General features: G+C 65.6%; 58 protein-coding genes and 1 tRNA gene (1 of these 59 running past the window's edge). 36 read left to right on the forward strand and 23 right to left on the reverse strand.

Annotation, left to right across the window (positions count from 1 at the left end):
• Positions 1-14: 14 nt before the first annotated feature.
• Genes fdhD through BLQ71_RS17645 form a run of 5 tightly spaced genes read left to right on the forward strand, consistent with a single transcriptional unit; the run spans position 15 to position 4,153 of the window.
• Complete coding sequence (gene fdhD / locus BLQ71_RS17625; protein ID WP_043141635.1) at positions 15-920, forward strand: formate dehydrogenase accessory sulfurtransferase FdhD; 906 nt, start codon at positions 15-17, stop codon at positions 918-920.
• Positions 917-1,546, forward strand: a complete 630-nt coding sequence (gene mobA, locus BLQ71_RS17630) for a molybdenum cofactor guanylyltransferase MobA (RefSeq protein ID WP_074622644.1) — start codon at positions 917-919, stop codon at positions 1,544-1,546. The genes fdhD and mobA overlap by 4 nt, the downstream gene beginning before the upstream one ends.
• Entirely contained in the window at positions 1,543-2,049 is a 507-nt protein-coding gene (mobB, locus tag BLQ71_RS17635) for a molybdopterin-guanine dinucleotide biosynthesis protein B (RefSeq protein WP_074622645.1), read from the forward strand. Before mobA ends, mobB begins: the two co-directional genes overlap by 4 nt.
• The gene (locus BLQ71_RS17640) at positions 2,046-2,900 is read left to right on the forward strand and encodes a molybdopterin guanine dinucleotide synthesis (RefSeq protein WP_074622646.1); all 855 of its coding nucleotides are present in this window, start codon (positions 2,046-2,048) and stop codon (positions 2,898-2,900) included. Before mobB ends, BLQ71_RS17640 begins: the two co-directional genes overlap by 4 nt.
• Entirely contained in the window at positions 2,897-4,153 is a 1,257-nt protein-coding gene (locus BLQ71_RS17645) for a molybdopterin-binding protein (RefSeq protein ID WP_074622647.1), read from the forward strand. The genes BLQ71_RS17640 and BLQ71_RS17645 overlap by 4 nt, the downstream gene beginning before the upstream one ends.
• A gap of 82 nt (positions 4,154-4,235) precedes the next feature.
• On the opposite strand, the gene BLQ71_RS17650 is transcribed toward BLQ71_RS17645, so the two are convergent.
• The gene (locus BLQ71_RS17650; RefSeq protein WP_074622648.1) at positions 4,236-5,237 is read right to left on the reverse strand and encodes a hypothetical protein; all 1,002 of its coding nucleotides are present in this window, start codon (positions 5,235-5,237) and stop codon (positions 4,236-4,238) included.
• A gap of 12 nt (positions 5,238-5,249) precedes the next feature.
• Complete coding sequence (gene greA, locus BLQ71_RS17655) at positions 5,250-5,720, reverse strand: transcription elongation factor GreA (RefSeq protein WP_043141653.1); 471 nt, start codon at positions 5,718-5,720, stop codon at positions 5,250-5,252.
• Positions 5,721-5,896: 176 nt separating this feature from the next.
• Here greA and BLQ71_RS17660 point away from each other — a divergent pair, with 176 nt between their 5' ends.
• Together BLQ71_RS17660 and BLQ71_RS17665 are read left to right on the forward strand one after the other, a co-directional pair.
• Positions 5,897-6,934 carry a PQQ-binding-like beta-propeller repeat protein gene (locus tag BLQ71_RS17660; RefSeq protein WP_074622649.1) on the forward strand — a complete coding sequence of 346 codons (1,038 nt, stop codon included), beginning with the start codon at positions 5,897-5,899 and terminating at the stop codon, positions 6,932-6,934.
• Between the two features lie 192 nt (positions 6,935-7,126).
• On the forward strand, positions 7,127-8,776 hold the full coding sequence (locus tag BLQ71_RS17665; protein WP_074622650.1) for an electron transfer flavoprotein-ubiquinone oxidoreductase: 1,650 nt from the start codon (positions 7,127-7,129) through the stop codon (positions 8,774-8,776).
• Between the two features lie 68 nt (positions 8,777-8,844).
• Here the strand turns inward: BLQ71_RS17665 and BLQ71_RS17670 are convergent, their stop codons facing one another.
• Entirely contained in the window at positions 8,845-9,981 is a 1,137-nt protein-coding gene (locus tag BLQ71_RS17670) for an HPP family protein (RefSeq protein ID WP_083342298.1), read from the reverse strand.
• 207 nt (positions 9,982-10,188) lie between these two features.
• Here BLQ71_RS17670 and BLQ71_RS17675 point away from each other — a divergent pair, with 207 nt between their 5' ends.
• On the forward strand, positions 10,189-11,913 hold the full coding sequence (locus tag BLQ71_RS17675; protein ID WP_373286026.1) for a tetratricopeptide repeat protein: 1,725 nt from the start codon (positions 10,189-10,191) through the stop codon (positions 11,911-11,913).
• Positions 11,894-12,721 carry a 4-(cytidine 5'-diphospho)-2-C-methyl-D-erythritol kinase gene (locus BLQ71_RS17680; protein ID WP_074622653.1) on the forward strand — a complete coding sequence of 276 codons (828 nt, stop codon included), beginning with the start codon at positions 11,894-11,896 and terminating at the stop codon, positions 12,719-12,721. Before BLQ71_RS17675 ends, BLQ71_RS17680 begins: the two co-directional genes overlap by 20 nt.
• 44 nt (positions 12,722-12,765) lie before the next feature.
• On the opposite strand, the gene BLQ71_RS17685 is transcribed toward BLQ71_RS17680, so the two are convergent.
• Positions 12,766-13,764: a polyprenyl synthetase family protein gene (locus BLQ71_RS17685; RefSeq protein ID WP_074622654.1), complete on the reverse strand. Its 999-nt coding sequence runs from the start codon at positions 13,762-13,764 to the stop codon at positions 12,766-12,768.
• A gap of 54 nt (positions 13,765-13,818) precedes the next feature.
• Here BLQ71_RS17685 and BLQ71_RS17690 point away from each other — a divergent pair, with 54 nt between their 5' ends.
• The 3 genes from BLQ71_RS17690 to BLQ71_RS17700 all read left to right on the forward strand — a co-directional run bounded on the left by BLQ71_RS17690 (position 13,819) and on the right by BLQ71_RS17700 (position 15,088).
• Positions 13,819-14,034 carry a putative signal transducing protein gene (locus BLQ71_RS17690; RefSeq protein WP_074622655.1) on the forward strand — a complete coding sequence of 72 codons (216 nt, stop codon included), beginning with the start codon at positions 13,819-13,821 and terminating at the stop codon, positions 14,032-14,034.
• Entirely contained in the window at positions 14,024-14,806 is a 783-nt protein-coding gene (locus BLQ71_RS17695) for a tRNA1(Val) (adenine(37)-N6)-methyltransferase (protein WP_229754791.1), read from the forward strand. Before BLQ71_RS17690 ends, BLQ71_RS17695 begins: the two co-directional genes overlap by 11 nt.
• A gap of 105 nt (positions 14,807-14,911) precedes the next feature.
• Positions 14,912-15,088: a YdcH family protein gene (locus tag BLQ71_RS17700; protein WP_069086687.1), complete on the forward strand. Its 177-nt coding sequence runs from the start codon at positions 14,912-14,914 to the stop codon at positions 15,086-15,088.
• Positions 15,089-15,122: 34 nt separating this feature from the next.
• Here the strand turns inward: BLQ71_RS17700 and BLQ71_RS17705 are convergent, their stop codons facing one another.
• The 5 genes from BLQ71_RS17705 to BLQ71_RS17725 form a co-directional block, all read right to left on the reverse strand.
• A complete protein-coding gene (locus tag BLQ71_RS17705; protein ID WP_043141980.1) occupies positions 15,123-16,070 on the reverse strand; it encodes a transcriptional regulator GcvA in 948 nt (315 codons plus the stop codon).
• 321 nt (positions 16,071-16,391) lie between these two features.
• On the reverse strand, positions 16,392-17,546 hold the full coding sequence (locus BLQ71_RS17710) for an MFS transporter (protein ID WP_074622657.1): 1,155 nt from the start codon (positions 17,544-17,546) through the stop codon (positions 16,392-16,394).
• 166 nt (positions 17,547-17,712) lie between these two features.
• On the reverse strand, positions 17,713-18,435 hold the full coding sequence (phbB, locus tag BLQ71_RS17715; RefSeq protein ID WP_043141679.1) for an acetoacetyl-CoA reductase: 723 nt from the start codon (positions 18,433-18,435) through the stop codon (positions 17,713-17,715).
• Positions 18,436-18,623: 188 nt separating this feature from the next.
• On the reverse strand, positions 18,624-19,799 hold the full coding sequence (locus tag BLQ71_RS17720) for an acetyl-CoA C-acetyltransferase (protein WP_043141682.1): 1,176 nt from the start codon (positions 19,797-19,799) through the stop codon (positions 18,624-18,626).
• 211 nt (positions 19,800-20,010) lie between these two features.
• The gene (locus BLQ71_RS17725) at positions 20,011-20,760 is read right to left on the reverse strand and encodes an EAL domain-containing protein (protein ID WP_229754797.1); all 750 of its coding nucleotides are present in this window, start codon (positions 20,758-20,760) and stop codon (positions 20,011-20,013) included.
• Between the two features lie 317 nt (positions 20,761-21,077).
• Here BLQ71_RS17725 and rpsD point away from each other — a divergent pair, with 317 nt between their 5' ends.
• Positions 21,078-21,698, forward strand: a complete 621-nt coding sequence (rpsD, locus tag BLQ71_RS17730; RefSeq protein ID WP_074622659.1) for a 30S ribosomal protein S4 — start codon at positions 21,078-21,080, stop codon at positions 21,696-21,698.
• 162 nt (positions 21,699-21,860) lie between these two features.
• Positions 21,861-22,421 (forward strand): hypothetical protein, encoded by a 561-nt coding sequence (locus BLQ71_RS17735; protein WP_229754790.1) that lies wholly within the window; start codon positions 21,861-21,863, stop codon positions 22,419-22,421.
• An 85-nt stretch (positions 22,422-22,506) separates the two neighbouring features.
• On the opposite strand, the gene BLQ71_RS17740 is transcribed toward BLQ71_RS17735, so the two are convergent.
• Positions 22,507-22,722 carry a DUF1127 domain-containing protein gene (locus BLQ71_RS17740; protein WP_043141685.1) on the reverse strand — a complete coding sequence of 72 codons (216 nt, stop codon included), beginning with the start codon at positions 22,720-22,722 and terminating at the stop codon, positions 22,507-22,509.
• Positions 22,723-22,977: 255 nt separating this feature from the next.
• On the opposite strand from BLQ71_RS17740, the gene phnC reads away from it, so the two are divergent.
• From phnC to BLQ71_RS17765, 5 genes are all read left to right on the forward strand, one after another.
• Positions 22,978-23,784, forward strand: coding sequence for a phosphonate ABC transporter ATP-binding protein (phnC, locus tag BLQ71_RS17745; protein ID WP_074622660.1), 807 nt, complete (start codon positions 22,978-22,980; stop codon positions 23,782-23,784).
• A gap of 65 nt (positions 23,785-23,849) precedes the next feature.
• On the forward strand, positions 23,850-24,755 hold the full coding sequence (gene phnD, locus BLQ71_RS17750) for a phosphonate ABC transporter substrate-binding protein (RefSeq protein WP_043141689.1): 906 nt from the start codon (positions 23,850-23,852) through the stop codon (positions 24,753-24,755).
• 76 nt (positions 24,756-24,831) lie between these two features.
• Complete coding sequence (phnE, locus tag BLQ71_RS17755; RefSeq protein WP_043141991.1) at positions 24,832-25,701, forward strand: phosphonate ABC transporter, permease protein PhnE; 870 nt, start codon at positions 24,832-24,834, stop codon at positions 25,699-25,701.
• Positions 25,698-27,023, forward strand: coding sequence for a phosphonate ABC transporter, permease protein PhnE (phnE, locus tag BLQ71_RS17760; protein ID WP_074622661.1), 1,326 nt, complete (start codon positions 25,698-25,700; stop codon positions 27,021-27,023). Before phnE (BLQ71_RS17755) ends, phnE (BLQ71_RS17760) begins: the two co-directional genes overlap by 4 nt.
• Before the next feature lie 3 nt (positions 27,024-27,026).
• The gene (locus tag BLQ71_RS17765; RefSeq protein WP_043141690.1) at positions 27,027-27,644 is read left to right on the forward strand and encodes an LbetaH domain-containing protein; all 618 of its coding nucleotides are present in this window, start codon (positions 27,027-27,029) and stop codon (positions 27,642-27,644) included.
• Positions 27,645-27,919: 275 nt separating this feature from the next.
• Here the strand turns inward: BLQ71_RS17765 and BLQ71_RS17770 are convergent, their stop codons facing one another.
• Together BLQ71_RS17770 and phnF are read right to left on the reverse strand one after the other, a co-directional pair.
• Complete coding sequence (locus BLQ71_RS17770; RefSeq protein ID WP_043141692.1) at positions 27,920-29,104, reverse strand: alpha-D-ribose 1-methylphosphonate 5-triphosphate diphosphatase; 1,185 nt, start codon at positions 29,102-29,104, stop codon at positions 27,920-27,922.
• Positions 29,105-29,204: 100 nt separating this feature from the next.
• On the reverse strand, positions 29,205-29,912 hold the full coding sequence (phnF, locus tag BLQ71_RS17775; RefSeq protein ID WP_074622662.1) for a phosphonate metabolism transcriptional regulator PhnF: 708 nt from the start codon (positions 29,910-29,912) through the stop codon (positions 29,205-29,207).
• 101 nt (positions 29,913-30,013) lie between these two features.
• On the opposite strand from phnF, the gene phnG reads away from it, so the two are divergent.
• The 3 genes from phnG to BLQ71_RS17790 are packed head-to-tail and all read left to right on the forward strand — an operon-like array spanning position 30,014 to position 32,109.
• Positions 30,014-30,454: a phosphonate C-P lyase system protein PhnG gene (gene phnG, locus BLQ71_RS17780; RefSeq protein WP_074622663.1), complete on the forward strand. Its 441-nt coding sequence runs from the start codon at positions 30,014-30,016 to the stop codon at positions 30,452-30,454.
• A complete protein-coding gene (gene phnH, locus BLQ71_RS17785) occupies positions 30,454-31,020 on the forward strand; it encodes a phosphonate C-P lyase system protein PhnH (protein WP_074622664.1) in 567 nt (188 codons plus the stop codon). Before phnG ends, phnH begins: the two co-directional genes overlap by 1 nt.
• 3 nt (positions 31,021-31,023) lie before the next feature.
• A complete protein-coding gene (locus BLQ71_RS17790) occupies positions 31,024-32,109 on the forward strand; it encodes a carbon-phosphorus lyase complex subunit (RefSeq protein ID WP_074622665.1) in 1,086 nt (361 codons plus the stop codon).
• 5 nt (positions 32,110-32,114) lie between these two features.
• Here BLQ71_RS17790 and BLQ71_RS17795 read toward each other — a convergent pair whose 3' ends face one another.
• Positions 32,115-32,306, reverse strand: a complete 192-nt coding sequence (locus BLQ71_RS17795; protein WP_043141707.1) for a hypothetical protein — start codon at positions 32,304-32,306, stop codon at positions 32,115-32,117.
• 113 nt (positions 32,307-32,419) lie between these two features.
• Here BLQ71_RS17795 and BLQ71_RS17800 point away from each other — a divergent pair, with 113 nt between their 5' ends.
• From BLQ71_RS17800 to phnN, 4 genes are read left to right on the forward strand one after another with little or no spacing between them, the layout of a single operon-like run.
• The gene (locus tag BLQ71_RS17800) at positions 32,420-33,286 is read left to right on the forward strand and encodes an alpha-D-ribose 1-methylphosphonate 5-phosphate C-P-lyase PhnJ (RefSeq protein ID WP_074622666.1); all 867 of its coding nucleotides are present in this window, start codon (positions 32,420-32,422) and stop codon (positions 33,284-33,286) included.
• The gene (phnK, locus tag BLQ71_RS17805; RefSeq protein ID WP_074622667.1) at positions 33,283-34,053 is read left to right on the forward strand and encodes a phosphonate C-P lyase system protein PhnK; all 771 of its coding nucleotides are present in this window, start codon (positions 33,283-33,285) and stop codon (positions 34,051-34,053) included. Before BLQ71_RS17800 ends, phnK begins: the two co-directional genes overlap by 4 nt.
• A 45-nt stretch (positions 34,054-34,098) precedes the next feature.
• Positions 34,099-34,782, forward strand: coding sequence for a phosphonate C-P lyase system protein PhnL (gene phnL / locus BLQ71_RS17810; RefSeq protein WP_074622668.1), 684 nt, complete (start codon positions 34,099-34,101; stop codon positions 34,780-34,782).
• Positions 34,782-35,324: a phosphonate metabolism protein/1,5-bisphosphokinase (PRPP-forming) PhnN gene (gene phnN / locus BLQ71_RS17815; RefSeq protein WP_074622669.1), complete on the forward strand. Its 543-nt coding sequence runs from the start codon at positions 34,782-34,784 to the stop codon at positions 35,322-35,324. The genes phnL and phnN overlap by 1 nt, the downstream gene beginning before the upstream one ends.
• Here phnN and BLQ71_RS17820 read toward each other — a convergent pair.
• Positions 35,306-35,992, reverse strand: a complete 687-nt coding sequence (locus BLQ71_RS17820; protein ID WP_074622670.1) for a DUF1045 domain-containing protein — start codon at positions 35,990-35,992, stop codon at positions 35,306-35,308. The two genes, phnN and BLQ71_RS17820, sit on opposite strands and share 19 nt — an antisense overlap.
• A 25-nt stretch (positions 35,993-36,017) precedes the next feature.
• Here BLQ71_RS17820 and BLQ71_RS17825 point away from each other — a divergent pair, with 25 nt between their 5' ends.
• Together BLQ71_RS17825 and BLQ71_RS17830 are read left to right on the forward strand one after the other, a co-directional pair.
• Positions 36,018-37,184, forward strand: coding sequence for an alpha-D-ribose 1-methylphosphonate 5-triphosphate diphosphatase (locus tag BLQ71_RS17825; RefSeq protein ID WP_373286027.1), 1,167 nt, complete (start codon positions 36,018-36,020; stop codon positions 37,182-37,184).
• 92 nt (positions 37,185-37,276) lie between these two features.
• The gene (locus tag BLQ71_RS17830; RefSeq protein ID WP_074622671.1) at positions 37,277-38,143 is read left to right on the forward strand and encodes a sulfotransferase domain-containing protein; all 867 of its coding nucleotides are present in this window, start codon (positions 37,277-37,279) and stop codon (positions 38,141-38,143) included.
• Positions 38,144-38,152: 9 nt separating this feature from the next.
• On the opposite strand, the gene BLQ71_RS17835 is transcribed toward BLQ71_RS17830, so the two are convergent.
• The 3 genes from BLQ71_RS17835 to BLQ71_RS17845 form a co-directional block, all read right to left on the reverse strand.
• On the reverse strand, positions 38,153-38,371 hold the full coding sequence (locus tag BLQ71_RS17835; protein ID WP_043141724.1) for a hypothetical protein: 219 nt from the start codon (positions 38,369-38,371) through the stop codon (positions 38,153-38,155).
• Between the two features lie 126 nt (positions 38,372-38,497).
• Positions 38,498-40,279 (reverse strand): calcium-binding protein, encoded by a 1,782-nt coding sequence (locus BLQ71_RS17840; RefSeq protein WP_074622672.1) that lies wholly within the window; start codon positions 40,277-40,279, stop codon positions 38,498-38,500.
• Positions 40,280-40,698: 419 nt separating this feature from the next.
• On the reverse strand, positions 40,699-41,094 hold the full coding sequence (locus BLQ71_RS17845) for a hypothetical protein (protein ID WP_043141727.1): 396 nt from the start codon (positions 41,092-41,094) through the stop codon (positions 40,699-40,701).
• 384 nt (positions 41,095-41,478) lie between these two features.
• Here BLQ71_RS17845 and rpsA point away from each other — a divergent pair, with 384 nt between their 5' ends.
• The 6 genes from rpsA (at position 41,479) to BLQ71_RS17875 (ending at position 45,730) form a co-directional block, all read left to right on the forward strand.
• On the forward strand, positions 41,479-43,143 hold the full coding sequence (rpsA, locus tag BLQ71_RS17850) for a 30S ribosomal protein S1 (protein ID WP_172431497.1): 1,665 nt from the start codon (positions 41,479-41,481) through the stop codon (positions 43,141-43,143).
• Between the two features lie 121 nt (positions 43,144-43,264).
• On the forward strand, positions 43,265-43,693 hold the full coding sequence (locus BLQ71_RS17855) for a hypothetical protein (protein WP_083342295.1): 429 nt from the start codon (positions 43,265-43,267) through the stop codon (positions 43,691-43,693).
• Positions 43,694-43,771: 78 nt separating this feature from the next.
• Positions 43,772-44,104 carry a hypothetical protein gene (locus tag BLQ71_RS17860; RefSeq protein WP_133065685.1) on the forward strand — a complete coding sequence of 111 codons (333 nt, stop codon included), beginning with the start codon at positions 43,772-43,774 and terminating at the stop codon, positions 44,102-44,104.
• Positions 44,105-44,324: 220 nt separating this feature from the next.
• The gene (gene ihfB, locus BLQ71_RS17865) at positions 44,325-44,606 is read left to right on the forward strand and encodes an integration host factor subunit beta (protein ID WP_043141735.1); all 282 of its coding nucleotides are present in this window, start codon (positions 44,325-44,327) and stop codon (positions 44,604-44,606) included.
• Between the two features lie 3 nt (positions 44,607-44,609).
• Positions 44,610-44,969, forward strand: a complete 360-nt coding sequence (locus tag BLQ71_RS17870) for a lipopolysaccharide assembly protein LapA domain-containing protein (protein WP_043141738.1) — start codon at positions 44,610-44,612, stop codon at positions 44,967-44,969.
• 98 nt (positions 44,970-45,067) lie between these two features.
• A complete protein-coding gene (locus tag BLQ71_RS17875) occupies positions 45,068-45,730 on the forward strand; it encodes a phosphoribosylanthranilate isomerase (RefSeq protein WP_074622674.1) in 663 nt (220 codons plus the stop codon).
• 84 nt (positions 45,731-45,814) lie between these two features.
• On the opposite strand, the gene BLQ71_RS17880 is transcribed toward BLQ71_RS17875, so the two are convergent.
• Both BLQ71_RS17880 and BLQ71_RS17885 read right to left on the reverse strand, forming a co-directional pair.
• A complete protein-coding gene (locus BLQ71_RS17880) occupies positions 45,815-46,873 on the reverse strand; it encodes a quinone-dependent dihydroorotate dehydrogenase (protein WP_074622675.1) in 1,059 nt (352 codons plus the stop codon).
• Positions 46,873-47,211, reverse strand: coding sequence for a DUF952 domain-containing protein (locus BLQ71_RS17885; protein WP_074622676.1), 339 nt, complete (start codon positions 47,209-47,211; stop codon positions 46,873-46,875). Before BLQ71_RS17885 ends, BLQ71_RS17880 begins: the two co-directional genes overlap by 1 nt.
• A gap of 191 nt (positions 47,212-47,402) precedes the next feature.
• On the opposite strand from BLQ71_RS17885, the gene BLQ71_RS17890 reads away from it, so the two are divergent.
• On the forward strand, positions 47,403-48,959 hold the full coding sequence (locus tag BLQ71_RS17890) for a bifunctional metallophosphatase/5'-nucleotidase (protein WP_074622677.1): 1,557 nt from the start codon (positions 47,403-47,405) through the stop codon (positions 48,957-48,959).
• Between the two features lie 54 nt (positions 48,960-49,013).
• Here BLQ71_RS17890 and BLQ71_RS26455 read toward each other — a convergent pair whose 3' ends face one another.
• Positions 49,014-49,187, reverse strand: coding sequence for a hypothetical protein (locus BLQ71_RS26455; protein WP_157903846.1), 174 nt, complete (start codon positions 49,185-49,187; stop codon positions 49,014-49,016).
• A 221-nt stretch (positions 49,188-49,408) separates the two neighbouring features.
• Here BLQ71_RS26455 and BLQ71_RS17895 point away from each other — a divergent pair, with 221 nt between their 5' ends.
• Positions 49,409-50,299: a LysR substrate-binding domain-containing protein gene (locus BLQ71_RS17895; RefSeq protein ID WP_074622678.1), complete on the forward strand. Its 891-nt coding sequence runs from the start codon at positions 49,409-49,411 to the stop codon at positions 50,297-50,299.
• 3 nt (positions 50,300-50,302) lie between these two features.
• Here BLQ71_RS17895 and BLQ71_RS17900 read toward each other — a convergent pair whose 3' ends face one another.
• From BLQ71_RS17900 to BLQ71_RS17910, 3 genes are all read right to left on the reverse strand, one after another.
• Positions 50,303-52,102, reverse strand: coding sequence for an ABC transporter transmembrane domain-containing protein (locus tag BLQ71_RS17900; protein WP_074622679.1), 1,800 nt, complete (start codon positions 52,100-52,102; stop codon positions 50,303-50,305).
• Between the two features lie 98 nt (positions 52,103-52,200).
• Positions 52,201-52,274 (reverse strand) — tRNA-Gly (locus BLQ71_RS17905).
• Positions 52,275-52,349: 75 nt separating this feature from the next.
• Positions 52,350-53,896 carry the 3' portion of a SulP family inorganic anion transporter gene (locus BLQ71_RS17910; protein WP_083342296.1) on the reverse strand. It continues 226 nt past the right edge of the window, so only the last 1,547 of its 1,773 coding nucleotides appear in the window; its start codon lies off the right edge, out of view; it ends in the stop codon at positions 52,350-52,352.

Consider the following 53,896-nt stretch of genomic DNA (forward strand, 5'->3'; position numbering starts at 1 on the left):
AGGGGAGAGGCCAGATGCAATCACCTGCCGACCACCCGGATAATGACCTCGCGTCCGACTACCTGATCGCGCCCGACCCGGGGGCACCGCGCCTGACCCGCGCCGTGACCGGAACGGACCATACCGGCGCCGAGGTCGAGGTCTCCGTGGTCGAGGAACGCCCCCTGACGATCTTTCTCAACCGGCAGGAAATCGTCACCGCCATGACCATCGGGGATTACCCCGAATACCTGGCCATCGGGTTCCTGCGCAACCAGGGCATGCTGGCCGACGGCGAAGAGATCACCGGCGTCGATTACGACGAGGAACTGGAAACCGTCGTCGTGCGCACCGCCTCGCAGACCACCTACGAGGAAAAGATGCAAAAAAAGACGCGGACCTCCGGCTGTGCCGTGGGAACCGTCTTTGGTGACATGATGGAAGGGCTGGAACAGGTGCGCCTGCCGGCGACAGAGGTGCGGACCTCGTGGCTCTACGCGCTGGCGCACAAGATCAACACGACGCCCTCGTTGTACCTCGAGGCCGGGGCGATTCACGGCACGGTCCTGTGCCAGGGCGACCGTCCGCTGGTCTACATGGAGGACGTGGGCCGCCACAACGCGGTGGACAAGATCGCGGGCTGGATGTTCCGCGAGGGCGTCAGCGCGGAGGACAAGATCCTCTACACCACCGGGCGGCTGACCTCGGAAATGGTGATCAAGACGGCGCTGATGGGTATCCCGGTGCTGGCGTCCCGGTCCGGCTTTACCGCTTGGGGGGTAGAGATCGCGCGGCAGGTGGGTCTGACCTGCATCGGGCGGATGCGCGGCAAACGGTTCACCTGCTTGTCCGGTGCCGAGCGGCTGGTGCGCGACATGGACCCGGATGCGGTGCCCGAGGAAAGCAGCAAGCATCGCCGCAAGAGCGCGGGGCAGGCATGAAACAGCCCGTTGGCGTGATCCTTGCAGGCGGCCTGGCCTCGCGCATGGGCGGCGGGGACAAGGCCCTGCTGTCGCTCGGTGGACAGACGCTGTTGTCCCGCGTGATCGACCGGCTTGCACCGCAGGTGGCAGTGCTGGCGCTGAACGCCAATGGCGACCCGGCGCGCTTTGCCGAGACGGGCCTGCCGGTGGTGGCCGACAGCATCGCCGGTTTTCCCGGGCCGCTGGCCGGGGTTCTGGCCGGGCTGGACTGGGCCGCCGAACAGGGGGCGGACACGCTGGTCAGCGTCGCCGCCGACACGCCGTTCTTTCCCTGTGACCTGGTCCCGCGCCTTTTGCTGGCCAGCGAGGGGCAGGATCATCCGCTGGTGCTGGCCGCGACCAGGGGCGACGCCGAAACCCGCAGCAAGTCGCGTTCGGGCCTGATCCGGCATCCGACCTTCGGTCTCTGGCCGGTGGCGCTGCGCGACGACCTGCGCGCGGCGCTGGAGGGCGGCCTGAAAAAGGTCGTGCTCTGGACAGAGAAACACGGCGGGCGCGAGGCGCTCTTTCCCTCCACGCCCTTCGATCCATTCTTCAACGTGAACACGCCGGAGGATCTGGCACAGGCGGAGGCGCTGCTATGAGGCTCTACGGGGTGACAGGCTGGAAGAACGCGGGGAAAACCGGGTTGATGGAACGGCTGGTGACGGAAATCACGTCGCGCGGGCTGACCGTCAGCACGGTCAAACACGCGCATCACACGTTCGACGTGGATCACCCGGGCAAGGACAGTTATCGCCACCGACACGCGGGCGCATCTGAGGTGATCCTGTCCTCACGCAACCGCGTCGCGCACATGATAGAGTTGCGTGGCGCCGGGGAGCCGACCTTGGACGACCTGCTGGCGCGGCTGGCGCCGGTGGACCTGGTGATGGTCGAGGGCTACAAGCGCGACCGGCATCCCAAGATCGAGGCCTACCGGGCCGAGACCGGCAACCCGCTGATCGCCCATGAGGATCCCACAGTGCGCGCCGTGGCCTCGGATACACCCCTGACACTGGACAGGCCCGTCTTTGACCTGAACGATACCGTGGCTGTGGCGGACTTCATCCTTGCGGAGGTTGGCCTGGCAAGGGCGGCGGAATGACGGGGTTCGACCGCTTTCTGATGGTGGACTGGTCGGGCGGCAACGACGCCGGGCCACGGCCCCGCAAGGACGCGATCTGGATCGGTGAGACCGGCCCGGAGGGTGAGGCGAAGCCAGTGTACCAACGCAACCGGCAAGTGGCCGAAGAGACGCTTGCCGATGTCATCAAGACCTCCCTGACCCGGGGAGAGCGCCTGTGCATCGGGTTCGATTTTCCCTTTGGCTACCCGGCGGGTTATGCCGAGGCACTGACGGGACAGGCCGATGCATTTTCAGTCTGGCGTTGGTTGTCCGCGCGGGTCGAGGATGCGCCGACCGAAAACAACCGTTTCGACCTCGCCGGCGAGATCAACACCCGGCTGTTGCAGGGGCGGGGGCCGTTCTGGGGCAACGGGCTGAAACGGGACATTTCGGGCCTGCCGCGCACCAAGGCCGGATACGAAAATCCATTTCCCGACCGCCGGGCCTGTGAACTGCGGGGCACAGGCACCTTTACTTGCTGGCAACTGGCAGGCGCGGGGGCCGTGGGGTCGCAGGTGATCATGGGGTTGCCGGTGCTGGAGCGACTGCGACAGCGGTTTGCCGGGCAGGTATCCGTCTGGCCCTTCGAGCCGCTCGACCGGCCTGTCGCCTTTGTCGAAATATGGCCGGGTCTGATCAATGACGCCGTGCGTCGGGCAACCGGCCCCGATGACATCCGCGACGCGGTACAGGTCCGCCTGCTGGCCCGCGCGCTGTCGGATCTGCCTCCCCAGCGCCTGCAGGCCATGTTGTCGGTGGAGGCCCCCGAAGAGGGCTGGATCCTGGGGCTTGGCGCCGAGGGTGAATTGATCGGGAGCCTGGCCGCATGAGTTTGAAACCGCCCCCCCTGAACAACGATTGTTTCGCCCTGCCGCCCGGTGTCGACTGGACCCCGGTGGACGAGGCGCTGGACATGTTGCGCGACCGGCTGCACCCGGTCGTCGCCCGCGAGGATGTGCCCGTGATGTCGGCGGCAGGTCGGGTGCTGGCCGCGCCGCTAATGGCCCGGCGTGCCAACCCGCCGCTGCCCAACACCGCGGTGGACGGCTATGGGTTCGCTGCCGCGACCATCGGCGATGCGACCGAGTTCACCCTGCCACTGGTCGAGGGACGCGCCGCGGCGGGCCTTGCCTATACCGGCGCGGTGCCGCCCGGCCATGCCATCCGCGTGCTGACCGGCGCGGCCCTGCCCGAAGGCGTGGACACGGTGGTGCTGGATGAGGATTGCGCGACCGATGGCGCGGCGGTGGCCTTTCGCGGCCCGGTCAAACCCGGTTCCAACACCCGCCGCGCGGGTGAGGACGTGGGCGAGGGCGACGAGATCCTGTCGCAAGGGCGGATGCTGACCCCGGCGGACCTGGCCCTGGCCGCCGCCACGGGACTTGCCGATCTTCCCGTCTACACGCCCCTGCGCGTCGGTGTTCTGTCGACCGGGGACGAGGTGGTGCCCGCCGGACAGGCCGCTGCGGCGGGGCAGATCTACGATGCAAACCGGCCCATGTTGCTGTCGCTCATCGCGCATTTCGGCCATGCCCCTGTCGATCTTGGCCATGTGCCGGACGACCGAGAGGCGCTGCGCGCGCGGCTTGACGTGGCTGAGGTTGATGCGATCCTGACATCCGGTGGAGCCTCGGCGGGGGATGAGGACCATGTTTCGGCGCTGCTGCGTGAGACCGGGGTGCTGACCGCCTGGCGCATCGCGCTGAAACCGGGGCGCCCCCTGGCGCTGGGGCTGTGGCAAGGCAAGCCGGTCTTCGGTCTGCCGGGCAACCCGGTTGCGGCTTTCGTCTGTTCCCTGGTCTTTGCCCGCCCGGCGTTGCGCCTGCTGGCCGGGGCCGGTTGGGACGACCCGGCGGGCTACATGGTGCCGGCGGCATTTTCCAAGAAAAAGAAACCCGGACGGCGCGAATACCTGCGCGCCCGCCTGCGCGATGGCCGGGTGGAGGTGTTCAAGTCCGAAGGCTCGGGTCGGATATCGGGGTTGAGCTGGGCCGAGGGGCTGGTGGAACTGCCGGATGCGGCGGCAGAGATCGCGCCGGGTGACCCGGTGCGCTATATCCCCTTCGGCAGTTTCGGGTTGTGACCCGTGGCGGGGGGCTGCCCCCGTCTCCCTGCGGTCGCCCCCCGGAGTATTTTGACACAGAAGAAGCTTGGGCCGCGGGCCTCTAGTCGAAGGTGCCCGCCACCCGGCCCAGCAGCATGAAGGCGCGCGCCGTGCGCGTCATGGCGAAGGCCGAGATTTCCTCGTCCGAGGCACCGGGCTCGAAACTGGAAAAGCTGGTATCGAAGCGGCGCAGGAAGTGATGCGCCGCATCGCGGAAGATCGGATCCTGTTTCATTCGTCCGGCTGCCAATGCCAGCGAGGACCGGTCGCGCACGCCACCCAGCGAGGCGATGGGGCGGCCGCGTTCGCCCTGGGCAAAGGCGCGCCAGGTTTCCGGGCGGGCAAGATCGGGGCGCAGGTCGTCCATGTAGATGCCGTCCTGGCTCATCAGGGTCAGGACGTCCTGGGCCGCCTGGATCAGCTTGGCTGTGCCGCGATCCTTGAGCGCCCGACGCAGGGCGGCAAAGCCCTCCTCGTCCTCGGCGGTTTCCGGGAAGTGCAGCGCACGGATGTAGTCGGCGTTGGGCAAGGGCGGTTGAAGCGCCTCTGCCGGGGTGCCGAGCGACAGGGCGGGCTGGTCGTCGCCCTCGGTGCCGTCAGGGGCGGGCAGGGCGCCGGGCTGGCCGCCCTGGCGGATGCCGCCCAACATCGCCAGCGTTGATTCCAGGTTCTTCTGTGCGCCGGCGATATCGTCCAGCCGCTTGACCAGCATCGGGTGCGGTGGCTGGCCCTTGCCGCTTTGCGCCTGGGCGACATAGGCCTGCCGGATCGCGTCGATGGCGGCCTGCAGGCGGGCGCTTTCGCTGCGCATGATGCGGGCGGCGCGGATCGCCAGCGCCGCCACCCAGATCAGGGCCACCGGCATGACGATCACCATGAGCGCCAGCAGGAACCGCAGTGGCCCGCCTTCGCTTTCGGGCAGGCCAAGGAAATACCAGCCCGAGATCACGACCCAGATGACCGAGATCACCGCCGCGGCGATCTCGATTCCGGTGACGCCCTCGGCCGCGCCGCGGGCATAGAGGCCGGGCAGCGTGGGGCGGGCGTCCTTTGGGTCGCTCATGGCGTGTCTGCCCTACTTGTAGGCGATGCTCAGGATTTCATAGGACTTGGCGCCGCCCGGGGTGCGAACCTCGACGCTGTCGCCCTCTTCCTTGCCGATCATGGCACGGGCGATGGGCGACTTGATGTTCAGCAGGCCCTTTTCGACGCTGGCCTCGTGTTCGCCCACGATCTGCCAGGTCTTTTCCTCGTCAGTGTCCTCGTCGACGACGGTCACGGTGGCGCCGAACTTGATCGGGCCGGAGAGCGACTTGGGGTCGATCACCTCGGCCAGGCCAAGGGCACCTTCCAGTTCCTTGATACGGCCCTCGATGAATCCCTGCTTCTCGCGCGCCGAGTGGTATTCGGCGTTTTCCTTGAGGTCGCCCAGTTCGCGTGCCTCGGCGATCGCCTGGATGATGGCGGGCCGCTCCTCGGACTTGAGCTTTTTCAATTCGGTTTCGAGCGCGGTGTAACCCGCGCGGGTCATCAGGATCTTGTCCATTTTCGGATCGTCTCTGCCTCTTCAGCGAGTGTTTCAGGAGTGTCGTCGCCCGTTGCGCCGATGTAAAGCCAAGCGGGCCGTCAGACCAGCGGGATTTTTCCGGTCTGCCTGCGGGTTTGACTTTCGATCCGGCGCGGGTACTGTGGTCTGCACCTTATTAGCAACGAGATTTTGATATGCGTTCCCTTATTTCCCTTGCCGCGGCTGCCGCGGTTTCCGGTATTGCTGCCACATCCGCACCGGCCCAGTCCATCGAAACGATCAGCGTGTCCCCCGATGGTCAGACCGTCCTCGTGGGCGGCACCAACCGGACGGTCTATGCCCTGTCCGCCGAGACGCTGGAGGTGACGGACCGGCGCTATGTGTCCGAACTGGTGCGCCAGATCGTGCATGGCGTCGATGGCGAGCTGGTCTTCTTTCGCGACGATGCGGACACGCTGACCGCCTACAAGACCGCCGACATGTCCTTTGCCTGGAAGGCCTCGGACGTGGACGACATGGCTTATGATCCGCGCGCCGGTGCCATTGCCGTGCTCGACCAGCACTACAAGGACGATTCGGTCAGCCTGCTGTTCGCCGCCACCGGAGAGCAGATGGCGCGGGTGGCGATGGGCAAGATCAAGTCCAACCTGATCGCCCTGGCGCCGGGGGCGGACAAGGCGCTGATTCTGACCAACTACACCAAGACCGACGCCGAGGAGAAGGCGGACGAGCCGGACGACCTGAGCAAGCTGCAGAAGGCGGACTTCAAGCAGTTGCACGACGGCTATGTCAGCAACGTGGTGACGGTGGATTTCGGCACCGGCGCTTTCGAGATGTCCGAAACGCCGTATCGCGTTTCTTACCCCAAGGCGGTGCGGATGGCCGGGGACAAGATGATGGTCCTGCGCACCAACATGGATTCGATGATGCTGGCCCCGGACGGGTCGGGCGCATTGATCGACCTGGGCGAGGATTATTTCAACTACGCGGGCATCGACGCCAAGGGAGAAACCTACATCCTGACCAAGGGCGTGGACCTGCGGTTCGTGCCCGTGGCCCAGGACGGCCCCGAGGGGCTGCTCAAGGGAGAGCGGCTGCGTGGCGGTCCCGCGGAATGGATCACCGCGATGGCAGAGGCGCCGGACGGCACGCTGTATTTCGGCACCAATGCCTATCGGTTGCTCAAGGTCGGCCCGGATCGCGGCAAGATCGAGATCGTGCCGGTTTTCTGAGCCTAGGACAGCACCGGACAGATGGAAAAGCCGCCTTCGGGCGGCTTTTTTCTTGCAGGACGGGGCCGGGGAACGCGCGGCAGTGTCGCAATAGGACCTTGCAACGCCGTGTCGTGATTGACCTGTGCTGCACTGCCGCGCTACTCAGTCGCGAAAGAAAATTTCAATGCCCCCCGAAGGGAAGGAGCCGGAATGTCCGACTTTCAGCGCGAATCCATGGAATACGATGTCGTCATCGTTGGCGGCGGCCCCGCAGGCCTCTCTGCCGCGATCCGGCTGAAACAGCTTGACGCCGATCTGCAGGTCGTTCTGCTGGAAAAGGGATCGGAGGTCGGGGCGCATATCCTTTCGGGGGCGGTGCTGGACCCCTGCGGCCTGGACGCGCTGATCCCCGACTGGAAGGACAAGGGCGCCCCGCTGAACGTGCCGGTGACCGAGGACAACTTCTACATGCTGGGCGAGGCGGGCAAGCTGCGCATCCCCAACTGGCCGATGCCGCCGCTGATGAACAACCACGGCAACTACATCGTTTCGATGGGCAATGTCTGCCGCTGGATGGCCGAACATGCCGAGGAGATGGGCGTCGAGATCTTCCCGGGCATGGCCTGTTCCGAACTGGTCTACGGCGAAAACGGCGAGGTGCGCGGCGTCGTGGCCGGTGAATTCGGCAAGAACCCCGACGGCACGCCGGGTCCCAGCTATGAGCCGGGCATGGAACTATTGGGCAAATACGTCTTCCTGGGTGAGGGCGTGCGCGGCTCGCTGTCCAAGGAAGTGATCGAGAAATTCGACCTTTCTGCCGGCAAGGAGCCGCAGAAATTCGGCCTTGGCATGAAGGAGATCTGGGAGATCGACCCGGCCAAGCACCACGAGGGACGCGTGACGCACACGATGGGCTGGCCGCTGGGCTCGAACGCCGGGGGCGGGTCGTTCATCTACCATCTTGAGAACAACCAGGTTTACGTCGGCTTCGTCGTGCACCTGAACTACGAGAACCCCTACCTGTACCCCTACATGGAATTCCAGCGCTTCAAGCACCACCCGATGGTGGCCGAGCTGCTGGAGGGCGGCAAGCGCGTCGCCTACGGTGCCCGTGCGATCAGCGAGGGCGGCTACCAGTCGATGCCCAAGATGGTGGCGCCGGGCGTCGCCCTGCTGGGCTGTTCGGTTGGCATGGTCAACGTGCCGCGCATCAAGGGCAACCACAACGCCATGCTCTCGGGCAAGGCGGCGGCAGAGGCGGCCTTTGCCGCGCTGCAGGATGGCCGGTCCAGCGACGAGCTGTCGGACTACGAGACCGAGGTCCGCGAGGGCGCCATCGGCAAGGACCTCAAGATGGTTCGCAACGTCAAGCCGATGTGGTCGAAATACGGTCTCACGGCCAGCCTCACGCTGGGGGGGCTGGACATGTGGACGAACAACACGCTGGGCTTTTCCTTCTTCGGCACGCTGGGCCACGGCAAGACCGACGCCGAGGCCACTGGCATATCGGCCAAGTTCGAACCGATCGACTATCCCAAGCCCGACGGCAAGCTCAGCTTTGACCGGCTGACCAACGTCTCGTTCAGCTTTACCAACCACGAGGAAAGCCAGCCCGCGCACCTGCAGCTGAAAGACCCGCATGTGCCGACCTCGATCAACCTGCCAAAATACGCCGAACCGGCGCAACGCTACTGCCCGGCAGGGGTCTACGAGGTGGTCGAGGACGAAAGCGGCCCGCGTTTCGTCATCAACTTCCAGAACTGCGTCCACTGCAAGACCTGCGACATCAAGGACCCCAGCCAGAACATCAACTGGACGGTGCCGCAGGGCGGCGAAGGACCGAACTATCCCAACATGTGACGGGGCACTATGATGCGTTGCGGCGGCCGGGGTCGGATGACCCCGGCCGTTTTGCATTCAGGGGGATGTCAGGCGCTGCGCAGGGCCCTGTGCGCAAGGGTGGCAATCAGGTCTGTGCGGGTCACGATCCCGACGAGACGGTCGTATTCCAGCACGGGCACCGCATCGACCGCGCCATCCGCCATCATCGGCAGCAAGGCGGCGATGGGGGTGCCTGTCGTGGCGCGGGGGCCGGCCACCTCCATGATCTCTTCGGCCCGTACCGGCATGCCCCGCTCGCGGTCCACCAGCCGCCGAAAGGCGGCTGCGAACCCGCGATCCAGGCGCAGCGCGTCCTGCCTCGTCCGGTCGATCAGGTGCATTTGAAAAATCACGCCCAGAAATCTGCCCTCATCCGTGACCACCGGCAGCGAGGTGAAGCGGTGCTTGCGAAACAGATCCGCCACCTCGCCCAGGCCGGTGTCGGACCGGACGGTGATCAGTTTGTCCGACATGATGTCCGCGGCGGTCTCGGCACTGGCGGTATGCGAGGCCGCCTGCAGTTCCGCCGCACCGATCAACTGCGCCAGGTCTTCGACCCCCATGTTGAACGACTGGCGATAGCGGCCGAGCAGTTCGACCAGTTCGTCCTCGCTGAGATCCAGCCGCATGCGCGATCCGGGCGTCGTCTCGCCACCGGTTTCGAATTGCCGAAACGGGTAGTGGCGACCGGTCAGCCGGGCATAGATCGCGGCCAGAGCCACCAGCACGATGGTACCGGCGGCGACCGGGGTCAGCGCAAACCGGAACCCGAGTTCCTGGATCGCGGCGGGGCTCATTGCGGCCGTCATCGCCACGGCGCCTGCAGGTGGATGCACGGCGCGGCACAGGATCGTCGCCGTGATCGCCAAGCCCACGGCCAGCGCGACCCGCAGTGTCGGGTCGGCCACGGTCATGCAGACGGCAACCCCCACCAGCGCCGCGACGGTGTTGCCGACCACCGCCGACCAGGGCTGTGCCAGGGGGCTGTTGGGCACCGCGAAAAGCAGCACCGATGTCGCCCCGAACGGCGCGATCAGATAGAGGCCCAAGTCCGGGTCCATCGCAGGTGACAGCAGGAACAGACCGGCCAATCCAAGCCCGACAATGGCCCCGACCCCGGCGCGCAGGGCCTCGACCGGCGAGACGCTTGCGACGGCGGGTCCGAGTGATCGCAGTTTGTGCATCATGAGCGCCCCAATTCCAGTTGCGCACAAATTTTCACCAAAGTGAGAAGTTTTCAACCACAAGCAATTCCCGGCGCGTTGCCTGCCTGTTGAGCGCGGACTCACAATGAGGTGAAGCACAGGCCCGCTTCTGCGGCCTGTCGCGATTGCCTTGCCTGCTCAACCGCTCTAGGCTTTGGCGAAATGGCGACTGAGGAGACCGGCATCTTGACAGCTTGGACACAGACGGTGCGCGCGGCCTTGTTGGCGACGGCGCTTGTGCTGCCTTCGCTCGCAACGGCGCAGGGGTTTGCGGGCGATTATTTGGCCGCGCGCCAGGCCAGTTTCCTGGGCGACTTCAAGGCCGCCGCGCATTACTACGGCAAGGCGCTGGCCCGCGATCCGGGCCGTCCCGAGCTGCTGGAACGCGCGGTTCTGGCCAATATCTCGCTGGGCGAGGTCGACCGCGCCGGAAGCTATGCGGAACGTCTTGCGCAGGATGGGTATTCCAGCCAGATCGCCCAGATGGCGCTTGTGGCCCGTGATGCGCGCGGTGAGGCCTATGGCGCGATCATCAAGGCCATCGACGACAAGCGCGGCCTTGGCCCGCTGGCCGACGGCCTAGTCAAGGCCTGGTCCCAGCTGGGCGAAGGCGACATGACCAGCGCCCTTGTCACGTTCGACGAGGTCGCGGGCATCCAGGGGCTGGCGCCCTTCGCCGCCTATCACAAGGCTTTTGCATTGGCTTCCGTGGGGGACTACGAGGGCGCCGAGCTGATACTTGGAGGCAACCAGAGCTCGGGCATGGGGTCGACCCGCCGCGGCGTCATGGCCCATGCCGAGATCCTCAGCCAGCTTGACCGCAATGCAGACGCCGTCCAGCTGCTGAACGACTCTTTCGGCAGCAGCTTGGATCCGGGACTTGAGGATCTGCGCACCCGCCTTGAGGGCGGTGAAACCGTGCCCTTCACCCATGTGCGGTCGCCGCGCGATGGCATCGCCGAAGTGTTCTACACCGTGGCCGGTGCGCTTGCCTCCGAGAACAACGAGGACCTGACGCTGCTCTATGCGCAGATGGCTGAATACCTGCGCAACGATCATGTCGACGCGATCCTGCTGTCGGCAGAGGTGTTGTCCAAGATCGGCCAATACGACCAGGCCATCGACACCTATGCCAAGGTGCCGCAGGACAACGACGCCTATCATGCCGCCGAACTGGGCCGCGCCGAGGCGCTGCGCGCAAGCGGCGACATGGATGCGGCTATCGGCGTGCTGGAAGACCTGGCACAGTCCCACGGGTCGATGGCAGTGGTGCATTCCACGCTGGGCGACTACCTGCGCCAGGATGAACGCTATGACGAGGCGGTCGGCGCCTATACCGAGGGGCTGTCCAAGGTCGCCGAGGTTGGCGAACGACACTGGTTCCTGTTCTACGCCCGTGCCATTTCCTACGAGCGCCAGGACAAGTGGGCCGAGGCCGAGGCCGATTTCCGCAAGGCGCTGGACCTGAACCCGGAACAGCCGCAGGTGCTGAACTACCTCGGCTATTCGCTGGTGGAAAAACAGGTCAAGCTGGACGAGGCGCTCGACATGATCGAACGCGCGGTCGAGGCGCGGCCCAACGCCGGCTACATCGTCGACAGCCTGGGCTGGGTGCTGTACCGGCTGGGCCGCTACGAAGAGGCCGTGCCGCACATGGAACGTGCCGCCGAGCTGATGCCGATCGACCCGGTGGTGAACGACCACCTTGGCGATGTCTACTGGGCGGTGGGTCGTCAGCGCGAGGCAGAGTTCATGTGGAAACGCGCGCTGTCCTTCGTCGACTGGGAAGATGCCGCCGCCGAGGCCGATCCCGAACGCATCAAGCGCAAGATCGAGGTCGGGCTTGATCAGGTCCTTGAAGAAGAGGGCGCGCCGCCGCTGACACTTGCCGATGACAGCGCAGGCAATTGAGGTCTTTGCCCCCGCCAAGATCAACCTGACCCTGCACGTCACCGGCCAGCGCGCCGACGGCTATCACCTGCTCGACAGTTTGGTGATGTTCGCGGATGTCGGGGATCGTGTGACCGTCGCGCGGGCAAGTGAGATGTCGCTGCGCGTGACCGGGCCGATGGCGGCGGGCGTGCCGGACGACGCGCGCAACCTCTGCTGGAAGGCGGCAGAGGCATTTGGCGAACCCGTTGCCATCACCCTGGACAAGCACCTGCCCGCCGCTGCGGGCATCGGTGGCGGGTCCTCCGATGCGGCGGCAGTCCTGCGGGGCATGGAGCAGCTTTTCGGTCGTCCTTCCGGCGTGCATCTGCCGGATTTGGGGGCGGATGTGCCGGTTTGCATGCTGGCCCATGCGGCGCGCATGCAGGGCATTGGAGAGCAGGTCACGCCTTTGGATCTGCAGCCTCTGGATGTAATCTTGGTCAATCCACGGGTCGAGGTTTCAACCCCTGCAGTCTTCAAGGCGTTGGACCGGCGGGACAATCCGCCGATGACCCCGATGCCCGAAGGCCCGCGGTCCCGCGATGTGCTGACCTGGCTGGCCGAGCAACGAAATGATCTTGAGGCGCCCGCATCCGACCTGCGTCCCGAAATCGGGCAAGTGCTCCGAGAACTGTCGTTCCTGGACGGCGTGCGACTGGTGCGCATGTCTGGTTCTGGCGCAACCTGTTTCGCTGTGTTTGAAAGCCGTGGTCTGCATGAGGTCATGGCGCAGGAAATGCGCCGGAATTTCCCCCAGTGGTGGGTGGAATATGCGACCTTGAGCTAAAGGCGCAGCTGCGCGGTAAGACCCGGTGAAAGGGCGTTTCGGGCCTAGCTGACCCGGCTCACCACGTAGTCGTTGAGGTCGATCAGCAGATCGCGTAACTCGCTTTGCGGCAGGCTTTCCATAGCGGCCTTGGCGCGTGCGGCCCAGGCCAGCGCCTCTTGCCGGGTCGCCTCCAGTGCGCCGTGTTTGTTCAGCAGGGCGATGGCATGTTCAAGGTCGCCGTCACGCTGGTCGCCCTTTTCGATCACCCGCTTCCAGAACGCCTTTTCCTCGTCATCTGCCGCGGCAAAGGCCTTGATCAGCGGCAGGGTCAGCTTGCGCTCGCGGAAGTCGTCGCCGACGTTCTTGCCCGTCGCGTCCGAGCCCCAGTAGTCCAGCAGGTCGTCCACAATCTGAAAGGCGATCCCCAGCGCGTCGCCATAGTCGAACAGCGCCTTGACCTCTTCCTCGGGCCGTCCGGCGATCACGCCGCCGACCTCGGTCGCGGCCGAGAACAGCGCTGCCGTCTTGCCGCGCACCACCTGCAGGTAGATCGCCTCTGTCGTCGACAGATCCTGCGCCGCCGTCAGCTGCAGCACCTCGCCCTCGGCGATGGTCGCCGCCGCGTCGCTCAAGATGCGCAGCACCCGCAGATTGCCGGTTTCCGTCATCAATTGGAACGAGCGTGCGAAGAGGTAATCACCCACCAGCACGCTGGACTTGTTGTCCCAGAGCAGGTTCGCCGTGGGTCGCCCGCGCCGTTTTTTGCTTTCGTCCACCACGTCGTCGTGCAGCAGCGTCGCGGTATGGATGAACTCCACCGTCGCGGCCAGGTAGACGTGGTAGGGGCCGTCATAGCCGCACATCCGTGCCGTCGCCAGCGTCAGCAGCGGGCGCAGCCGCTTGCCCCCGGCCTCGACCAGGTGGGCCGTCACCTCGGGGATGCGTGGCGCATGTTTCGACGCCATGCGCGCACGGATCAGGGCGTTGACCTCGTCAAGATCCCCGGCCAGCAGCGCGGCGAGACGTTCATGCGGCTTTTGAGTGGCGTCGTCCAAGCTCATCAAACTCCCGTGCAAGGCTCGACAAATCGTGCGCCTTGTCCTTACATCCCCGACATGGAAGAGCTCTTGCGCACAAACGACATCACATTGATCCCGCTGGTCCGGACCCTTCTGAACGGGGAGGGTATAGACAGCTTTGAACTGGACGTAAACATGAGCGTTCTCGAAGGATCCATAGGCATTCTGCCGCGGCGATTGATGGTGCGCGCGGACCAGATCGAGCAGGCCCGGTGCCTGCTGCGCGACGCCGGGGTGAACTTTGAGGGCTGAGCCCTTTGCCCCCGACGCGCTGACCGAGGACGCGATGCTGGGCGGCAGGGTGCGCCTGCTGCAACCAAAGGATGGATACCGTGCCGGAACCGATCCGGTGGTGTTGGCAGCCGCGGTCGCGGCCCGGCCGGGGCAAAGCGTGCTGGAACTGGGCTGTGGGGCGGGGCCGGGTCTATGCTGCCTTGGCGCGCGCGTGCCGGGGCTGCGGCTGAGTGGCCTGGAACTGCAGCCGGGCTATGCCGACCTGGCGCGCCAAAACCTGGCGCACAACGGGCTGGACGGGGAGATCTGGACCGGCAACCTGTCCGATCCGCCGCCAGAGCTTAAGGCGCAGAGCTTTGACCACGTTTTTGCCAATCCGCCCTATTTCGAGGCCGGCAAGCGGATCAGTGCCGATGAAAGCGGGCGGGAAATCGCCCTTGCAGGGGAGACACCACTGGCCGACTGGGTCGCCTGTGCCGCCCGGCGATTGAAACCGCGCGGCTATGCAACCTTCATCCAGCGCGCCGAACGCCTGCCGGACCTGATCGTGGCCATGCAGGGCCGGCTGGGGGCGCTGGAGCTCTTGCCCTTGCTGCCGCGCGAAGGCCGTCCGCCGCGCCTGATCCTGCTGCGCGGACGCAAGGAGGGGCGCGCGCCTTTCCGTTTTCACGCCGGTGCGGTGATTCACGCCGGCGACCGCCACGAGGAGCCGGGGAACCGCTATACCGCCCGTTTCGAGGCGATCATGATACAGGCAGCGCCGCTGGAATTCCCGGCAGGCCGAATTTGACCTGTATCCATGTTACATTTTTGCGAAGCCATTTTGCAGCCGCAGCGTGACTTGCGGGAAATTCTGTGCTGCACTGAGAGTCTCATCATCTGAAAGGAGGATCCCATGAGCTTGAGTTCGCACTTGCAGGAACTGAAAAGGAAGCATCACGCCTTGTCGGAAGCCGTGGAGGAGGCGCAGCGCGCCCCCGGGACCGATGACCTGCGCATCGCGGACCTGAAGAAACAGAAGCTGAGGATCAAGGAAGAAATCGCGCGGCTCTCGCCGCAGAACGTGATGTAGAACGGTTCATTTCAGACCTGTCCCGGTGCCTTGCTCAGGCCCGGGCCAGGTCATCGACAGAGACCAGCGTCTTGCCCTCAAGCCCGGTGGGCAATGCCCTGATCTCCGCAAACAGCCACTCGCGGAACGCGGCGATCTGTGGACGTGTCTCCGTACCCTTGGCGCAGAGAAACCGGAATCGCGCGGCTGTTGTCAGGGCAATGTCGAACGGCGCGACCAACTGTCCCGAAGCCAGCAACCTCTGTGCCAGCGATGTGCGTGACAGGACAACGCCACCGCCCGCCAGGGTCGCGTCCAGCGCGTGATCGGCCTGCGAGAATCGTGCGGTCGGGGTGGGACAGTCCGTCATGCCGCAGGCGTTGAACCATTCGGGCCAACCGGCGGGCGGGTCCATGAAGTCATGCGAGGCATCCTGCAGCAGAGGGGCATCCAGCAGGCTGTCCGGCGTGGGGTAGAGCGCCGCTAGGTCGGGGCGCATCAGTGGCGTCACGCCTTCGTCCAGGAGGTGTTCGCTGAACAGGCCCTCGTCCGTGCCATAGCCGTAGCGGATGGCCACGTCGATCTCATCCCGGTCGAAATCCATCATGCGCAAGCCGGCGACAAAGCGCAGTTCGATGTCCGGGTGGGCCTGGGCAAAATCGTAGAGCCGCGGGGCCAGGCATTTGGCGGTGAAGGCGGGGCCAGCGGTGACCGTCAGCTTGCCAGTATCCTGCAGGCGCCGCGTCGCCCGCCAGGCGGTGATCAGCCGCTCAAACCCCTCGGAGGTTCCCGGAGCCAGGAGGCGCCCGGCCTCGGTCAGCTCAACCGCGCGGTTGAGGCGGCGAAACACCGGCGCGCCCAGATGCTCCTCGAGGTTCTTGATCTGGAAGGACAGCGCGGCGGGCGTGACGTTCAGTTCCTCGGCCGCCTTGGCAAAGGACATGTGACGGGCGGCGGCGTCGAAGGCGCGCAGAGCGGTGAGAGGAGGCAGGCGGTCAGACATGATCACACAAGTATATCTTGACTGAGCGCCTGAGAAGTCTCGTTTGCCGCTTTTCTTGCGGCTGCCTAGGTTGGGATCATCAAGGAATGCTTGTTCAAAGAGGTCCGACATGCTCGAAGCCGCCAGTGATGCCCGCCATCGTGACGCGATCCGCGCTGCCCATGCCGCACGGGGCCGGCTTGTGTCCCGCCTCTGGAAAAGTGTTTTCGCCCGTCGCCGCTGACCGCAGGTCGAGAGTCTCCCCGCTCCCGCCGGTCTGGACGCGCGAAGAGAAACGCCCCCGAACCGCAAGGCTCCGGGGGCGTTTTGTCTTGGCCCGCGTTATTCGATCCGCGCGCTGGACCGCATGAGTCCCAACGTGCCCAGAGCCGCGAGGGCCAGCAGGAGAATGCCCAGCCAGAATGCCGCCGCCGCACTGCCGACCTGTTCCGACAGGGCGCCGGACAGGGCCGGCATGACCGCCATCCAGAAATAGTACAGCGTAAAGAAGATCCCCATGCCCAGTGCACGGCTTTCGGGCTGCAGGACGCGGCCGGGGAGGGCCATGATGGGTCCGGCCGGCAAACCGCAGGCCAGCCCCATGAGGATGAAGACAGGCAGCGAAGGTGCGGCGAGAGCAAGGGCAAATGTCGCTGCGAATCCGGCCAGTCCGACAAGGAGAACGGCGTTGGGGCGTCCTATCCGGTCGCCGATGAGGCCGCCGGCCGGGACCGAGAGCACGGCCAGCCAGAGGACCAGCGAACTGGTTCCGCTGGCCTCTGTCAGGGCGGCTCCGCGTTCCACCAGCAACGCGGGGCCAAAGGCAAAGACCATCGCCAGCGCGCCATTGTAGAGGCCCCAGACACAGCCCGCGATCACGATGCCGGTCAAGGCGCCGTTCCGGGGCCAGCGTCCGGTAGGCGCGCTTCCGGCAAGGGGTGCAGGCGGGTCGCGATAGACAACCGTCATCAGAACCAAGCCCCCGATGCAGAAGGCCATCGAGGTGGCAAGAGCCGTGTTCAGGCCACCGGCCTGGGCGATCAGGGGCAGCACCAGCAGGGCCAGCGCGATCCCCGCGGGCCAGGAGTTGACGAAAATGCCCATCGCGGTGGCGAGATTTCGACCTGCAAACCAGTCCGCCACCATCTTGGTCATGATGACGTTCAGCAGGACACCTCCGGTCCCTGCGAGGAGACGCCCGAGGATCTGGAGCGACCAGCTTTGGCCCTGCCACATGATCAGCCCGCCAAGGACCATCACGACCAGTCCGCCGGCGACCACGCGCCGGTCGCCCAGGCGTTGGGCGATACCGCCGCCGGGGAGGGCGAAAACGAGGCCGGGCAGGAGATAGAGGGAAATCAGGATGCCGAGGTCCGCGAGGTCGGTTCCGTGGCGTTCCATCAACATCGGGCCCAGCGATCCGACGACCTGGTACTGAAAGGCCATCGCCAGCCGAGCGGTGAACAATACCGCAAGCGCGGCCCAGGGAGAGGTCATCGGTGTCGCTTTCGAAATCAATGACCGATGCTAGCACCGAAAACATCGCCCCAATGAAAAAAGCGCCCGCTGCGGGCGCTTTTCCTGTGCGTACGGGCCGGTGGGTGACGCTTGTCCCGTCCTTCGGACGGAACCTCGCCCCACCCGCCGTCCCTTGGCGGTGCACTCAGACGAAGAACTGGGCGCCGTTGGCCGAGATGGTCGAGCCGTTGATGAAACCCGCGTCGTCGGAGGCCAGGAAGGTCACGCAGCGCGCGATTTCCTCGGGCTCGCCCAGGCGGCCGGCGGGGATTTGCGCGATGATGCTTTCACGCACCTTTTCCGGCACGGCCATGACCATTTCGGTCGCGATATAGCCCGGGCAGATCGCGTTGGCGGTGATGCCCTTGCGCGCGCCTTCCTGGGCCAGCGACTTGATGATGCCGAGGTCGCCCGCCTTGGTGGCGGCATAGTTGACCTGGCCCATCTGGCCCTTCTGGCCGTTGATCGAGGAGATCACGATGATCCGGCCAAAGCCGCGGTCGCGCATGCCCGGCCAGATCGGGTGCACGGTGTTGAAGACGCCGGTGAGGTTGGTGTCGATCACCTCGTTCCACATCTCGGGGGTCATCTTGTGGAAGGCCGCGTCGCGCGTGATGCCGGCATTGGCCACGACCACGTCGATGGGGCCAAGATCGGCCTCGACCTGTGCCAGCCCGGCTTTCGAGGCCTCGTAGTCGGCCACGTTCCACTTGTAGGTCTTGATGCCGGTGGCCTCGGTGAAGGCGGCGGCCTTCTCGTCGTTGCCGGCATAGGTCGCTGCGACCTCGTAGCCTTCGGCCTTCAGGGCCTTGGAAATGGCTTCGCCGATGCCGCGGCTGCCGCCGGTGACGAGTGCTACACGTGCCATTGGGGTTCCTCCAGTTTTCTGTCCGTGTCTGGTAACTTTGTTACCGTGAGATTTTTTGATGAGCAACAATGTTACTCAGCTTTTCGGGTCGTTTGGCGCGACCTCTTGTCCGGCCCGGGATATGCCCGAACCCTCCCCACAAAAAAGGGGGCGCCATTGGCGCCCCCGATATGCCGTGTACCGCTGGGTTACGGACGCTCCACGCAGAGCGCGACGCCCATGCCGCCGCCGATGCAGAGCGTGGCGAGGCCCTTCTTGGCGTTGCGGCGCTTCATCTCGAACAGCAGCGTGTTCAGGACGCGCGCGCCGGAGGCACCGATCGGGTGACCGATAGCGATGGCGCCGCCGTTCACGTTCACGATGGCCGGATCCCAGCCCATGTCCTTGTTCACCGCGCAGGCCTGCGCGGCAAAGGCTTCGTTGGCCTCGACCAGGTCCAGGTCCTCGACCTTCCAGCCGGCCTTTTCCAGCGCCTTGCGCGAGGCGTGAATCGGGCCCACGCCCATGATCGACGGGTCGAGCCCGGCGGTCGCGTAGGAGGCGATGCGGGCCAGCGGTTCGATGCCGCGCTTTTCGGCCTCGTCGGCGGACATCAGAAGGGCACCGGCGGCGCCGTCGTTCAGGCCGCTTGCGTTGGCCGCAGTGACCGAGCCGTCCTTGGTGAAGGCCGGGCGCAGCTTCTGCATGGCCTCGATGGTGGCGCCGTGGCGGATGTACTCGTCCTTGTCGACCACGATGTCGCCCTTGCGGGTCTTGACGGTGAAGGCCACGACCTCGTCGTCGAACTTGCCGGCCTTCTGGGCGGCCTCTGCCTTGTTCTGCGAGGCGACGGCGAATTCATCCTGCATGTCGCGGGTGATCTGCCACTGGTCGGCCACGTTCTCGGCGGTCTGGCCCATGTGGTAGCCGTTGAAGGCATCCCAGAGGCCGTCGCGGATCATCGTGTCGATGTATTTCATGTCGCCCATCTTGTGACCGGCACGCAGGTGCGCGGCATGGGGCGACAGCGTCATGTTTTCCTGGCCACCGGCGCAGACGATCGAGGCATCGCCCAGCATGATATGCTGTGCACCCAGCGCAACCGCACGCAGGCCCGAGCCGCAGACCTGGTTGATGCCCCAGGCCGCCGATTCCTTGGGCAGGCCGGCGTTGATATGTGCCTGGCGGGCAGGGTTCTGGCCCTGCGCCGCGGTCAGCACCTGGCCGAGGATCGTTTCGGAAACATCCTCCTTGGCGATGCCGGCGCGATCGACCAGCGCTTCCAGGACGGCTGCGCCCAGGTCATGTGCCGGGGTGTTGGCAAAGGAACCGCCAAAGCTGCCGACGGCCGTCCGGGCAGCGCTTGCGATAACGACGTTGGTCATATGTAGTCCTCCAGGCAAGCGGGTGCATCAGGTCAAGACGCGGCCCCACCGGTTGCGGGTCCTTCTCTTCCTCGCTTGTCGGCTAGGGAGATAGCCGAAGTGGCGAACCATAAGAACCGGACAGGGTGTCTCAGCCCGAAGATGCATGGCGGAGAGGCCGGTTGTCCATGCCTTATGTGCCGCAACGTTAGTGGGAAAAGGTGCCGTCGCGTCAGCCGACGCGGCGCGCGGCGTCTTCGCGGCGCCAGGGCGGGCGCACGCTGGGCGCGGCAAAGAGATATCCCTGGAGGCAGTCGATCCCCAGCGCGGCCAGGCAGTCGGCGTCTTCATGCGATTCGACCATCTCGGCGACGGTGAACATGTCGAACTGTTCGGCGATCTTCACCATCGCACCAACAAGCACCTGGTTGTCCGGATCTGTGGCGATGCCCTGGCAGAACTGGCCGTCGATCTTGAGGACGTCAAAGCGGAAGTCCTTGAAGTGGCGCAGGGCGGTGTAGCCGGCACCGAAGTCGTCGATGGCAAAGGAGATGCCGCGGCGCTGCAGGTCATCCATGAAGCTGACCACCAGTTCCGGCACCAGCATGGCAGAGCTTTCGGTGATCTCCAGGATCAGCCGTTCAGCAATGGTCGGATCCTGGTCGAGGCCGCGATGGAGCGTGCGCATCCATTTCTTGTAGCCGATGGAGCGTGCGGACATGTTGATGGAAAGGCGCAGGCCGGGCACGCGGCCGAGCTCGGCCAGTCCCTTTTCCAGCGCGATACAGTCCAGCATGCGCCCGTATTCGGTATCCTCGACCGTGTCGATGAAGTCGGTTGCCGGAATGATCCGCCCGGTTTCGTCGAGAACGCGGATCAGCCCCTCGTAAAAGGCGACGCGCCCCCGTGTCTGGGCCTGCATCACGGGCTGGAAGGCCAGCATGACCTGACGATGCTGGATCGACCGCCGGACCATGTCCATCACGGATGCGTCGCGGGTTTTTACCGCATGGTCCAGCGCGTTGCGCGCCGCGTGTTCATCTGCTGCCGGTTTCGCCACTTCCGCCTCCGTGCCGTGGTCTTGCCCAATTTGACTCCCGAGGTGTAAAGCAAATGTTAATGTTCCCCTTTGGTTCAAATTGTCCGGACCCGACAGGCAGCGCGCTTGACACGCCCCCCGGAGCCTGTATAAGCGCGCGCTCATTGGTGTTGGTGGCCCTCGCAAGGGGATCCCTGTCACTCCGGCCAAATCCGGGGAGAGGACAACGCCCTTCGAAAACCTGACGAAGGAGATCAGCCGTGACAAAACGCACGACTGCCAAGTACAAGATCGACCGCCGCATGGGCGAAAACATCTGGGGCCGCCCCAAGTCGCCGGTGAACCGCCGCGAATACGGCCCCGGCCAGCACGGTCAGCGCCGCAAGCAGAAAATGTCCGACTTCGGCCTGCAGCTTCGCGCCAAGCAGAAGCTCAAAGGCTATTACGGCGACCTGACCGAAAAGCAGTTCCGCCGCATCTACGCCGAAGCCGAGCGTGTGAAGGGCGACACCGGTGAAAACCTCATCGGCCTGCTCGAGCGTCGCCTGGACGCCGTCGTCTACCGCGCCAAGTTCGTGCCGACCGTCTTTGCTGCCCGCCAGTTCGTCAACCACGGCCACGTCCTGGTGAACGGCAAGCGCGTGAACATCCCCTCGTACCGCGTCCAGGAAGGCGACGTGATCGAGGTTCGCGAGAAATCCAAGCAGATGGCTGCGCTTCTGGAAGCGACCCAACTGCCCGAGCGTGACGTGCCCGACTACATCGAGGCCGACCACTCGAAGATGACCGCCACCTTCGTCCGCACCCCGCAGCTGGGCGACGTGCCCTACGCCGTGGTGATGGAACCGAACCTGGTCATCGAATTCTACGCTCAGAACTGAGTGCGCGCGGACCGCGGGTCCGCCGCCATGCAAGATCGCGAAAGGCCGCCCTTATGGGCGGCCTTTTCTGCTTTGTGGAACTGGTCGGGCTTGGCTGCGCGCGGAAAATGGGCTGGGATGGACACAGGACGGGCCGGTGGCCGATTGCGGAGGATGCCGAGGATGATACGGACGGGATGGATGCTGGCGCTGCTCTTGCTGGCCTGGCCGCTGCAGGGCGCGGCGCAGATGGCGGGGCACGGTATGGGGCTGCATCACGGTGCGGGCGGCGCCGGACATGATGAGATCAACATGCCGGGCCTGCGCGGGCTGGATGCCACGCCGGAGGAAAGCGCCGAACTGGCGGTGATGTTCCGCAATTTCGACAAGATCGAGCGCCGGGTGGACAACCTGCCCGACGGGATTCGCACCGTGACCTTTTCGGACGATCCTGAGGTGATGCAGGTGCTGGTCAGCCACGTCGCCGGGATGATTGCCCGGGTCGAAGAAGGGCGCGATCCGCAGGTCTTCATCCAGAGCCCGACGCTGGACATCTTCTTTGCGCGCCGGGACGAGATCGAAACCGAGATCGAGGTCACGCAAGAAGGGATTGTCGTGGTCCAGACCTCACATGCGCCGGAGATCGTCACGGCGCTGCAGGTGCATGCGGCCGAGGTTTCGGACATGGCCGACCGTGGCATGGCGGCGGTGCACGAGATGATGATGCGCCGGGCGGGCAACTGAACGTCCCGAAATAATGACGCCGCGCCCGGTTCGGGGCGCGGCGGTCATCAGAAGCCAGGCGGGTGATCGCCTGCGGTCTGTGCGATCAGATGTAAAAGCTGTCGCGGAAGACGTGACGCACGATGTCGGTGCGTTCGATACCCAGTTTTTCCAGCTGTGCGTCGGACATGCTGTTCAGGCGTTCGATTTCCTTGACGCGGCTGTTGGCCTCGGAGATGCGGACCAGGAAGTTGAAGATGCCTTCGAAAAAGCCGGTGAAGAAATTGCCGCCGTGGGCGGTGGTGGTTTGCACATGTGCCATTTCAGGACCCTTCGTTGCAGTGATCGGGTTCCCCCCCTTGGCCATCAACCTAGGTTTTGCTGCGCTGCAGCGCCAGAGATTTGCATGCATAGCCGCCTGTAAACAAATGCATGGCTGGTCAATGGCGGGTTAATCCGCCCTGCCACGATGCTGCCGCTGCGTAATCAGGGTGGCGTCACAAAAGTTTTGTGCGTTCGTCACGGAACGGACAAGGCATCGCCTTAGCACGCCCCCTCAGACACGAGGGGGTGCTGCGTGCTACGCATCGAACAGTTGACCAAGCGCTTTGGCGCCAATGCTGCCGTGGACAACGTCAGCTTTACCATCGACAAATCCGCGATGATCGGCGTCATCGGGGCCTCGGGCGCCGGCAAGTCGACATTGCTGCGGATGATCAACCGCCTTGCCGATGCAAGCGAGGGCACAATCGCCTTTCAGGGGCGTGACGTGACCCGGCTGACCGGCAGTGCCCGGCGCAAGTGGCAATCCGAATGCGCCATGATCTTTCAGCAGTTCAACCTGGTGCCGCGCATGGACGTGGTGTCGAACGTGCTGCACGGGACGCTGAACCGGCGGTCGACATTTTCGACGCTGTTCAACCTCTACCCGACCGAAGACATCCACACGGCGATCGAGATCCTCGACCGTCTGGGCATCGCCGATCACGCGCCGAAACGGGCCGAGGCCCTGTCCGGCGGCCAGCAACAGCGCGTCGCCATCGCCCGGGCCCTGATGCAGGACCCGCAAATCATCCTGGCGGACGAACCCATCGCCTCGCTCGACCCGATGAACGCCCAGATCGTCATGGATGCGCTGCGCCGCATCCACGAGGAAGACGGCCGCATGGTCATCGCCAACCTGCACACGCTGGATACCGCGCGGCGCTATTGCGACCGGGTGATCGGCATGCGCCGGGGCCGCGTCGTCTTTGACGGCACGCCGGATCAGCTGACCACGGGTGTCGCGCGCGACATCTACGGCGCCGGGGCCGAGTTTTCCGAGGCGGCGACCTCTACCGACATCAATGCTCTGGCGGAGGCGCGACACGCCGTCACCGCCTGAGCCCCACAGGTTTTCATCCCCCCGGTCAGTGGTTGGCAGGGGCCATTCAACAAAAGAGGAAGACGATGAAAAAGCTCCTTGCAGCTCTTGCAGCAACCACCGCCCTGGCCGCACCGGCAATGGCACAGGAAATCACTGAATTCCGCATCGGCATCCTGGGCGGCGACAACGTCCAGAGCCGTCTGAACAACTACCAGTGCTTCGCCGACTACATCGCCGAAGAGCTGAACGTCGAGGTCAAGCTGTTCACGCCCGCCGACTACAACGGCGTGATCCAGGGCTTCCTGGGCGGCACCCTGGACCTGGCGTGGTTCGGCGCCTCCTCCTACGCCGCCCTGCACCTGCAGGATCCGTCGGCCGGTGAGCCCATCGCCGTCAAGACCAACCTGGACGGGTCGTACAGCTACCACTCGATCGGTTTTGCCCGCAAGGACAGCGGCATCACCTCGGTCGAGGGTCTCGAAGGCAAGGTCTTCGGCTTTGGCGACCCGAACTCGACCTCGGGCTACCTGATCCCCTCCGTCGAAATCCCCGCCCAGTACGACGTCACGATGGAGTCGGGTGACTTCTTCGGCGAGGTCAAGTTCACCGGCGGCCACGAGCAGACCATCGTCGCGGTCTACAACGGCGACATCGACGCCGGCGTGACCTGGGCCGACGGCCTGGGCAACTGGGAAGACGGCTACAACTCGGGCGCGCTGCGCCGCGCCGTGGACAACGGCCTGGTCGACATGAACGAGCTGGTCCAGATCTGGCAGTCCAAGCCGATCCCGGAAGGCCCCGTGACCATCCGCGAGGCCCTGCCCGCCGACGTCAAGGAAAAGGTCACCGCCCTGGTCCTGGGTCTCTACGAGAAAGACCAGGAATGCGCCTACAACGTGGCTTTCGGTGAAACCGCCGGTTTCTTCCCGATCACCCACGAGGCCTATGAGACCATCATCGAGGTCCGCAAGAAGAAGATCGACGGCTGATCGCCCTTTCGATCTGACAAAGGCACAGGACCCCGCCCCCTTTCCCTGGCGGGGTTCCCACATGAAGGCAGGGCAGATGACAGACATGACGCAGGGCGGTGCGCCGCTTGCCGCGACGCAGGACAGTTACATGGCGATGGTGCGCCAGAAACGGCTGTACAGCGGGATTGCCATATTGGTCTTCGTTGTCCTGCTGGTTTCCGGCTTTCGTGTCGCGAACGACCGCAATGCCGGGGGGTTCTTCGACGGTATCCACCGGATCTTCGACTTTCCCGCCGACGTGGTGGGCGAGGCCTGGGAAAAGCGCGCCGACTTGGCGGGCCTGCTGTGGAAATACCTGCCCGACCTGATCGAGACGCTGAACATCGCCGCAGTGGCGACGCTGCTGGGCGCGGCGCTGGGGCTGGTGCTGTCGCTCTTGTCCACGCGTGGCATGGCACGCTGGCCGGTGCTGATCCCGCTGTTCCGCCGCATCATGGACGTGACCCGCGCGCTGCCCGAAATCGTGGTGGCGCTGGTGCTGATCTACATGCTGGGCGGCGGCCCGATCCCGGCGATGATCGCCATCGCGCTGCACACTGCGGGCGCCCTGGGCAAGCTCTATTCCGAGGTGAACGAGAATGCAGACCTGAAACCCGTGGACGGGCTGACCTCTGTCGGCGCCACCTGGAGCCAGAAGATGCTGCTGGGGGTCATGCCACAGGTGGCGCCCAATTATCTCAGCTACGGCCTGCTGCGGTTCGAGATCAACATCCGCGCCTCGGCCATCCTGGGCTTTGTCGGCGCGGGCGGCATCGGCTACGAGCTGCGCAACTCGATGGCCTGGGGGCCGGGCCGCTTTGACGAGGCGGCGGCGATCTTCATCCTGCTCTTTGTCACCATTGTCGTGGTCGACCAACTGTCGTCCAGCCTGCGCAACCGTCTGAGCGAAGGGGCGAAACAATGACCGACGCCAGCCTTTCGATGATCGACCGCCAGGAGGCGGCACAGGCCCTGTTCAAGCGCAAGCGCCTGATCTCGGTCGCCGTGCCCGCGGTGATCCTGCTATACCTGACCTATATCTTCTTTGCCTTCGACGTCATGGGCCTGGCCGAGCGCGCGCGGCTGGACAACGCGATGACGCTGATCCGCGATACCTACAGCTACAAGACCCATGTCACCCGCGCGAACCGGTCGGGCGAGGTCACGATTGCCAAGGAGGGCGAACGGCCCGCGACGTGGCCCGAAGGGCAAAGCCCCAACTGGGTCGCCATCGACGGTGAGACCGTGACCATCGACCTGCCCAGGGGGCACAGCGTCCTGTTCCTGCCGGACCAGACGGCGGTCTATCGTCACCCGGAGTTCGGGGACATCACCGCGAAACTCGATCCCTCCGTGACCATCGACATCCCCGAGGACGCGCTGCCCGAGTGGATCAGCTATTCGCGGACGCGGCTGGACATCCGGACGGAGGCCGGGCGCCTGACCATGACCCGCGCCAAGACAGAGGTCTTTCGCTATTTCTTTGGCTGGGAGCTGTTCTGGTTCACGCTGGACAGCCCCTATCACGGCAAGCCGGTCTGGACGCTGCTATTCGGTCCGCAGATCGACGCCGACCGATCCAACATCGCCGGGGCCTGGCAGGATTTCTGGGCCAACCCGCTGTGGCACCACGGCAAGGTGGCCTGGGCCATTGGCGAAACGATCCTGATGGCCTTTCTGGGTACGATGGGCGCGGCTCTGGTCGCCCTGCCGCTGGCCTTTCTCGCGGCTCGGAACTTTACCCCGGTCGTCGTGGTGCGGCAGCTGGTGCGCCGGGTGTTCGACTTTGTCCGGGGGGTCGATGCTCTGATCTTCACCATCCTGCTCAGCCGCGCCTTCGGACCCGGCCCGCTGACCGGCGCGCTGGCAATCCTGCTGACCGACACGGGCTCGCTGGGCAAGCTGTTCTCCGAGGCGCTGGAAAACGTCGATCAGAAACAGATCGAAGGGGTCTCCTCGACCGGGGCCAAACCGCTGCAGCGCTACCGCTTTGGCGTGATCCCGCAGATCACCCCGGTTCTGCTGAGCCAGGTTCTGTATTTCCTCGAATCCAACACCCGTTCCGCCACGATCATCGGCGCGATCACCGGCGGCGGCATCGGCCTGATGCTGACGCAGGCGATCATCACCCAGAAGGACTGGGAAGAGGTCAGCTATTACATCGTGCTGATCGTCCTGATGGTGATCTTCATGGACTGGCTGTCCGGTATCCTGCGCCGCCGCCTGATCAAGGGCGGGGGGCACTGACCCATGTCACGGCTCTCCGCCGAAGGGGCGGTTTTCCATTCGGACTGCGCTATCTCGGAGAGTGACTTTGGCGCCTACACCGAGGTGGGGCATGGCAGCCGCGTCGCCAACAGCCGCTTTGGCGCCTACAGCTATTGCGACCGTTTCTGCGACATCGCCAACGCCGAGATCGGAAAATTTGCCAATATCGCCAGTTTTGTGCGCATCGGCGCGACGGATCACCCGCTGGACCGGGCCAGCCTGCATCATTTCATGTATCGCTCTGCCTCCTACTGGGAGGATGCAGAGGATGATGCCGACTGGTTCACCATGCGCGCCAGCCGCAAGGCCGTGATTGGGCATGACACCTGGATCGGCCACAACGCGCAGGTCAAACCCGAGGTGCGGGTGGGCAATGGCGCGGTGGTCGCCTCTGGCGCCATCGTCACCCGCGACGTGCCGCCCTATGCCATCGTGGCGGGCGTTCCGGCCCAGCCGGTGCGCGAACGGTTGCCCCGGGAGCTTGCCGCGCGGGTCGAGGCGCTGGGGTGGTGGGACTGGGATCACGCCGCGCTGCGCGCTGCGCTGGTGGATTTCCGTCAGTTGGGCGTACCCGAGTTCCTGGAGAAATACGCCGGTTGAGGGGCGTCTGGGCAAGGCGCGGCTGAAGACAATATGGGCGGCCTTCTGGCCGCCCGATTGATCCTCGAAATTCCTCGTAACCCACTCACTATGTGTCCCGGGACACTGAAACGAAACCGTCCCGGATCTTGGTCTCACTCACCTGCGCCTTCCTAGCCGGGTGTCGTGACGCTTACGTGAAACTATCAGCAAATTGTCGAAAATGCAGGGGCATGTCGGGCAACTCAGAGTTTCCGCACCGACAGCCGGTTTCTGTCCTGCTGGTTAACGCGGGCTCACTCGGCGGCCAGCCGGATCTCTTCGTTGCCCGCGCTCAGGAACCGCTGTGCGGCCTCGCCGGCAAGGTGGGCGATCCGGCCTTCGCAAATCGTTGCCTCGACCACGCGCGTCTCGGCATTGACCACGGCCAAGTCGGCGCGTCGGCCATAGTCGATCACGCCCCGGTCGGGCAGGCGCAGGATCTCTGCCGGCCGGGTCGAGATCATCGCCCAGGCCTGCGGCAGGTCCATCATCTCTTCGTCGACGAGGTGAAAGGCGGCCTGCAGCAGCGCCGGATAGTAGTAGTCCGACACCAGCGCATCGCAGAGTCGTTCCCGCACCAGGTCCTGTGCCGCGATGTTGCCCGACTGCGAGCCGCCACGCACGACGTTGGGTGCCCCCATCAGGATCGGGTCGCCCACGGCCCGGGCCAGGGCGGCCGCGGCGCGGCGGGTCGGAAACTCGCAGATCTTTGCCCCGATCTGCGAAAAATATTCACGCGTTTCGCCGTCCTCGTCGTCATGGCTGCCATAGCTGACACCCAGCGTGTCAAAGGCCTCGGCCAGGCGGCAGAGATAGCGCGGTACGTCGCGTTTCTGGCCGCGGGCGGCATGGACGACGGCCAGGTGTTCCTCGATCGACCGACCGGCCTGCCGCGCCCAGAGCGCAAGCCGCGCCGGGTCGATCTCGGCCAGCTGGATCGCCTCGTCGAGGTGGTTGTTGAAGACGACATAGTCGATGCGGTGGCGGCGCACGGCGGCCAGCAGACGGTCGGCGGTGTCGACGGTATGGGTCTCGCAGCGGATCTGGACCCGCAGATCGGTCAGCGCCTCGTCGGCATAGTCATCCAGCGCCTTCAGAAAGGCCTCGGCGTGGTCGGGGCCGCGCGCGCCGCCTTCCCAGCTCCAGCTGTGGGCCATCCAGGCGGTGGTGATCCCGTTGGCCGCCGCGTCGCGATCCGTGGCGCGCAGGGCGGTGCGGATCGGAAAGGGGGCCGAGGGGCGGGGCGCCAGGTGGCGTTCAAAGGCGTCGCCGTGCAGGTCGATGATCCCGGGCAGGATGTAGTAGCCGTTCAGGTCGACCTCGGGCAGGGGGCCCTTGGAAATGCGCCCGTCCTCGATGGCGACGGACCGAGACTGCAGCACGCCGTCGCGCAGGACAGTGGCGCCGGTCAGGCGCAGGGAAGAAGGGGCAATTGGCATGGAACCGCTCTGGACTCGAAATGTCCGGCATTTTTAGGCGTTCAATGTATCAACAGGGTGACAAATGGCGGTTTTTTCCATGAAACAAAGGGGGTCGGCGTCATTGTTCCAGCGTCAACGTCACCCTGTCGCCCGCGAACCAGGTGATGCCGTACTCGATCGGCTGACCCGAGGGATCGACGTTGACGCCGGTGGTCCGCAGCAGGGGGGCGCCATCGGGCAGGCGCAGGCGCCGGGCCTGCGTGGGGGTGGCAAGGTGAGCCGTCACCCGGGTCGAGGCGCGGGTGTAGTCGGCCACGCCGCAGGCCGCCAGGGCCGCGGTGACAGAGCTGTGGGCCTGCAGGGCCTCCGGCATTCCGGGCAGCCGCGCGGCGGGAAAGACACCCTCGCCCAGGGCGATCGGTTCGCCATCGGCCGTTGCGATGGTCTCGTAGGCCAGCACCGGGTCGCCTGGGGCGATCCGCAGGGCCTGTGCCTCTTCCCTGTCGGCTGACCGGGTGTCCGACATCAGCAGTTCGCGTCCCGGGACCCGCCCGGCGGCGCGCAGGTTGCGGTGAAAGCGCACGCGGTGACCGATTGGGTATTCGGTCGGGCGCGCGGCGACAAAGACCCCGGCGCCACGCCGCGCATGCACCAGCCCGTTTTCTGCCATGTGCTGCAGGGCGCGGCGCACCGTGTGGCGATTGACCCCGAACCGGGCCGACAGTTCGGCCTCTGTCGGCAGCTTGTCCCCAGGGCCATAGCGCCCGGTGGCGATGTCGCCGGTCAGGCTGTCTGAAATCGCGGTCCAGAGCGCAGGGCGGGGCATGTCACGAAACTTTCACGCTGTTGACCTTGCCCGACTCGCGGACAGGGAGTAGGAATTTGTCTAGTTGTATAAATATTCCGACAACTCCGCAAGGTGTCTAGATGACCGAAATGACCGCCCGCAAAGACTGGATGAGCCTGCTGGCCAAGGCACCGCCCAGGGCCTTGGCCGTGCTTTGGGAGGGGCAGGACGCGCCGGATTTCACCTGGCTGCGCGCGCCGGAAATCGGCGCCGCGATGGTGCGCGGGCGCATGGGGGGCACCGGGGCGCCTTTCAACATGGGCGAGATGACGGTGACGCGCTGTTCGCTGCAATTGGATGGCGGGGCCGTGGGCCATGCTTATGTGCAAGGCCGCGACAAGGCGCATGCGGAACGCGCCGCGCTGGTCGATGCGCTGATGCAGACCGATGCGGCGGACCGGGTCCGGGCCGAGGTGCTGGAGCCCCTGTCGGCGGACATGACCGGACGGGCCAAGGCGCGCGCCGCAAAGGCCGCCGCCACCAAGGTGGAGTTCTTCACACTGGTCAGAGGAGAAGACTGATGGACGCTGCGGTTCTCAAGGGCGGTTTCCGCGATGCGCCGGTCGACGCGGCCCGCGCCTTTCGCGCCGCGATGCAGGCGATGGCCCGGCCCGGCACGATCCACGACGTCGCGGGTGCCGAACCGCCCGCGCCTCTGTCACAAGCGGCCGGGGTCCTGATCCTGACACTCTGCGATCCGGAAACGGCTGTGCACCTGGCCGGCGCACATGACTGTGCCGAGGTCCGCGACTGGATCACCTTTCACGCCGGCGCGCCGCTGGTCGGTGCCGAAGACTGCGACTTCGCTTTGGGCACATGGGAGGCCCTGCACCCGCTGGATCGGTTCCGCATCGGCACGGCGCAATACCCGGATCGCTCTGCCACGCTGATCGTCGAACGGTGGGAGCTAAAGGCCGAGGGCGCGACCCTGACCGGCCCCGGCATCCGCGAAACGGCCCGCATGTCCTTGCCGGAGGTCGCGGCGTTCCGGGCCAATGCCGCGCGATTCCCGCTGGGGTGGGACGCCTATTTCTGCGCCGGAAACCGCCTCGCGGCCCTGCCGCGCAGCACGCAAGTGGAGGGCTGAGCGATGTATGTTGCCGTCAAGGGGGGCGAACGCGCCATCGAGAATGCGCACAGCTGGCTGGCCGAGGAACGCCGGGGCGATCCCGCCGTCGCCGAGCTGACCATCGACCAGATCCGCGAGCAGATGAAACTGGCGGTCAACCGGGTCATGGCCGAAGGCTCGCTCTACGATCCCGACCTGGCCGCGCTGGCGATCAAGCAGGCGCGGGGCGACCTGATCGAGGCGATCTTCCTGATCCGCGCCTATCGCACGACGCTGCCGCGCTTTGGCGCGACGCGGGCCATCGACACGGGTGACATGGCCTGCATCCGTCGTATCTCGGCCACGTTCAAGGACGCGCCGGGCGGGCAGGTCTTGGGGCCGACCTTCGACTACACGCACCGCTTGCTGGATTTCAAACTGGCCGCCGACGGCGAGGTGCCGCCCGCGCCGCAGGCCGCGCCGCGCCAGGAGCCGACACCGCATATCACCGGTTTCCTGAACCGCGAGGGGCTGATCCAGGCCGAGGCGGCCAGTGATGAGACCCCGCCGGACCTGACGCGTGAACCGATGGAGCTGCCGGGCAGCCGCGCCCTGCGTCTTCAGGCGTTGACGCGCGGGGATGAGGGGTTCGTCCTTGGCATGGCCTATTCCACGCAGCGTGGCTATGCGCGCAACCACGCCTTCGTCGGCGAGTTGCGCATCGGCACCGTTGCGGTCGAGATGGACATTCCGGAATTGGGCTTTGCCATCGAGATCGGAGAGATCGAGGTGACCGAATGCGAAACGGTCAACCAGTTCACCGGGTCAAAGACGGAACCGCCGCAGTTTACCCGTGGGTATGGTCTTGTCTTCGGTCAGACCGAGCGCAAGGCGATTTCAATGGCATTGGTCGACCGGGCGCTGAGGTGGCGTGAACTGGGCGAGGATGACATGGGCGCCCCCGCGCAGGACGAGGAATTCGTGCTGTATCACTCGGACAATATCCAGGCGACGGGGTTCCTTGAGCATATCAAGCTGCCGCATTACGTCGATTTTCAGTCCGAGCTGGAACTGGTGCGGCGCCTGCGCCGCGAAGCCGAGGGCGCGCAGCAGGAGGCGGCAGAATGATCCGGTCAGTCGATCCGGGCGGCGGGGCTGTTCTTCAGCCACCAGGCTTCCTTGCTGTTGGAAACGGTCAGGCGCTTTTCGCTGAAAAGCGTGTTCAGCTTGGAGTCCTCGGGCAACCAGACCGACAGCGCGTAGCGGATGCCGATTGTCAGCACGCCGGCCAGCGTGATCAGGATGATGGTCAATTGATCCGACATTTGTCCTCTCCTTTGTCGGTGTGTCGCCCAATGGTTGCGCCTGAACTTGGGCATTCCCGTGACCGAAACGGACAATTCGGGCGCAATTTGCAGGAAATTTCGGGGCCAAGATCATGAGCGACTACAATTTCGCCTACCTTGACGAACAGACCAAGCGGATGATCCGCCGGGCCATCCTCAAGGGGCTGGCCATCCCCGGCTACCAGGTGCCGTTTGCGTCGCGCGAGATGCCCATGCCCTATGGCTGGGGTACGGGCGGCGTGCAGGTCTCGGCCGCGACGCTGACGCCGGAGGACCGGCTCAAGGTCATCGATCAGGGCGCCGATGACACCACCAACGCCGTGTCCATCCGCAAGTTCTTTGAACGCACCGCCGGGGTCGAGACCACCGAGGAAACCGCGCAGGCCAGCGTCATCCAGACCCGTCACCGCATCCCCGAAGAGCCGCTGACCGAGGATCAGGTGCTGGTCTACCAGGTGCCGATCCCGGAACCTCTGCGGTTCCTCGAGCCGTCCGAGATCGAGACTCGCAAGATGCACGCGCTGGAGGACTACGGCCTGATGCACGTCAAGCTCTACGAGGACATCGCGCGGCACGGCCAGATCGCCACCGCCTATGCCTATCCGGTCAAGGTCGAGGGGCGCTACGTCATGGATCCCAGCCCGATCCCCAAGTTCGACAATCCCAAGATGTCCGGCATGGCGGCGATCCAGCTGTTCGGCGCGGGCCGTGAACAGAGGATCTACGCGCTGCCGCCCTACACCCAGGTCGTTAGCCTCGATTTCCGGGACTACCCGTTCGAGGCCTCCAAGGCCGATGCGCCCTGCGATCTTTGCGGGGCAGAGGACAGTTACCTGGACGAGGTCATCGTGGACGACGCGGGCGGGCGGATGTTCGTCTGTTCCGACACCGATTATTGCCGGGCCCGCCGCGCGGCAGGCCATGTGGGCGCGCAGGGCAAGACGGAGGATGCCGCATGACACCGCTGTTGAAGGTCGAGAGCCTGACCAAACGCTACGGCGCCCGGATCGGTTGTTCCGATGTGTCCTTTGATCTCTGGCCGGGCGAGGTCATGGGGATCGTGGGGGAAAGCGGCTCGGGCAAGTCGACCCTGCTGAACTGCATGGCTGGCCACCTGGCCCCCGACGCGGGCCGCGTGATGTTCGACACCCGCACCGAGGGGCTGCAGGACACCATCACCATGTCCGAACCGGAACGGCGGATGCTGGGCCGGACCGACTGGGCCTTTGTCCACCAGCACGCCCGCGACGGGCTGCGCATGAACGTCAGCGCGGGCGGCAACGTGGGCGAACGGCTTATGGCCGTGGGCGCGCGCCACTACGGCGAGATCCGCGACAGCGCCGAGGACTGGCTGGGCCGGGTGGAAATCGACGCCAGCCGGATCGACGACCGGCCCACGGCCTTTTCCGGCGGGATGCAGCAACGGTTGCAGATCGCGCGCAACCTTGTCACCGGACCGCGCCTTGTCTTCATGGACGAACCCACCGGCGGGCTGGATGTCAGCGTGCAGGCGCGCCTGCTGGACCTGCTGCGCGGACTTGTCCGCGAGATGGGGCTGTCGGCGATCATCGTCACCCATGACCTTGCCGTCGTGCGGCTGTTGGCGGACCGGCTGATGGTGATGAAGGACGGGCATGTGGTCGAGAAAGGGTTGACCGACCAGGTGCTGGACGATCCGCAGCACGCCTATACCCAGCTCCTGGTCAGTTCGGTGCTGCAGGTCTGAGTGTTTCGCGCGCGAAGCATATAAATTTAACAATAGGTTAATGCCATGATCGAAATTCGGGATGTGTCCAAGACCTTTACCCTGCACAACCAGGGCAGCGCGGTCATCCGGGTGATGGAGGGCGCCTCGCTTTCCGTCGCGGCGGGCGAATGCGTGGCCCTGACCGGCGCCTCGGGTGCCGGGAAATCCACGCTGATGCGCATGATCTACGGCAACTACCTGGCCGCGTCCGGAGAGATCCTGATCGGCGGTGTCGACGTGGTGCGGGCCCAACCGCGCGAGATCATCCGCCTGCGGCGCGAGGCGCTGGGCTATGTCAGCCAGTTCCTGCGCGTGGTGCCCCGGGTGCCGACGCTGGACGTGGTGGCGGAACCGTTGCTGGCGGTGGGCGTGGACCGCGCGGCGGCAACGGAGCGGGCGCGCGACCTGCTGACCCGCCTGCGCATCCCCGAACGTCTGTGGAGCCTGTCGCCCACCACCTTTTCCGGCGGCGAACAGCAGCGCGTGAATATCGCGCGCGGTTTTGCCCATGCCTATCCGGCGCTCTTGCTGGACGAACCAACCGCCTCTCTGGATGCGGCAAACCGGGACACGGTGCTAGACCTGATCCATGAGGCCAAGGCGCGTGGCGCGGCCATCGTGGGCATCTTTCACGACGCCGAGGCGCGCGCCGCGGTCTGTGATCGCGTGGTGGATGTGACCGGCTTTTCCCCGCAGGCGGCGGCCTGATGCCGGGACGGTTCATCGCGGTGGTGGGGCCGTCGGGTGTTGGCAAGGACAGCGTCATGGCGGCGCTGGCGGCACGCGATCCCCGGTTTGTCCTGCTGCAACGCAGGATCACCCGCCCGCAGGAGGCGGGGGGCGAGGATCACTTTGCAATCACCAGGGCCGAGTTCGAGCAGGTGGAGCGCGCGGGCGGCTTTGCCCTGTCGTGGTGCGCGCACGGTCTGGCCTATGGCATCCCGGTCGCGGTGGATCAGCAACTTGCCCAGGGCAGTGACGTGCTGGTGAACCTGTCGCGGGCTGTCATGATGCAGGCACAGGCGCGGTTCCCGCGGTTCGTCGTCCTGTCCCTGACGGCCCCCGCCGAGGTGCTGGCGCGCCGTCTGGCCGGACGGGGCCGCGAAAGCGCCGAGGAGATCGCCGCGCGCCTCTCCCGCAAGGGGGAGGCCCTGCCTGCCGGGCTGCCGGCGATCGAGATCGACAATTCCGGCCCGCTGGAGCGCACCGTGGACACCATCCTAGCGCGGCTTCAGCCGGAAAGGGCGTAGCGGTGCAGTTCGTGGAAATAGCCGGTGGAATCCTCGCCGCACAGCGTCAGCGCCTCCACCGTGAAGGGGCTTGGCAGGTGCGGTTCGATGTGGGGCAGCAAGGCGCTGCGCACCTGTTCGGCCATGTCCCGGTCCAGCTTGCCGCTCAGCGTGATGTGAAAGCGGAACTGGTCCATCACGTAGGGATAGCCCCAGCGGGTCAGCAGTGCCTCTTGTCGGTCGTTCAGGCCGGACTTGCGGCGCTTGTCCAGCTCTGCCTCGGTCAGGGGCGCACGGAACGGGTCCAGCGCCTCGACCGTCCGGGCGGCCAGCGTGGACAGGGCGCCGGTTTCGCCGACGGGCGTCAGGGCCAGGAAGCGGCCCAGCCGGGTCAGCGCCAGCCCGTCCAGCGTCACCGGCGCCTGGGTCGCGCAAAAGCGGGCAAAGCCATCGTGCAGCGCGTCGAAATCCATGCCCCCGACCAGTCGGAAGGGCGGCTTGATCGTGCCGTGCAGCCCGTACTTGCGCGGGGTGGCGGTGATCTCATGGGCGGGCAGCGGCAGGCCGTGAACCACAGGCGCGTCGGGCCTTTCGCCCGTCGCGGCGTTCCAGCCCAGCCAGGCGGCGCCGAAATCGGACAAGGGACCCTGCGGCAGGGTTACATAGACAGCGTAACGGGAGAAATGCATGACGACCTCCACTCTTGCCGGGCCTATGCCCGATGCGCGTGACGGCGGCGTGACAGAGAGCCTGGCATTTGCCAATGCGACACTGGTGCTGCCGGATCGTGTGGCCCGCGGCTGGCTGCATGTCGAAAATGGCGTCATCGTCGGGATGGGCGAGGGGGCAAGTGTGCCCGCCGGTGCGGTCGATTGCGGCGGGGATTTCCTGGCGCCGGGGCTGATCGAGCTGCACACCGACAACCTGGAACGCCATATCGAACCGCGCCCCGGCGTCGACTGGCCCCATGCGGCGGCCATCGTCGCCCATGACGCCGAGCTGGCCTCGACCGGTATCACCACGGTCTTCGACGCGATGCGGGTGGGGTCGATCCCGACGGGCAAGGGGCGGTACAGGAAATACGCCCGGTCGCTGACCAGCGAGATGTTGGACCTGCGCGCCGCCGACAGGCTCAAGATCAGCCATTTCCTGCACCTGCGGGCCGAGGTCTGTTCCGAGACGCTGGCCGAAGAGCTGGCAGAATTCGGGCGCGAGGACCGTGTGGGCCTTGTCAGCATCATGGACCACACGCCCGGCCAACGGCAGTTCCGGGACATCTCGAAGCTGGAACAATACGTCAAATCGAAACGCGGCATGTCGGATGCCGAGTTCATCGAACATATCGCCCACCTGAAAGAGCTGCGCGCCCGTAACGGCGCCGCGCACGAGGCGGTATCCGTCAGGGAGGCGGGGCGCTTTGGCGCGGTGCTGGCCAGCCATGACGATACCACAGCCGACCAGGTCGCCGTCTCTGCGGGCTATGGCATTCGTCTGGCCGAGTTCCCGACCACCATCGAAGCCGCACAGGCCTGCCACGACCACGCCATCGCGGTGATGATGGGGGCGCCGAACCTGATCCGGGGCGGCTCTCACTCCGGCAACGTCGCGGCAGAGGAACTGGCGCGCGAAGGTTTGCTGGACATCGTGTCGTCCGACTATGTTCCGGCGGCGCTGCTGCTGGCCGCCGTCCGCCTGGGGGAGATCTGGGGCGACATGGCGCGCGGGATCGCGACGGTGACGAAGGCGCCCGCCGAAGCGGTAGGGCTGGATGACCGAGGCGTTCTGAAAGAAGGCCGCCGGGCGGATCTGATGCGTTTCCGCGTCGCCGAACATGTGCCCCTGTTGCGGGGCGTCTGGAGCAGGGGGAAACAGGTGGCCTGAGGCCCGGGAAAAACCGCTGCGCGATGCGCGGATCTTGACGTAGTCTGGACCTGTTCGGAATTTGCCGGGCGGCAGACAAGGGATCCGCGCATATGTTGACCGCCTCCGAGGCGCCCCGCCGCGTCTTTACCGATCCCCTGACGGACTCGTCGCGTTGGTCCCACTTCGTTCCGCGGGCGGGCGACATCGTCGTCTCGACCCCGCCGAAATCCGGCACGACCTGGACGCAGGGTATTCTTGCCATGCTGATCGCGGGTGATCCGGAGGTGGATGCGCAGACCTCGATGAAATCGCCCTGGATCGACATCAATGTCCGCGACGTGGGCGAGGTCATGGCGCGGCTGGAGGCGCAGGAACACCGGCGGCAGGTCAAGACCCATTCGCCGTTCGACTGCATCCCGGTCTGGGCCGAACTGCGCTATGTCACCGTCTATCGGCACCCGATCGACGTGCATTTCTCGATGCGCAAGCACCGGCGCAACATGGGCTCGCACATTGGCCTGCCACCGCTGCCCGAGGACCCGTCCGAGAGTTTCCGGGAGTTCCTCTCAGGCGAGGACCACGCAAGCCTGCCGGCGATCCTCGACCATTTCCAATGCACGCGGGCGCGCGAGCCGCGCGAAAACCTGATCCGGCTGCACTACGCCGGCATGCTGCGCGATCTGCCGGGCGCCGTGGCGCAGATCGCCGGGCATGTGGGCATCGACCATCCGCCCGAGGTGATGGCGGCCTGCGTCGAGGCGGCGACATTCGACAACATGAAGGCCAACGCAGATCGCTTTACCCCCTCGGCGGGGCAGGGGTTCTGGACCAGCGATGCGGGTTTTTTCGACAGTGCCACGTCCAATAAGTGGGAAGGACGTCTGACCGAGGATGACCTCGCGGCCTATGATGCCGTTATGACCAGGGCTTTGTCACCCGAGGACCGGCGCTGGCTGGAATGGGGGAGCGCGGGTTGAACCGGCCAGTCAGTCGGAACGCCCGCTGCGTTCGATCCGGCGCGTGCGGCGTTCCTCTCCGGATTGGTAGATCAGGATCCAGGCCAGCAGGATGAACATCGGGTGGGTCAGCCCGCCCGAGAAGATGATCGCCGGAATCCAGATCAGCAGGACGATGATCGCAAGGAAGATCCGCCCGGTCAGAAGGACCGAGAGCGGCGGCAGGAAAAGGGCGAGGACGTAGTTCATTCAAGGGTCCCAGGGCGTTTGCTGCAATGTTTCTGCGATTAACATGGGGTCTGCGGCCAGGAATGAAAGGGCCTGGAGCCCCGGGGAGGGAGGGCCGGGGCAAAGCCCGGCCCCCGAACGGCGCGCTCAGAGCGCGAAATCATCCGCCGCCAGGCCGATCACATCGGCCACGCGGATCTCGCCCTCAACGGTGGCAAGGTTGGCGTCCAGGTTGATCTGAACGATGGTCGAGCCGCTGCCCGTCTCGATCAGGCGGACCTGGTTCGCGGCTGTGAACGGTCCGGTGCCGACAAATGCCAGCGACCTGTCGATGATCCCGGCGAGGTCGATCACGTCCGCGCCCTGGTCAAAGTCAAGGATCTGGTCGCGGCTGGCGCCGGTTCCCGCCTCGGCGGCAGAGGCAAATCGGAAGGTGTCGGCATCCTGTCCCCCGGTCATGAAGTCAAGCCCGGTGCCGCCCGAGATCGTGTCGGCGCCGTCGCGTCCGCGCAGCACGTCTGTCCCGTCACCCCCGCGCAACACGTCGTCACCCGATCCACCGTCGAGCGTGTCGTCGTTCTCGCCGCCGTCCAGCAGATCATTGCCTTCGTGGCCTGCCAGCACGTCATTGCCGGACCCGCCGTTCAGGGTGTCATTGCCGGAAAACCCGCCAAGCGTGTCATTGAACGATCCGCCGTCGAGAGAGTCGTCGCCCGCTCCGCCGTTCAGGTCATCCGTGCCGGCGCCGCCCAGCAGGGTGTCGTGGCCAGGACCGCCGGTGATGATGTCGTTGTCCGCGCCGCCGTTGACCAGGTCGTCACCGATGCTGCCAGCCAACTCGTCGTCTCCGTCGCCGCCCTGGATCTCGTCATTGCCCGCACCGCCGTTGATCGTGTCGGACGCGCCTTCCCCCAGCAAGAGGTTGTCGCCGCGGTTGCCGTTGATCGTCTCGGACAAGCTTGACCCCCGCACTTCGAGATCGTCGCCGCCCAGCAGGCGGATTTCCTCGAAATTGACTGCATCAAGGACATCCCCCCGCGCCAGCAGGAGATCTATGCCCAGGCCGCCGTCGACCTGGGCGTCGTTCTGATCGATCATGATGGTGTCGTTGCCGGACCCGCCATCGACGACGCCTGTCACGGTGCCGCCGAAGCCGATGAAGGTATCGTTGTCAAAGCCAAGGTCCAGATTGCCGGAGACGACACCGTCGTTGCGGACGGTATCGTTACCGTCGAGCATGCCGACGTCGCCTTCGATCAGGCCCGAGTTGCGCAGGATGTCATTGCCATCGTTGGTGCGGATGGCCTCGAACCCACCCTGGATGGTGCCGGTGTTGTCGATGATCACCACGCCGGTTGGCCCGGCGGCCCCGACAGCGCGGAATTGCCCGGTCACGAGGCCGGAGTTCACCAGTTTGTATTCGTCGTTGTTGCGGAAATCGATCGCTTCGCTGTTGCTGGAAATCGTACCGGAATTGATCACGGTTGTTGCGCGGTCGGTCTCGATGGCATGGGTGACGCCGCTGATGTGGCCCGTGTTGACGATGGTCGCAGTATCCCCGGCAACAGCGCCCGAAATGAAGAAACCCTCGTCGCCGCCACTGATCTCGCCGTGGTTCTCGACGTAGAAGTCGGTTCCGCTGGCACTTGCAAAGATGAGTATGGCGCTGTCGAAGGCCCGGATGATCCCGGTGGGGCCGTTATAGATCGACGCATCGAAGTCGAAGCCGTTCCCGGTACCGATGCTGAACGCGTCGTCATCCGCCGAGATGATGATGCCGTCGTTGTAGAAATCGAAGGTGCCGCCGGCGCCTGCCTCGATCGTATTGGTGCTGGCGCCGGTGGTGCTGCGCACGCTGTTCGGCAGCAGGAAGGTGATGTCGCCAGGGGTGGTCACGACGGTGCCGCTGCCGGATGAAAGTATGGTCATGGGAGACTCCTTTGTCGGATCTGGTGCAAGAGGTTTCGGGGCGCAAACCCTGCTGCGAGGCACCGTCCCGGGCTGATCCGGGACGCCGGAACTGGTGCCGGAGGTTCCGCTTTCTGAACGCGCTCCGATGGGTCTTCATGCGGGCCTCGTGGCGGACGTCTCGGCTGTGCCGGCGCCCTCCATGCCGGCCAAGTGCCTGAAGCGTGCAGTCGTGCCGCCGGGTTGCAAGGGGCAGGGGGCGAGCAGAGGGCGGGCGACTGGTCCCGCCCAAAACGGCTGTGCAAATTCCAGCACAAATCACGAATCCAGGCAAATCCGGGTGTCGGCAAGGGGGCGGCTGGGCGGATCGACGCTGTACTGTACGGCGCATGGGATGCGCATTCCCCGCCGGTCGGTGCAGAACGGCGATTGGCCGCGACCTAGCGGATGTTCGCGCTCCAGGTGCCGCCACCGCCGCAACTGGCCGATCCATTGCCCCTGTAGGGCAGTCCGTTCGTGACGTCGCGTGGATACCAGGTGCCGGACAGAGAGCACCCCGCGAGTCCGCCCGTCGCCGTGACCACGCTGAGGCTCCGACCGGTCATGCCGACCGTCGCGGTGCCTTCCCAACGGGCGGTCGTGGTCCAGACATAATAGTTCCACATGCTGTCCGCCGCACAGGTGAGACGACGCAGTTCAAAGCCGTAGATCGTGCTGCCAATGTCGATCCGGCCCTGCCAGTTCGAGCCTCTGCTGTCACAGTTCTGGGCTGCTGCGCCGCCCGCCAGTGTGATCGAGAACGCAAGCGCGGCTGTCGTTGCAGTCAGGAGTTTCATGGGTGCCTCCGAAAAATGTAGGTGTGAAAAAAACATACGTCACGCGGGAAAATCGTGGCCGAAGGATACGGCAAAATGGGGTTTGAGTCGACGCCGCGCCCTTGGCAGGTCCTCACGGGTCACGGCTGGACGCTTGCGCCGCCTTCGGGACCGGTTCCTGGCGCTTGCTCGGGTCCGGGGCTTGATCCTGCGGCATCCTTGCTCTATACCGCGCGCGTCGACAAGGCAGCAAACGCCGCGGCAAAAGAGATCGAGCAGGGTCGGACCTCTCCGGCCCTCTTTGTTTTGCGGCAGCTAAAGAGACCAATCCAAGACCGGCGGAGACAACCGCTCGGCCAGAAAAACCGTTGTAAAGGACCAAACACACATATGCCCAGCGCATCGATGGAGGAATTCGAGGCCCTCCTTAATGAAAGCCTCGAAATGGACACGCCCGATGAGGGCACTGTCGTCAAAGGCAAGGTCATCGCGATCGAAGCGGGACAAGCCATCATCGACGTCGGCTACAAGATGGAAGGCCGTGTCGAGCTCAAGGAATTCGCGGAACCCGGTGAACAGCCCGACGTGAACGTCGGCGACGAGGTCGAGGTTTACCTGCGTGCCGCAGAAAACGCCCGTGGCGAAGCCGTCATCTCGCGCGAGATGGCCCGCCGCGAAGAAGCCTGGGACCGCCTGGAGAAGGCCTATGCCGACGACGCCCGCGTCGAAGGTGCCATCTTCGGCCGCGTCAAGGGTGGCTTCACCGTCGATCTCGGCGGCGCCGTGGCCTTCCTGCCCGGTTCGCAGGTCGATGTGCGCCCCGTGCGCGACGCCGGCCCGCTGATGGGTCTCAAGCAGCCGTTCCAGATCCTCAAGATGGACCGTCGCCGTGGCAACATCGTTGTCTCGCGCCGCGCGATCCTCGAAGAGAGCCGCGCCGAACAGCGCGCCGAGGTCATCGGCAAGCTGCAAGAGGGCGACGCGGTTGACGGCGTGGTCAAGAACATCACCGAGTACGGCGCCTTCGTCGACCTGGGCGGTGTGGACGGCCTGCTGCACGTCACCGACATGGCATGGCGCCGTGTGAACCACCCCTCGGAGATCCTGTCGATCGGCGAGACCGTCAAGGTCCAGGTCATCAAGATCAACAAGGAAACCCACCGTATCAGCCTGGGCATGAAGCAGCTGCAGGAAGATCCGTGGGACCTGGTGGGCGTCAAGTACCCGCTGGCCTCTGTCCACAAGGGCCGCGTCACCAACATCACCGACTACGGCGCCTTCGTCGAGCTGGAGCCGGGTGTCGAAGGTCTGGTGCACGTTTCGGAAATGTCCTGGACCAAGAAGAACGTCCACCCGGGCAAGATCGTCTCCACCTCGCAAGAGGTCGACGTCATGGTCCTGGAAATCGACAGCGCCAAGCGCCGCGTTTCGCTGGGTCTCAAGCAGACCATGCGCAACCCGTGGGAAGTCTTCTCCGAGACCCACCCGGAAGGCACGCAGGTCGAGGGCGAAGTCAAGAACATCACCGAATTCGGTCTGTTCATCGGCCTCGAAGGCGAGATCGACGGCATGGTCCACCTTTCGGACCTCAGCTGGGATCAGCGCGGCGAGGAAGCCATCCAGGAATACCGCAAGGGTGACGTGGTTCAGGCCGTTGTCTCCGAAGTGGACGTCGAGAAAGAGCGTATCTCGCTCTCGATCAAGGCCCTGGGCGGCGACAAGTTCGCCGATGCGGTTGGCGGCGTGAAGCGCGGCTCGATCGTGACCGTCGAGGTCACCGCGATCGAAGACGGCGGCATCGAGGTGGAATACGAAGGCATGAAGTCCTTCATCCGCCGCTCCGACCTGTCGCGTGACCGTGCCGAGCAGCGCCCCGAGCGTTTCTCGGTCGGCGACAAGGTCGACGTCCGCGTGACCAACATCGACAACAAGACCCGTCGTCTGGGTCTGTCGATCAAGGCACGCGAGATCGCCGAAGAGAAAGAGGCCGTCGAACAGTACGGTTCCTCCGACTCCGGTGCATCGCTGGGCGACATCCTGGGCGCCGCGCTCAAGTCCGGCGACGAGTGATCGTCGCACGGCCTTTGGGCTGAAAAGAATCAGGGCCCCCGCAATCGCGGGGGCCTTTTTTGTTGCGGCTTGCACGCTCCGGGACGGACGTTAGGCTCGGGCCCGGCAACAGGGGGTATCCATGCGGGCAGGTGGACTGGATCTGAGCGGCGACTGGACCGGCGTCTATGACTACGGCCAGGACGGGGACGGATCAGTCCCCTTTGCCGCGACGCTCTTTGACGTGGGCGGGGTGATCTGGGGCACGACGCTGGAACCCAATACATTCGCCCCGGACGCGGGCGCCGAGCTGGAGGCCGAGATCAGCGGCAGCCGCAGCGGTCACGAGGTGCATTTCCGCAAGGCCTACCTTGGCCGCCCCAGTCATGGCGAAGACCCGGTGCATTATACCGGCCATGTCTCTGCGGACGGCAACCGGATCGAGGGCAACTGGACAATCCGCGCTCTGGGCCTGTTCCTGTCGGGGCCTTTCGTGATGAACCGTATCAAGGGCGCCGCGGCCCGCGCTCGTCTTGGCGCCCGTGCGGGCGAAACGGTCGAGGTCTTTTGAACGCGATGCAGGAAAGGCTCGCCTTCCTGTCGCGGGTTTGCTTTGCTCGGACGGCGAGTCGGTGCTGGAGGTGATGCGATGCGCAGGATGACGGGGCGGGTTGTGGCCTTCTGTATGCTGGCGATCCTGTGCGGGCCAGTGCTGGCCCAGGATCAGATCGTGATCCCGGATGAGGACACGCGTTTCATTCAGGAAGCCCCCACCGGCGGCGGAACCGGCCTGACCATGCGCGCGGTGACGGTCAAGGATCAGAACCAGCTGCGCGGCGCCTTCGGCGACAAGTGGCAGCCCGACGAGGTCCGTGCCCGGGCGGCGCAGGTCTGTGCGGAGGCGGGTATGCGGCTGGTCTATTTCCAGCCCGGAAACAGGGACTCCAAGGGGCGCACGCAATTCGCGGCGGTGTGCCAGTAGGTGCCGGGCGCCCCGAATCGCGTGAATTGCATTCGGTCGATACGGCGCCGCGCGGCGCCGAACACGGCACCATTCGCTGCCGAAACGGGCGGAAATCAGCGCAAAGCGCGGAAAAACATGGGTTTTCCCCGAAAATGCACGGTTCCCGTTTGATCCTGCCCCGCGTATAGTTTGGCTGAAATAACAAGGCCAAGGCCGATTCCACCGGGGGGCGTGGGGGATGATCAGATCCGAATTGATCCAGAAGATTGCAGACGAAAACCCGCATCTGTATCAGCGTGATGTGGAGAGGATCGTGAACACGATCTTCGACGAGATCACCAATGCCATGTCCCGGGGCGACCGGGTCGAGCTGCGGGGCTTCGGGGCCTTTTCGGTCAAGAAGCGGGACGCGCGCGTCGGGCGGAACCCCCGAACGGGAGAGTCAGTCCAGGTCGAGGAAAAGCACGTTCCCTTCTTCAAGACCGGCAAGCTCCTGCGCGACCGCCTGAACGGAAAGTAATCCATGCGCTACATCCGCTATGCCATTTATGCCGCTGTGCTCATTGTCCTGACGGTCATCTGCGTGGCGAACCTGCAATGGGTGACACTGAACACCCTGCCCGAGGGGCTGGCGCGCATCCCGCAACTGGGCTGGCTGGCCTATTCGGTCGACGTGCCGTTGTTCGCGGTGGCGCTGGGCTTCCTGGTGCTGGGCTGGGTGCTGGGCGAGGTCTTTGAATGGCTGCGCGAGTACAAGTACCGTGCCGAGGCTTCGGCCAAGAAGACCGAGGTGCGCAAGCTGGAACGCCAGCTGAAGAAGACCCAGGCCGAGCGCGACAAGGACAAGGACGAGGTCCTGGCGATCCTCGACCAGGCCAGCTGAGCGCTGGTGTCGCGTGGGGGAGGGGGCGCTGCCCCCTCTTGGCCTGACGGCCAATTCACCCCAGGGTGTATTTTTACCAAGAAGAAACAGGGGCTTGGATGGCGGACGTCCGGGTAAAGATCTGTGGCCTGACGCGGCCCGGGGACATGGAGATGGTCGCCGGGGCGGGGGCGAGCTATGCGGGCCTCGTGTTCTTTGGCAAGAGCCCGCGCAACGTGACGCCCGAGGTGGCGCGGGACCTGGCGCTGGAGGCGCCGGTGGGGCTGGCCAAGGTCGGCCTCATGGTGAACCCGACGGATGAGTTTCTGGACGAGGTCATGCGGCTGGTGCCGCTGGACATGGTGCAGTTGCACGGCGCCGAGACGCCGGAGCGGGTGGTGGAGGTGCGCGCGCGCTGGGGGCTGCCGGTGATGAAGGCGGTGGGCGTGGGCGCAGCCGAGGACCTGGAAAAACTGGCTGTTTATCAGAAGGTTGCCGATCAGATCCTGGTGGATGCCAAGCCGCCCAAGGGGGCGGATCTGCCGGGCGGAAACGGGCTGGCCTTTGACTGGAAACTGATCGCCGGGCGGCGTTGGTCGCGGCCCTGGATGCTGGCGGGCGGGCTGACGCCGGAGAACGTGGGCCTGGCCGTGGCGATGACCGGCACGGCGCAGGTGGATGTTTCTTCGGGGGTCGAAAGCGCGCCGGGGATCAAGGATGCGGGTAAGGTCCGCGCCTTTGTCGAAGCCGCCAAAGGGGCAGAGGCGGCGCCACGCCTCTAGCCCGCAGGTTTGTACAAAACGTACGTTTTGTACGTCGATTCCAGCATTTTGTACAAAGCGGTAAGGCCGCGTTAACCGCGGGTGTCACAGCCAGGCCACGCGCCCCGTTCCGACCGCCTCGGCCACGGAGGTGAAGCCGTCCCGTTGCAGCAATGCGTCCAGTCCCAAGGCGATCTCCTGCACCAGGCTGAGACCGCCGTAGACAAGCGCGGTGTAGAGCTGCACGACGCTGGCGCCGGCGCGGATCTTTTCATAGGCCTGTTCGGCAGAGCCGATGCCGCCGACACCCACCAGTGGCAGCTTGCCCTCGGTCAGTTGTGACAGCCGGGCCAGCACGCGGGTGGAGCGATCAAAGAGCGGCTGGCCGGAGAGGCCGCCGGTCTCTGACGCGTGGCGAGAGCGCAGCCCGGCGCGGGACAGGGTGGTGTTGGTGGCAATCACCCCCGCGACACCCGAGGAAAGCGCGACCTCGGCCACGTCGGCCAGTTCGGCGTCGTCCAGATCCGGCGCGATCTTGAGAAAGACCGGCACCGGGCGGACCAGCTCGTCCCGGGCCTGCATCACGCCCGCCAGCAGGGCGGAAAGCGCCGCCTTGCCCTGCAGGTCACGCAGTTTCTCGGTGTTGGGAGAGCTGACGTTGACGGTGGCGAAATCCACGTCGGCGCCGCAATGGGTCAGGACGCGGGCGAAATCGCCGGCGCGGTCCTCGCTGTCCTTGTTGGCGCCCAGGTTGAGGCCCAGCACCAGGTCGCGCGGGCGGGATTTCAGCCGGGCGCCGATCGCCTCCATCCCCTCGTTGTTGAAGCCGAAACGGTTGATCGCGGCGCGGTCCTCGGTCAGGCGAAAGAGGCGCGGGCGCGGGTTGCCGGGCTGGGGCCGGGGCGTGGCGGCGCCGACCTCGACAAAGCCGAAGCCCGCGCGGGAGAGCCCCCGCAGCGCGGTGGCGTTCTTGTCGAACCCGGCGGCCAGGCCGACCGGGTTGGGCAGGTCGAGCCCGGCCAGTGAACAGCGCAGCCGGTCGGAGGTGACCACGCCGGGCGCATGAGCCGCCCCGGCCTGCAGCGCCTTGAGCGCAAGCCCGTGGGCGGTTTCCGGGTCGATCCGGTGCAGGGCGGCCAGTCCGATCCGTTCCAGCGGGGTCATCAGTGCATCTCCGCCGGAAAGACGTGGCCGTCGGGGCCCAGCGGCAGCGGTTTGTGCCATTGCACGTCAGAGAGGCGCAGGGGCGCGTAGAGATGCGGGAACAGCGCGTCGCCGCGCGAGACCTCCCATTTCAGGGCCTCGCCCAGGGTGTCGGCCTCGAGCGCCAGCAGGACCAGCCCCTCTTCGCCCGCGAAATGTTTGGCCGCGGTGCCGCGCGCCTGGTCGGCGGTGGAGAAATGCACATAGCCGTCGGCCACGTCGATGGGCGCACCGGCGGTTTCGCCCTGTGCCCGCAGCGCCGCCCATTCGTCGGCCCGGAGGATCTTGTATATCAGCATGGGGGCAGTGATGCCGCGCCCCCCGGCAAGGGTCAAGCGGCCAGTCGGCAAGGGCCGCGCGGCAATTCAATGCAGGGGCGTCATGCCCCTGTCACCGGGCGCGGGCTACCCATACGTCAGGCTTTGACTCCGGCCTCGCGCCGGGGCAGGCTTTGGGCATTCAACAAAAAAACCTGACGGAGAGGTTTCCCATGACGCGTACACTGATGAGCGGTGCTGCCGCGCTTGCCCTGATGGCAAGTGCCGCGCAGGCCGACTATTCCCTGACCATCCTGCACACCAACGATTTCCACGCCCGGTTCGAGCCGGTCAGCAAGTACGATTCGGGCTGTTCGTCCGAGGACAACGACGAGGGCAAGTGCTTTGGTGGCTCGGCCCGGCTGATCACCGCGATCAACGAGGCCAAGGCACGCACCAACAACCATATCCTAGTGGACGGTGGCGACCAGTTCCAGGGCACGCTGTTCTACACCTACTACAAGGGCAAGCTGGCCGCCGAGATGATGAACCTGATGGGCTACGACGCGATGACCGTGGGCAACCACGAATTCGACGACGGCCCCGAGGTGCTGCGCGGCTTCATGGATGCGGTCGAGTTCCCGGTGCTGATGTCGAACGCCGATGTCTCGGGCGAGCCGCTGCTGGCGGACGCGCTGATGAAATCCACCGTGATCGAGCGCGGCGGCGAAAAGCTGGGCCTGATCGGGCTGACGCCGCAGGACACGGATGAGCTGGCCAGCCCCGGCGACAACATCATCTTCACCGATCCGTCGGACGCGGTGCAGGGCGAGGTCGACAAGCTGACCGAGATGGGCGTGAACAAGATCATCGTCCTGTCGCACTCGGGCTATGGCGTCGACCAGACGGTCGCCGCGAACACCACCGGCGTCGACGTGATCGTGGGCGGCCATTCCAACACCCTGCTGGGCGAGATGGACGGCGCGGCGGGCGCCTATCCGACCGTGGTGAACGGCGTGCAGATCGTGCAGGCCTATGCCTACGGCAAGTACCTGGGCGAGCTGAACGTGACCTTCAACGACGCGGGCGAGGTGATCTCTGCCTCGGGCGGGCCGCTGTTGATCGACGCCGCCGTGGCCGAGGATGGTGACGTCAAGGCGCGCATCGCCGAGGCGGCCAAGCCGCTGGACGAGATCCGCAACAAGGTGGTGGCCGAGGCTGCCGAGGCCATCGAGGGCAACCGCGATGTCTGCCGGGCGATGGAATGCTCGATGGGCAACCTGGTGGCGGATGCCATGCTGGACCGGGTCAAGGACCAGGGCATCGACGTGGCCATCGCCAACAGCGGCGGGTTGCGCGCCTCGATCGACGCGGGTGAGGTGACGATGGGCGAGGTGCTGACCGTGCTGCCGTTCCAGAACACGCTGTCGACCTTCCAGATCACCGGCGCGACGCTGGTCGAGGCGCTGGAAAACGGTGTCAGCCAGATCGAGGAAGGCGCGGGCCGCTTCCCGCAGGTCGCGGGCATGACCTTTACCGTCGATCCCTCGGCAGAGCCGGGCAGCCGGATTTCCGATGTCATGGTCGGCGGTACGCCGGTCGAGATGGACAAGCTGTATGGCGCGGTGTCGAACAACTACGTCCGCAATGGCGGCGACGGTTACGCGATGTTCAAGGACGCGCAGAATGCCTATGACTTCGGCCCCGACCTGGCCGATGTGACCGCCGAGTACCTGGCCAAGGAAGGGCCGTACCAGCCCTATACCGATGGCCGCATCACCATGAAGTAAGCGGCGTCTCGCGCCACGTGCAGGGCCGTCCCCGTCCGGGGGCGGCCTTTTTCGTCACTTGGGCGTGTCCGTGGTGACGGTGACCTGCGGGGGCTGCCCCGGTGCCTGGCGGATCGTGATGTGCAGGCCGTCCCTGTGCCAGCTTTTGGGGGTCCTGCCGGGGGCAAATCCCGCGTCCGCCAGAAGGTGCGGGGCGGTTTCCGCGATGCGGGCAAGGTCGCGGCGCATCTGGCGATCCCGGTGCCATTGGGTCAGGAAACGTGCTGTTTTTCTGATCCAGTGGGAGTCCCCTGCGGGCAGGGAAACGGGGCGGAGGCTGGTCGTGGTCTGCATGATGGAGCCTGCTTCGTGGCCTGTATACTTGATCCCAGTCTGGTGTTTTGCCTGCTTGTGCGCAAACCAGGCTTTCTCTTATCATGAGTCAGGAAAACTGATCCTGCAGGTCCAAGATGCCAAAACTGCCCCCGCTCAACGCCCTGCGCGCCTTTGAGGCCGCCGCCCGCCACGAGGGGTTCATCGGCGCGGCGGAGGAACTGCATGTCACGCGGGGGGCCGTCAGCCGGCATGTCAAGCTGCTGGAGGATCATCTGGGCGTGCCGCTGTTCCGGCGCCATGCGCAGGGGGTCAGCCTGTCCGAGGCGGGGCGGCGGTTCTTGCCGGTGCTGACCGAGAGCTTTGCCCGTATCGCCGCCGAGGCAGAGCGGATCGCCTCGGATGCCTCGGACCTGCATATCATCTGCCCGCCCGCCACCTCGATCCGCTGGCTGCTGCCGCGTCTGGACGGGTTCCGCCAGTGTCACCCCGAGATCCGGGTGCGGCTGACCACGGATTTTCACTGTGACATGAAGTTCGACGGGCTGGAGTATGACCTTGGGTTCTCGCTCGAGAACCAGCCCACCCGGGCGCCGAACATCGCAGTCCAGAACCTGTTCGATGTGCGCATGTCCCCGGCCTGTTCACCTGCCTACCTGGCCAGCCATCCGCTGGAAAGGCCCGAGGACCTTGCGCGGGCAGATCTGCTGCACGAGACACCGCGGCACGGGGACTGGACCGATTGGCTGGCAACCTATCCCGTTGAAGGGGTCGATCCGGCGCAGGGGCATGATTTCGCCAACCTCGACCTCGCCACGCGGGCGGCGGTGATGGGGGCCGGTGTGGTCATGGCGGACATGGTGTTGTGCCGCGACGAGCTGGAGGCCGGAACGCTGGTGCTGCCTTTTCCCGAGATGGTCAGCGGGTCGCCGCTGGGCGGGATCTGCCTGCTGGGCATGGCGGACAAGTGGGACCTGCCAAAGGTGCGGCTGTTCCGCGAGTGGGTGGCAGAGGAGGCGGCGGGGTGAGCCCTATTCCGCCGCCAGGCCGTCGGTGAATTGCAGCCGGGCGAGGCGCGCGTATAGCCCGCCTTCCGAGACCAGCGCATCATGGGTGCCGGTGGCGACGATGCGACCCTGGTCCATGACGACGATTCGGTCGGCCTTTTTCACGGTGGCCAGACGGTGCGCGACGATGATCGTCGTGCGCCCCTCGGCCAGCAGGTCAACCGCCTGCTGCACCGCGCGTTCGCTTTCGGCATCCAGCGCGCTGGTCGCCTCGTCCAGCAGCAGCACCGGCGCGTCGCGCAGGATGGCGCGGGCGATGGCGACGCGCTGTTTCTGGCCGCCCGAAAGCATCACGCCGCGTTCGCCCAGCCAGGTATTGTAACCGTCCGGCAGGGCGGAGAGGAACTCATGCGCCGCCGCCGCCTTGGCTGCGGCGACGACCTCGGCATCGCTGGCATCGGGGCGGCCAAATCGGATGTTGTCCTTGGCCGAGGCGGCAAAGATCACCGGGTCCTGCGGCACCAGCGCCAGCTGGCGGCGGAAATCGTGGCGGGCCATGTCGGTCAGCGCCACGCCGTCCAGCAGGATGCGCCCCTCTGCGGGGTCGTAGAACCGCTGCAAGAGCTGAATGATGGTGGTCTTGCCCGCGCCCGAGGGGCCGACAAGCGCCACGGTTTCGCCCGGCGCAATGCTCAGGTCGACCGCGTCCAGCGCCGAGACGCCGGGGCGCGCGGGATAGGCGAAACTGACGTGATCGAAGGTGATCTCTCCGCGTGCGGGATCGGGTGCGGGCAGGGGGGTGACGGGATCGCTGACCGTGTCCTCTGCCTGCAGCAGTTCGACAAGGCGTTCGGTGGCGCCGGCGGCGCGCTGGAGTTCTCCGAAGACCTCGGACAGGGCGCCGACGGCGCCGGCCACCATGACCGAGTAGATCACGAACTGGATCAGCGTGCCCGCGCTCATGCCCCCGGCGCGTACGTCCCAGGCGCCGATCCAGAGCACGCCGACGATGCCGGTGAAGACGAGGAAGATGACGATCATCGTCATCGCGGCGCGGGTGGTGATGCGCTTGCGCGCGGCGTCAAAGCTTTTCTCTGTCACGTCGGCAAAGGCGCCGCGCGACTGGACCTCGTGGGTATAGGCCTGCACTGTCTGCACCGCGCTCAGCGATTCCGAGGCATTGCCGGAGGAGGCGGCGATCCAGTCCTGGTTTTCGCGGCTCAGCTTGCGCACGCGACGGCCCAGTACCAGGATCGGCACCACGATCACCGGCACGATCAGCAGGACTAGCCCGGTCAGCTTGGCCGAGGTGAACAGCATCAGCACCAGCCCGCCCAGGAACAGCAGGGTGTTGCGCAGGGCGATGGAAATGGACGAGCCGATCACGGAAAGGATCAGCGTGGTGTCGGTGGTGATCCGTGACAGGACCTCTCCGGTCATGATCTTTTCATAGAAGGCGGGCGAGAGGCCGATCACCTTGTCGAAGACCGCCTTGCGGATGTCGGCCACCACCCGTTCGCCCAACCGCGTGACCAGCGCGTAGCGCAGCGCCGTGCCGACGGCGAGGGCCGCGGCGATCCCCAGCGCGGCGCCGAAATACTTGTCCAGCAGGGCGCCGTCCTGGGTGTTGAAATTGTCCACCACGCGGCGCACGGCCAGCGGCAGGATCAGCGAGATGGTCGCGGTGGCGACCAGCGCCGCCAGCGCGGCCAGCATCAGCACCCGATAGGGCCGCATGAAGGGCCAGAGCGCGCGGAGAGACCCCAGCTTGCGAGACTTCTCGCGCTCCTGCTCGCCGGTGCCCGGCTTGGTCTTGGCCGCCATGAGGTCTCCTTCCGTGTCGCGCAGGGGGCGTTTTGCCATGCGGGGCGCGCGCGTCAAGCGCCGTCTTGACGCGGGGCGGGCTGCGAAAGGGGAAGAATTGGAGCGGGCGACGGGAATCGAACCCGTATCATCAGCTTGGAAGGCTGAGGTCTTACCATTACACAACGCCCGCTCGGCGGGGGCCTTGGTATGCGATCCCGCGCGGGCGGTCAAGATCGTGCCGGCATGGAAAACGCGTCTTGCGGGTCTATTCCGCCACGTCCGGCGCGCGCGGGCATTCGGCAAAGATCCGGACGGGGCAGGTGGCGCAGACCTGCGGGTCGAGCAGGGGAAAGACCTCGGCGATGGCATCGCGTTTGGACAGGTGGATGCGTTCGCGGGTCAGTGCCTTCATCACCTTGAACCGCGCCAGTTTCGAGATCGTGCGCGGGGTCTTGGTCTGGAGGTGGAACGAGCCGCCGTTGCGGTGGCGGCGGGCGGCCTCCTCGATCAGCAGGTCGGCGCCGGGCATGTCGATCTCTCCGATGCCCTTGACGATGAAGATCATGTGTTTCTGGCCCGGGCGGTCGATCTCGAACCGGCGAAAGGCGCGGCGGACATGTTCGACCGAGCCGAAGTAGAGCGGCCCGTCGAGCCGCGAGATCAGCAGTTGCGGGCATTCCGCAAGGTTGTTCTCGGCGGCGTTCTTGAACATGCGGGTGGGGGTGTCGGGATCGGGGGCGCCGACGCCGACAAAGGGCTGCGAGGTCTTTTTCAGGAACAGGGCCAGCGACAGCAGCACCCCGGCATAGATGGCGAATTCGAGGTCGATGAGCAGTGCCGCGCCGAAGGTGACGGCGGCGATGGCGGTTTCCTCGGGCGAGGTGGTCAGGATGTGGCGGATCTCGGCCAGGTTCACCAGCCGGATGGCGACCAGCAGGATCACACCCGCCATCGCGGGGATGGGCACATAGGCGAACCACGGCGCCACCAGCAGCAGGATCAGGAACAGGAAGAGCGCGGCGAAGATTGCCGACAGAGGCGTCTGCGCGCCGCTGTCATAGTTGACGCCCGAGCGGGTGAAGGAGGCCGAGCCGGGGTAGCAGCGAAACAGGCTGCCGGCGATGTTGGACAGGCCCTGCGCCACGAACTCGCGGTTGCCGTCGATGGCCTGGCCGGATTTCAGCGCGATGGCGCGCGAAACGGACATCGCCTCCAACAAGCCGACAAGCGCGATGGCGAAGGCGGCGGAGCCGTGGTCGCGGACGGTCTGCAAGGTGACATCGGGCAGGGCGAAGCCGGGCAGGACACCCTCGATGGTGCCGATGGTGGCGAGGCCCGCCGCCTCTCCGCCCAGCAGGAGGCCGAGGATCGTGGCAGCAAAGAGCGCGATCAGGTAGTTCGGCAGCGCCGGGTTCAGTTTCCGCACCCCCAGCCCGATGCCAAGTGCCGTGCCGGCCACCAGCAGCGCGCGCCAGTCGGTCTCGGGCAGGCGTTCGGCCAGGGCCAGGGTGAATTCCCCCAGCGCCTCGGGGCGGGGCAGGTCGATCCCCAGCGCCTTGTCGAGCTGGCTGAGCGCAATCAGGATCGCGGCCCCGGTGACAAAGCCGGTCATCACCGAATGCGAGACGAAATCGACCAGAACGCCCATCCGCGCCAGCCCCAGGGCCAGCTGGATCACGCCGACCATCAGCGCCAGCGCGATGGCGGCCGAGATGAACTGCGGCGTTCCAGGTGCCAGGCTGCCCGCCAGCGCCCCGAAGACCAGCGCCGAGATGGCGGTGGTGGGGCCAGAGACCGCGTGCCAGCTGGACC

Source organism: Antarctobacter albus, assembly GCF_900101505.1.
In the GTDB taxonomy this organism is placed as follows: domain Bacteria; phylum Pseudomonadota; class Alphaproteobacteria; order Rhodobacterales; family Rhodobacteraceae; genus Antarctobacter; species Antarctobacter albus.

Coding starts and splice junctions, on each gene's coding strand:
- rpsA (WP_172431497.1), top strand. CDS start 41,479: ATGGAGGAATTCGAGGCCCTCCTTAATGAAAGCCTCGAAATGGACACG.
- greA (WP_043141653.1), bottom strand. CDS start 5,720: ATGGACAAGATCCTGATGACCCGCGCGGGTTACACCGCGCTCGAAACC.
- phnF (WP_074622662.1), bottom strand. CDS start 29,912: ATGCCCCGCCCTGCGCTCTGGACCGCGATTTCAGACAGCCTGACCGGC.
- BLQ71_RS17640 (WP_074622646.1), top strand. CDS start 2,046: ATGACGGGGTTCGACCGCTTTCTGATGGTGGACTGGTCGGGCGGCAAC.
- BLQ71_RS17795 (WP_043141707.1), bottom strand. CDS start 32,306: ATGTCGGATCAATTGACCATCATCCTGATCACGCTGGCCGGCGTGCTG.
- BLQ71_RS17875 (WP_074622674.1), top strand. CDS start 45,068: ATGGCGGACGTCCGGGTAAAGATCTGTGGCCTGACGCGGCCCGGGGAC.
- BLQ71_RS17725 (WP_229754797.1), bottom strand. CDS start 20,760: ATGGACATGGTCCGGCGGTCGATCCAGCATCGTCAGGTCATGCTGGCC.
- BLQ71_RS17885 (WP_074622676.1), bottom strand. CDS start 47,211: ATGCTGATATACAAGATCCTCCGGGCCGACGAATGGGCGGCGCTGCGG.
- phbB (WP_043141679.1), bottom strand. CDS start 18,435: ATGGCACGTGTAGCACTCGTCACCGGCGGCAGCCGCGGCATCGGCGAA.
- BLQ71_RS17825 (WP_373286027.1), top strand. CDS start 36,018: ATGCCCGATGCGCGTGACGGCGGCGTGACAGAGAGCCTGGCATTTGCC.
- BLQ71_RS17765 (WP_043141690.1), top strand. CDS start 27,027: ATGTCACGGCTCTCCGCCGAAGGGGCGGTTTTCCATTCGGACTGCGCT.
- BLQ71_RS17895 (WP_074622678.1), top strand. CDS start 49,409: ATGCCAAAACTGCCCCCGCTCAACGCCCTGCGCGCCTTTGAGGCCGCC.
- BLQ71_RS17680 (WP_074622653.1), top strand. CDS start 11,894: ATGACAGCGCAGGCAATTGAGGTCTTTGCCCCCGCCAAGATCAACCTG.
- BLQ71_RS17670 (WP_083342298.1), bottom strand. CDS start 9,981: ATGCACAAACTGCGATCACTCGGACCCGCCGTCGCAAGCGTCTCGCCG.
- BLQ71_RS17660 (WP_074622649.1), top strand. CDS start 5,897: ATGCGTTCCCTTATTTCCCTTGCCGCGGCTGCCGCGGTTTCCGGTATT.
- BLQ71_RS17860 (WP_133065685.1), top strand. CDS start 43,772: ATGCGCAGGATGACGGGGCGGGTTGTGGCCTTCTGTATGCTGGCGATC.
- BLQ71_RS26455 (WP_157903846.1), bottom strand. CDS start 49,187: ATGCGCCGCGACCTTGCCCGCATCGCGGAAACCGCCCCGCACCTTCTG.
- BLQ71_RS17800 (WP_074622666.1), top strand. CDS start 32,420: ATGAGCGACTACAATTTCGCCTACCTTGACGAACAGACCAAGCGGATG.
- phnD (WP_043141689.1), top strand. CDS start 23,850: ATGAAAAAGCTCCTTGCAGCTCTTGCAGCAACCACCGCCCTGGCCGCA.
- phnH (WP_074622664.1), top strand. CDS start 30,454: ATGGACGCTGCGGTTCTCAAGGGCGGTTTCCGCGATGCGCCGGTCGAC.
- mobA (WP_074622644.1), top strand. CDS start 917: ATGAAACAGCCCGTTGGCGTGATCCTTGCAGGCGGCCTGGCCTCGCGC.
- BLQ71_RS17690 (WP_074622655.1), top strand. CDS start 13,819: ATGGAAGAGCTCTTGCGCACAAACGACATCACATTGATCCCGCTGGTC.
- BLQ71_RS17880 (WP_074622675.1), bottom strand. CDS start 46,873: ATGACCCCGCTGGAACGGATCGGACTGGCCGCCCTGCACCGGATCGAC.
- BLQ71_RS17900 (WP_074622679.1), bottom strand. CDS start 52,102: ATGGCGGCCAAGACCAAGCCGGGCACCGGCGAGCAGGAGCGCGAGAAG.
- phnK (WP_074622667.1), top strand. CDS start 33,283: ATGACACCGCTGTTGAAGGTCGAGAGCCTGACCAAACGCTACGGCGCC.
- BLQ71_RS17835 (WP_043141724.1), bottom strand. CDS start 38,371: ATGAACTACGTCCTCGCCCTTTTCCTGCCGCCGCTCTCGGTCCTTCTG.
- phnL (WP_074622668.1), top strand. CDS start 34,099: ATGATCGAAATTCGGGATGTGTCCAAGACCTTTACCCTGCACAACCAG.
- BLQ71_RS17890 (WP_074622677.1), top strand. CDS start 47,403: ATGACGCGTACACTGATGAGCGGTGCTGCCGCGCTTGCCCTGATGGCA.
- BLQ71_RS17645 (WP_074622647.1), top strand. CDS start 2,897: ATGAGTTTGAAACCGCCCCCCCTGAACAACGATTGTTTCGCCCTGCCG.
- phnN (WP_074622669.1), top strand. CDS start 34,782: ATGCCGGGACGGTTCATCGCGGTGGTGGGGCCGTCGGGTGTTGGCAAG.
- BLQ71_RS17720 (WP_043141682.1), bottom strand. CDS start 19,799: ATGACCAACGTCGTTATCGCAAGCGCTGCCCGGACGGCCGTCGGCAGC.
- phnE (WP_074622661.1), top strand. CDS start 25,698: ATGACCGACGCCAGCCTTTCGATGATCGACCGCCAGGAGGCGGCACAG.
- BLQ71_RS17870 (WP_043141738.1), top strand. CDS start 44,610: ATGCGCTACATCCGCTATGCCATTTATGCCGCTGTGCTCATTGTCCTG.
- phnE (WP_043141991.1), top strand. CDS start 24,832: ATGACAGACATGACGCAGGGCGGTGCGCCGCTTGCCGCGACGCAGGAC.
- mobB (WP_074622645.1), top strand. CDS start 1,543: ATGAGGCTCTACGGGGTGACAGGCTGGAAGAACGCGGGGAAAACCGGG.
- BLQ71_RS17705 (WP_043141980.1), bottom strand. CDS start 16,070: ATGTCTGACCGCCTGCCTCCTCTCACCGCTCTGCGCGCCTTCGACGCC.
- BLQ71_RS17840 (WP_074622672.1), bottom strand. CDS start 40,279: ATGACCATACTTTCATCCGGCAGCGGCACCGTCGTGACCACCCCTGGC.
- BLQ71_RS17665 (WP_074622650.1), top strand. CDS start 7,127: ATGTCCGACTTTCAGCGCGAATCCATGGAATACGATGTCGTCATCGTT.
- BLQ71_RS17845 (WP_043141727.1), bottom strand. CDS start 41,094: ATGAAACTCCTGACTGCAACGACAGCCGCGCTTGCGTTCTCGATCACA.
- BLQ71_RS17735 (WP_229754790.1), top strand. CDS start 21,861: ATGATACGGACGGGATGGATGCTGGCGCTGCTCTTGCTGGCCTGGCCG.
- phnG (WP_074622663.1), top strand. CDS start 30,014: ATGACCGAAATGACCGCCCGCAAAGACTGGATGAGCCTGCTGGCCAAG.
- BLQ71_RS17830 (WP_074622671.1), top strand. CDS start 37,277: ATGTTGACCGCCTCCGAGGCGCCCCGCCGCGTCTTTACCGATCCCCTG.
- BLQ71_RS17820 (WP_074622670.1), bottom strand. CDS start 35,992: ATGCATTTCTCCCGTTACGCTGTCTATGTAACCCTGCCGCAGGGTCCC.
- BLQ71_RS17740 (WP_043141685.1), bottom strand. CDS start 22,722: ATGGCACATGTGCAAACCACCACCGCCCACGGCGGCAATTTCTTCACC.
- BLQ71_RS17650 (WP_074622648.1), bottom strand. CDS start 5,237: ATGAGCGACCCAAAGGACGCCCGCCCCACGCTGCCCGGCCTCTATGCC.
- BLQ71_RS17710 (WP_074622657.1), bottom strand. CDS start 17,546: ATGACCTCTCCCTGGGCCGCGCTTGCGGTATTGTTCACCGCTCGGCTG.
- BLQ71_RS17700 (WP_069086687.1), top strand. CDS start 14,912: ATGAGCTTGAGTTCGCACTTGCAGGAACTGAAAAGGAAGCATCACGCC.
- ihfB (WP_043141735.1), top strand. CDS start 44,325: ATGATCAGATCCGAATTGATCCAGAAGATTGCAGACGAAAACCCGCAT.
- BLQ71_RS17685 (WP_074622654.1), bottom strand. CDS start 13,764: ATGAGCTTGGACGACGCCACTCAAAAGCCGCATGAACGTCTCGCCGCG.
- BLQ71_RS17855 (WP_083342295.1), top strand. CDS start 43,265: ATGCGGGCAGGTGGACTGGATCTGAGCGGCGACTGGACCGGCGTCTAT.
- fdhD (WP_043141635.1), top strand. CDS start 15: ATGCAATCACCTGCCGACCACCCGGATAATGACCTCGCGTCCGACTAC.
- BLQ71_RS17790 (WP_074622665.1), top strand. CDS start 31,024: ATGTATGTTGCCGTCAAGGGGGGCGAACGCGCCATCGAGAATGCGCAC.
- BLQ71_RS17770 (WP_043141692.1), bottom strand. CDS start 29,104: ATGCCAATTGCCCCTTCTTCCCTGCGCCTGACCGGCGCCACTGTCCTG.